The organism is Pseudomonas sp. MWU13-2100, from assembly GCF_023242365.1.
Classification (GTDB): Bacteria; Pseudomonadota; Gammaproteobacteria; order Pseudomonadales; family Pseudomonadaceae; genus Aquipseudomonas.
Genome location: NZ_JALLIX010000044.1, coordinates 1 through 54693, shown reverse-complemented (window position 1 = coordinate 54693; position 54693 = coordinate 1). Strand labels below are relative to the sequence as shown.

Genomic DNA, 54693 nt, shown 5'->3' with positions numbered 1-54693 from the left:
ATGGATGAGCGAGATCATGGACTTGAAGAAAGAGAAGAACTTCTTCGAGACCCGTGTGATCGAGTATCAGACTGGCGGTGCGTTGAGCTGGGATTGATGTTGTTGTTCACCTTGGGTGAATAGACTGGAATACCGAAAAGCCCTGAACCTGTTCAGGGCTTTTTTATTTGCGTCTGATCACTGCGTTATGCAGCCATGCGCTTGGCTTCCAGCCCTCGTGTTTCGATCACGTCGACTCCGTGTTACTAGAGAATGAACACCCTTCGCTGCGAAACCCTTCTCGCCAGATTATCCAGCGAGTCATTCAAACTCTAAGCCCGCCTCTCCATCAGGAACAACTCACCATAGTCGGCAGATGCCCGATGAGTTTTCTGACCTGAAAGTAGGACTCAGGAATGACGTACTCGGCGCCCTCTCAAGCGGAGCTGTCTTGCAATGCAAGACATCGATCAGAAACGAGAATCCAGACGCTGATTTTCCATCAGAAAAAATCCGCAAAAAATCCGCGATTTTCCTCACAAAATAAGTGCTATAACCTCACGGAGCCCTTATAGAGCAAGCCCGCACCGGACATATCGCCAGGCGAGCGGAATCCACACCGACCGTATTGACACGACGGACCTTCAGCCCGCGTAGGTAATACGCCTGTGATCCAGGGCAGCGTTGGACACATGGACCTCGTCAAAGGTCAAGGCGCCCTGGATATCATCCTCGGCCGACTGCCGTAAACGAGTGAACTGCTCGTTGTACTGCAGATTTTCCCCATAGGAGACGGCGGGCAGCCCCCGGGCGTCGATCCGGTAACACTGGTATTCGCCAAAACCGAACTCGGAACGTCCATAGGCCTGCGCTCCGGCACGAGTTCGGGAGACGATCAACACCTCCCCATCGAGCATCTTCGGAACTCCACCAAAGAAATTCGAGGCCCTGAAGCCATAATCCAGCGGATCGCCACGGCGCTCGACACGCATTTTTTTCTCGACCCGGAACAACTCGGCGAAATCCGCTCGCTGGATCATGCCGCGGCTATTGAAGTGGCCACCCGGCGGTAGAACTACCTGGGATTTGAACGGATTGTCGCGTAGCAACTCACTGTCGTCATAGACCTCGTAGTCATCGGCGGAACTCACGCTGCCCGAATCGGAGGCCGGTGAGTCGACCGAGCTCTGCGGCGACGGCGGCTCGGACAGCGCGGCATCCGACGGCCCCGCCACCGCAGGCGCATGCTGCGGACCCGCCCCGCTCAGGTAGATTTCCCACTCCGGATCCCAGTGCGGATTGAGCCCCGCGCCCGGCAGCCCCAGGGCTTTTCCGCGCCGCAGGGTGAGCCCGACGGGCTTGCGAGTCTGTGGGTCGATCACCTGCACGGTACCGTCGCGCAGTTTGAAATCGCTACGTATCTCATAGATCGCCGAATACCCCTCGGGATCGGTATAGCGAATATAGAAGCCCTGTTCGCCGAGCTGATAAATCCCCTCGGTATTGGGTTTGAGCCCCTCGAGCGAGACATTGCCCACGGCATGCGAACGGATAATCCGCGCCTGTCCCGGACGCAGGCGATTGACCAGGGCCACCTCAGTCGTAGCGGGTTGAGGGGGCTCTGGCGGCGTTGCGACGGGAGGGACAGGCTCCGGCAGTGGCTCGACAGGCGTTGTCGGCGACATCCCGGCCTGATCCGGCAAGGGCTGCGCGGACACCTCGGGCAGCTTCGCCCGTGCGCCCCGGACACCCCGCGCGGCCAGCGGTGCGGCATTGAGCAAACCGAAGAAAACCCGCGTCATTCCGGCCGCTCGCTCGTCCGTGGAATGAGCCTCGACTACCTGTTCCAGGCCCATTCCCGCCTCGGTCAAACCGAGCAACCCGGCCACCAGCTCGAATTCGGGAAACGCCAACGCCAACGCCCCCGCGGCATTCGCCACGGACTCAAGACAGTCACGCCAGAGGGTCTTGACGACACTGGCATCGCTGCGGACGATCAGGTCGATATCACGCACCGCGCGACGACGCTGCAAGTCACGCAGATGTTCGAAAGGATCGCCAGTGATGATCGGGCTTGTGCCGACATATTGTTGCGGATCCCACACGCCCGAGGCCGTGAACCCCGGGCGGTCGTAGGGCAACATGTGCAACTTGGGGTACTTGGACAAACCGACCAGAGCCGTCTCCAGTCCGCTGTAGGACAGGCCGTCGGGACGATCACTCAGTTCGAAATGACTGGCCAACTTCTGGCGCAACGCCGGAATCCCGGCCTGGCGCGCGAGCCACGCCTTCATCAAGCCGATTTCGGCGAAGCCGTGCAGGGGCGAAGCGTTGCCCGGGACATACAGCACGACCCGCCCGAACGCTCGATCGCAAAACAGCACCAGGTCGGTGGCGGCGTACCCGTAGATCGCCAGGAGGGCAACCTCGCAATAAGCTCCGGGCACCGACGCCGCCTGTATCTGCGCGACACTCAGTTCATGCCAGCGCTGCCAGTGATTGAGCCCGGCCGCACGCCAGACCAGATTGCGATCCTCCCACTTCAGCGAACCTTCATGCCACTGCAAGTCCGCAGCCTTGAGCAATGCGCACTTGAGTAAATCGCGATAATCCTGCCCATGCTCACGCCAGTAGGCATCTTGCCCAGGGGTGTAACGATTGTAGAGATCCGTATCCCAGACAAACTGCTGGAAGTCCCGTGGATTGATATCCAGCTGCGTGTCGGGACCATAGCGCCGCGGCGTCACACGTCGATAAATACCGTGGTAGTCGATGTAGTGCGTCCTCAGATAGTCGACATCCAACGGATTGAGATGGACTTCGGGGAGTTTTTCAACCGGTGTGATCGGCGGTGCCAATTCGAAGCGCCCTGGCAACAGGCGTTGCAAGAAATGATTGCCCTGCTGATAGTTGGAGAGCATGGCCTGGGTCAGCGTCTGCTGGTAAACCACCTGGCCGAGGGTCCCGGCATTGCCCTGTCGGCGATAGTGCAGATTGACCAGCAAGGTCTTTTCAGGATCGAGATCCAACTGCCACTGCGACTGGGCATGCTGACGAATCAGGCGTGTGGCGACCTTGGCGGGATCGGGCAACAGCACACCGCGCTCGCGGACAAATTGATCCAGTTGCGGATTGGCTTGCAGCCCGGCGACGAGCCCGGCGTGCTCAACGTCTGGTGCAGGAATTAAAACCTCGTTCATATCTCTCCCGGATGCTTGCAATTACGATCGCGCCCGTCGGCACAACGAACGGGCTTCAATCAAGGCCACGCACAACCGCAATAGCTGTTGTGTCTGTGACCGAACCTCCGGACTATGCTGGATAGCTGTCGGGAAACAGCGGTAAAAGAATAACGCCACGGGAGCGATAAAGTGGCTGACACAAGCCCCATGGAATGCGGCTCAAGGTCTATGCAGTGGCGAGGGACTATCCGCCGAACAACGCCTCCGCCAACCCGCGAACACCCGGCTGGACAGCAAAAACACCGCCCGCCAGCGGCTGCTCACTCAGATCGCCAGCCGGACGGATCGAGGTGACGAACAGGGTTTCCATATTGCGGCCACCGAAGGCACACATGGTCGGCTTCTTCACTGGCAAGGTAATGGAGCGCTCGAGCTGGCCCTGGGGAGTAAAGCGATGAATCATCCCGGCATCGTTGGCACATATCCAATAACAGCCGTCGCTGTCGATGGCCGCGCCGTCCGGCCGACCTGGATACTGGTTCATGTCGACAAAGATCCGACGGTTGTACGGGGTGCCGCTATCGATGTCGTAATCGAACGCCCAGATGAGTTGTACCGACGCATGGGAGTCGGACAAATACATCACCTTGCCGTCGGGACTGAAGGCCAGGCCGTTGGGAACCACGAAACCGTCAAGCCGGGAGTCCAATGGGCTACTTTGCCCGCCGTCATAGCGATACAGCGCACCTGCCGTTGCCCCTGCCGTCAGTTCGACCTGCATGGTGCCCGCCCAAAAGCGGCCCTGACGGTCACAACGACCGTCGTTGAAACGCATGCCCGGCAAGGCGTGGCTCACGCCGGTCAGGCGGTTGCACTGTAGATCGCCATCAAGGCTGGCGGTGAGTCGAAACAGTCCACTTTCCATGCCGGCAATCCAGCCGCCATCGGGGTACGCGGCGATGCAGGCGAGCATCTCGGGCGCCTCCCAGCTCTGGCTGGAGCGATTTGCCGGGTCCCAGCGAAACAAGCGTCTGGCGGGAATATCAACCCAGTACAGCGCGTGTTCACGACAGCTCCAGACGGGGCTTTCGCCGGTGGCGTTAGCGGCGTCGAGAATCAGTTCAACATCCATGCTCGTTCCAGTCAGTTAGTCGTTACAGGCAGCTTTTTGCACTAACCTCAGTCATCGCCAAAAGGCCCCAAGGTCACGAATGCCCCCCCCTGGTAGACCAGGATCGGATCATCCGCCGCCGGCATGGGCAAGGCCTCGACCTGTGCACGGAAAGGCTCGGAGCTGTCCCGGGCCTTGAAGTTCAGATGCGCGGCATAACTGTTGTCCCACCAGACATTCTGGTTGTCCGAAACCCCATAGACCACCGTATGACCTACGTTCGGCGTGTACAGCGCGCACTCGAGCAATTGCGTCAGGTCACCGTAGCTCAACCAGGTGCTCATCATCCGGCGGTTTTGCGGCTCGCTGAACGAAGAGCCGATACGGATGCTGACGGTCTCGATACCGTAGCGATCGAAATAGAAGCTGGCCATGTCTTCGCCGTAACACTTGGACAAGCCATAGTAGCTGTCAGGGCGACGCGGGGAATGGGCATCCAGTCGATGGCCCTGCTTGTGGAAACCGATCACATGATTGGAACTGGCGAAAATCACTCGTTTTACATTGTGGCGACGTGCTGCTTCATAGATGTGGAATACCCCGCAGATATTGGCACCGAGTATTTCTTCGAAGGGGCGCTCCACCGAAACACCGCCAAAATGCAGAATGGCATCCACGCCAGCGACCAATTGGTCAACGGCTTGTTTGTCGGCAAGATCACAGAGTTGAACCTCTTCGCTCTCGTCCAGCGCCGGTGCCACTTCGGCAATGTCGGAGAGGCGCAATATCCGGGTGAAAGGCCGCAGACTTTGGCGCAGTACCTTGCCGAGTCCTCCGGCGGCCCCCGTCAGCAGAAGGCGATTGAAGGGTTGATGCTCCGTCGTTGCGCTAGTCATTAGGGCTCGCTCTCTCACGTGTTGCGGTCTGCGTTATGAGTTGTCGTACAACATACTTGATTATCAACAGCCATTTTCACGGCTGTCAACGTACCCTGGGGCAAGACGCTCTCGGTTGCCGCTAGCTCGCAACCGAGGCGTCAGGCGCTCAGCGTTTGCGGATTAGAGCAGGGATATCGGATAGCTGATGAAGACTCGGTTTTCATTGAAACCGTTGATGTTGAAATTGCTGCGAATGGTCGAGTTACGCCATCTCACGTTGAGATTCTTGAATGTTCCACTCTGTACCGTGTACGCCAACTCGGACTCACGCCCCCGCTCCTTACCGTCGGTGATGGTCCCGGTGTGCACATTGTCGCCGCTGATATAGCGGTTCATCAGGGTCAGTCCCGGCACTCCGAGGGCGGCGAAGTTGTAGTCGTGGCGTAGCTGCCAGGAATGTTCCTGCGCGTTGTCATAGCTGGAGTTGTAGCTGTCGTTGGCCAGGGTGCCGCCGCTGGTGCCGTTGACACGCATCCAGGCGCTGTTACCGGTGAGTTTCTGCAAGCCGACATAGAAGGTGTTGCCACCGTACCTGGCCGAGAACAGTCCGGACCAGGTCTTGTTTTCCAACTCGCCGGCCTTGGCGCTACCGTCGTCCTTGCCGTAGAAAAAGCCGAGGTTGGCGCCCAGGGTCCAGTCGCCCAGCGGCTGACTATGCACCAGATTGAGGTACTGCTGGCTGTAGATGTCCTTGAGCTGGGCATTCCACACCCCGATCATCGTGCGATTGTCATTGAAGCTGTATTCGCCGCCCTGGAAGTTGAAGCGGTCGGAGGTAATGCCCGGCTTACCGTTCATGAACATGGCGGTCATGCTCGAGTCGTTGCGTGGACTGTTGTCCTGGAACTGGCCGCCGTAAAGTGTCAGGCCTGCGATTTCCTTCGAGGTGATCTGGCCGCCACGAAAGGTTTGCGGCAGCGAACGACCGTCATCCGAGCGCAGGATCGGCAACACCGGCATCCATTCGCCAACCTTCAGCTCCGTTTTGGAGATCTTCGCCTTCGCGGCCACACCCAGTCGCCCGAAGTTACTGGCAGGCTCGCCGTCGTTGTCCAGTGGCAACAACTGTGTACCGCCGGTGCCTCTTCCTCCGTCCAGCTTGACCGAATACAGGCCCAGAACGTCCATCCCGAAACCGACCGTCCCTGGCGTGAAGCCTGAGCGCGCATCAAGAATGAAACTCTGTGTCCATTCTGCGGCGGTGCTTTGCGTGTGGGCCGGGTTGGTGAAGTTTCGATTGAAGTAGGCATTGCGCAGATTCAGGTTGGCTTGGGCATCGTCGAGAAAGCCTTCTGCGCTGCATATCTGCGGGAGGGCAAAGAGCAAGCCTGTCACTGCGAGCGAAGGGGTGAGTCGAGTAGGACGGATGATCATTATTGTTGTGCTCCTTGTTAAACGAACGCATTTCGCCAGGGCCATGAATAGCCTTCTGTGAGCGAAAAACGGCGTGCAGCCACGACAGCGACTTGAATGAGAGTTGAGTCGTGCCTGATTAGCGTGCGACGTGGCTTACGAACGCGCTTGCGAGCGTGAGCGCGCGATAAAGAGCGAACGGACCGTCGGATGCCAATGAGAAGAAGGGGGGTGGGGGGAGGTAAGCGTCATCAGGATCTCCTTTTTATTTTTATATATGACATACGTTATCGTACAACACATATCGATTATTGAAACATCCTTGCTTCATTGTCAACCGCCTGAAAATCAAACCGTGGCGATTTCGTACACAAGCGTATGTGCGAGCGTTTGCGCAGGTCCGAGTACTGGCTGCCATGGAAGCGCCGACGTTTCCGATTGACAACGCGGAACCGAACTGGCTATAAAGCGATTTGTTGTACGATGACGTATAACAATCTGGTTTTCCAAAAAACAAGGACATCTCCGCTCCTCAGGCGCGGAGCACGTACACCTCCAATCTAAAAATAATTAAGGTGAAACGATGAAAATCAAAGGCATCCGTTGGTGGATGGTCGGACTGGTGACCGCCGGGCTGATTGTCAACTATCTGGCCCGCAACACCTTGTCGGTCGCGGCACCAACGCTGATGAGTGAATTGAGTATTTCCACCGAGCAGTACTCGCAAATCGTAGTGGCGTGGCAAATCTGCTATGCGTTCATGCAACCAGTGGCCGGATACATCATTGATGCCATCGGCACCAAAATGGGTTTTGCCATTTTTGCCATCGCCTGGTCGGCGGCCTGCGCCGCGGCGGCGCTGGCCACGGGCTGGCAAAGCCTGGCCTTCGTCCGCGGCGTGCTGGGACTGACCGAGGCGGCAGGGTTGCCTGCCGGGGTCAAAGCCACCACCGAATGGTTTCCGGCCAAAGAGCGCTCGGTCGCCATCGGTTGGTTCAATATCGGCTCATCCGTGGGGGCGCTGCTCGCGCCGCCGCTGGTGGTTTGGGCCATTTTGCAAAGCGGTTGGCAATTGGCGTTCTTGATCGTCGGCGGGCTGGGTATTGCCTGGAGCGGGCTCTGGCTTTTGCTGTACAAACACCCGCGTGATCAGCAGCATATGAACGACGTCGAGCGCGATTACATCCTGGCCGGCCAGGAGTCGCACTTCAAAGATGCGGCGCCGAAAAAAGGCAGTTGGAAGACGATCATCACCAGCCGTAACTTCTACGCCATCGCCTCGGCGCGAATTCTCTCGGAACCCGCCTGGCAGACGTTCAACGCCTGGATCCCGCTGTACTTGATGACCGAGCGGCACATGAACATCAAGGAAATCGCCATGTTCGCCTGGCTACCCTTCCTGGCAGCGGATATCGGTTGTGTCCTGGGCGGTTACCTGAGTCCGTTGTTTCATCGCTACTGCAAGGTATCCCTGTTCACCTCACGTAAGCTGGTGATGGTATTCGGCTGCTCCTGCATGATTGGCCCGGCCTGTATCGGCCTGGTAGACAGCCCTTACATGGCGATTGCACTGTTGTGTGTCGGCGGCTTCGCCCACCAGACCCTGTCGGGGGCGCTGTATGCCATCACCTCGGACTCGTTCGGCAAAAACGAAGTGGCCACGGCCACGGGGATGGGCGGTATGTTCGGCTACCTGGGCGCCGCCGCCTTTACCCTGGTGTTCGGCGTTCTAGTGACAAAGATCGGCTACAGTCCGCTGTTCGTGGTGCTGGCGATTCTGGACATCGTGGCGGCCATCGTGGTCTGGAATGTGGCTCGGGCAATTGCGCAGGAACCCGAGTCTCAACCAGGTGAAACGACGCAATCGAATCAACGTCCATCCATATCGGGAGCCTGAGAGACTGTTCTGTTTCCGATTGGACCGGCCAGGTCGATTGCTGTCGATTCTGACCAGTGACAGTCTCTCCACCAACGGCGGCTGAATGGCCAGGCACGCGATGATAACTGGCGTGCCTGGCCATGCGTTTGCAGCTCCTGCTCGATAAACGCCGCAATCATGGCTCGCTAGACTTGTTCGACACATCAGGAACGGCGGGGTATCCCTCGGATAATACCCGCACCTTGGCGATCACCTGCTCCACGCACCGCGGCGCCCTGAGCGCATCGCTGTCTTTCTGGAAACGCGCAGCCTCAGTAACGTCCCCCCGCTCCGCCAGCAACCTGACAATCCGCTACCGATAATCGGAATGCTGAAAAAACGTTTGATCCGCCCTGAAAACAACTGTACAAAAACACAGTATATTCAAATCAGCCGATCAAGCCCGGAGAGTACCATGTCCAGCCAAGCCGCCAGTCATGTGATGAGGACCACCGTTGAACGCATCGTTTTGCATCAATTCACTCCCCGACACTGCCTGCAGGCGCGGGTCATGCTGGGCTGGAGTCATGAGCAACTGAGCCGGGAGTCCGGTGTCTCGGTCGCCGCCATCCAGCGCTTCGAAACCGGTGAAACACTCAGGGATGTCACGCGGCTGGCCCTGGCCTTTTGCTTCGAGGCGCAAGGCCTGGTGTTCTTCCCCGGGTTTGCCCCCGGACGCGGGATGAATATCCGCGGAACCACGCCGGACCCGATTGAACGCCGGGACTACGAACTGATCGAGTAATCGACTCACAGCGCTGCTGTCGGACTCTCCAACGCGCGCATCACCCGCTCGACCAAGGCTGCCACCGGATGACCGGTGGCGTCCAGCCGCAACACCGAACACGGCAGGCTCCTGATCCAGGTTTCATGTCGTTTGAGGCTGCGGGTGCCATGGTCGCCGGTGTCGTAGCCGACAGCCCAGTCCAGAAAGGTCCGGGTCGCGGTAAATCGCTCTCCACCTTCGTGGATCTGTTCGCCGTAGCGCAGGAATTCACGAACCCGCAGACGCTGCAAACGGACCTCAGGATCGAGGCGCAGGAAAATCGCCAGGGTGAAGGCCGGAATCATCGCATCACCCCAGCCACAGAGCGAGCCGGAGAGCACCCAGCTGTCTTGCCCGGCCAGTTGCTCGCGCAGCAACTGTACTCGCTGGTCACGGGGGCGCTTGCAACTGAAAGGCTTGTCGGCGGGCTGCCAGTAAAAGTTGTCCGAGTCGAAATGCGCGATCCCCAAGCGCTCGGCCAAGGCCGCGCCCAAGGTTGTGGTACCGGAGCCCGATGCGCCGAAGAGATGAATTCGATGAGCCATGGTCGCTCCTGATGCCCTGCTTCCAGTCTCGAACTCATGTTAGACCCGTAGCTGCCTGAAGGCTGTACGAAAACTCCCCCTCGACAGCTGGACGTTTCCGCACAACGACTAAATCCGCAATTGTAGCGAGCGACCGATGACCTGCGGCGCTCGCCGGCCTGGCCCTTGGCGAGTGGCTCACTATCCCGTCGCTGCCGGACATTGCCGATTGGCAGACCTTAGAACAGGCGCGCCAGGCTGCGAAGCCCAATCTTTCACACCAGGCACCAGCGGCTGGCTAGCTGAACAGCGCCAGATAAAAACTGTGGGAGCGGGGCTTGGTCCGGGCGGCGTTCCGACGAAGCTTTTTAGTGGCCTCTCGGGCCCTTTCGCGGGCAAGCTCCGCTCCCACACAAGCGCAGTTCCCACCTGGTATGTGTTCAGACTGAATTACCCGGGCTTATTCAAAATCCGGGTCCTGTCGCGCATTCGAAGCCTGCTCGTAGCCGTAGGCTATCGCCAGCAACTCGGCCTCGCTCCAGCGCGCACCATAGAAATACACCGAAGTGGGCAGGCCATCGGCGTCCATGCCCGAGGGCACGGTAATCCCCGGGTACCCGGCAAAGCTGGCGCTTCCCAATTCAAGGATCGCGAACGGATGGGGATCCCCCAGCGCCGCATCCAGTCCGTTATCGGCCAGCAACTTGTCGACATTGCTGCGCGCCTCATCGCCCAGCCCATCCGACAGCTTCAGGTATTCGGCCTCGTCAAACACCAGCCCATTGGCTCGCTTGAGCAGGTCCTGGTTATAGTTTTCCGCAACCGGATGCTTTTCGTTGTAATCAACCAGATCCTCGAGGGTCGAAACCTTCAGCCCGGAACGACTGGCCAGATAAGCGGGCAACACCCGCTTGATCGTCATGTCGAACAAACGCGATACCCGCGACCAATCGTTGTCACTCCAATCGGTGCCCTTCAAGTCGACCGGAACCAGTTGCGCACCGGCCCGGCGCAAGGTGCCCAGGGCCTGGGCAAACTGCGGATGCTCGTTCAAGTCTTCACTGCCAGGCTTGAAGCGGCTGGGATAACCAATGACCTTTCCTTGCAGGGCATCGGCCTTCAGCTTTTGCGTGTAATCCTTGCTCGCAGGCACTTGCGCGGTAGCCGGGTCACGCGGATCGAGGGCCGTCATGGCATTGAGGAGCAAGGCGGCATCGCGCACGGTGCGCGTCATCGGTCCGGCACTGTCGAGCTCACGGGACGCGGGAATGATGCCCGTGCGGCTCAACAAGCCCACGGAGGGCTTCATGCCCACGATGCCATTCTTCGCCGCCGGGCAAATCACCGAACCGAAAGTATCGGTCCCCAATGCGAGGGGCGCGTACCCCGCCGCTACCGCGGCAGCGGAACCGGAACTGGAACCACAGACCTCACCACCCGGCGCATGCGGGTTCCTGGTCTGTCCGCCTCGGCCGCTCCAGCCATCGGGCAGTTGGTCACCGCGAAAGTTCGCCCACTCACCCATATTGGTCTTGCCCAGGACAATGGCGCCCTGCTCGCGGAGTTTGTGCACAATGAATGCATCGTCAGCCGCCGCGGCACCGACCATGGCCAATGAGCCCGCCGCCGTCTGCATCTGGTCGGCGGTATGGATATTGTCCTTGAGCAACACCGGGATGCCATGCAAAGGGCCACGAATATTGCCCGCCTTGCGCTCGTCATCCAGCGTCCGCGCAATCGACAGCGCCTCGGGATTGAACTCGATCACCGCCTCGATGGCCGGGCCGAATGAATCCAGATTGGCCGCGCGCGAGATGAGATAACTCACCAACTCCTGCGAAGTGACGCGCCCTTCGGCCAGCGCGAGCGCCACTTCCCCGGCGCTGGCATAGACCATCCCCGCCAATACGGTGTTTTTAACGGCGCCGGCCGCCGGGAATATGGTTTTTTCGACGGAGCCCGCCTGACTGACAAGCGGTGTCAGACCAAGCGCGTACAACAAGGCAAGGCGAGTGAGCGCCATGGCGGTTTTTTTGAAAGTTCGACTCATGAATCGTGTCCTGATAAAACCAAACGCCAGTGATCCATTTCACGGGCGGCGGTCATCCTAATGGGCGCTTCCGTCAGAAGCGCCGGACACAATCGGTTGCAGACTGAGTGAAAAATCAATGCAAATCGTGAGACACCCTAGCGTGCCGTGATTGGTGTTTGCACCGCTTCCGGGTGTTCCACTTCCAGCCACCAGGCGTACCCGCGATGGGGTTGCAGCAGGTTGAAGGCTTCGCCCATCCGTGGCGTGGTGATGGACACATTGCGTTCCCAGGCCAGGGCCAGGATACGGTCGAAGGGTTCATGCCAGGCATGGAAGGACAGGTCGAACGTGCCATTGTGGATCGGCAGCAACCAACGGCCCTTGAGGTCCAGGTGCGCCTGCAGGCTCTGCTCCGGTTGCATGTGCACATGCGGCCAATCAACGTTGTAGGCACCGGTTTCCATCAGGGTCAGGTCGAAGGGCCCGTAATGTTCACCAATCTGCTTGAAGCCTTCGAAATAGCCGCTGTCACCGCTGAAGAAAATCCGCTGCTCGCCCACCATCATCACCCAGGACGCCCACAGCGTCTGGTTATTGTCGAACATTGTACGTCCGGAAAAATGCTGCGCCGGGGTGGCGGCGAAGTGAATGTCGCCGACCTGGGTTTCTTCCCACCAGTCCAGTTGCCGGACCTTGTCAGCGGGGATGCCCCACTTGATCAGCAGATCGCCGACGCCCATGGGCGCGAGAAAATAGCGCGTCTTGGCGGCGAGTTGCAGGACGGTCTTATAGTCCAAATGGTCGTAATGATTATGGGAAAGGATCACGCCCTCGATCGGCGGCAAGTCGTCGAGGCTGATGGGCGGTTGATGAAAACGCTTCGGACCGGCCCATTGCACCGGCGACGCTCGTTCGGCGAACACTGGGTCGGTCAACCAGAAGAGCCCCTGCAGCTTGAGCAACAAGGTCGAGTGGCCGAGGCGAAAGACACTGAAGTCTTGCGCCGCCAGCAACTGCTCGCGACTCAGCCCCTGGACCGGGACACTGCCGGACGGCCGGGTACTGCGGGGTTTGTGAAAGAGCATTTTCCAGAAAATACCGAGCATCTTGCCGAACCCGCCCTGGGGGGTCGGCGCATGGTTGCGGTACTGTCCCTGCTCCTGCAAGGACGAGGGTTTGGCGCGGGTAAGCGAACGAGTGGTCATAGCGGGGTGACTCCCGGAAACCGCCAAGGGTTCCCACGTTCTTCTGCTGGATGATCAATGGCCGCTGCACGCAAGCCTTGAACCGATGAAATACCGGGGTAGAGCAACTACACTACACAGTGTAGTTTCAAGCTTGCAACAACGCTGCTGATAAGTAAACTACCAAGTGTAATTTTTCATCTCCTGCCGAAGCCGCCCATGACCGCTCCCCTACGCCTGACCGACCGCAAACGTGAAGCCATCATCCAGGCGGCCATCGAGGCCTTTCGTGCCGACGGTTTCGAGGCCACCAGCATGGACAAGATCGCCGCCAAGGCCGAGGTGTCCAAACGCACGGTGTACAACCACTTCCCCAGCAAGGAAGAGTTGTTCGCGGAAATCATGCACCACATGTGGGCCAAAAGTGCGGCACAAGTGGATATGTCCTACCACGCGGATCGAAGCTTGCGCGAGCAATTACGCGAACTACTCGCCTTGAAACTGCGCCTGCTCAGTGAAAACAGCTTCCTCGACCTCGCCCGGGTGGCGATCGCCGCCACCATCCACTCCCCCGAGCGCGCCCAAGGCATGGTTGCGCGCCTGGCCGAACAAGAGGAAGCCTTCAACCAGTGGATTCGCGATGCCCAGGCCGACGGCACCTTCAAACCCGTGGACCCGGCCTTCGCCGCCGCGCAACTGCACGGCTTGCTCAAGGCCTTCGCCTTCTGGCCACAAATCAGCCTCGGCCAGCCGCCTCTGGACCCCTCGACTCAGAGCCGCGTCATAGAGTCGTCGCTGGATCTGTTTCTCGCTGGCTACGAAATCGTCAAATAGCCGGCGCAGGCCGCCAAAACCGCCGCAAGACCTTCTAAATGGCTTGGAAGGACACTGATTATTCTTCACGGAATGCTCGACAATATTCATCCTTCTTATCCGATGAACGGCCGTTCCGTGCAGAACACCGCCCAGGTGTTCAGATGAATAAAGTGGCGCAAAAAACCTATGCAAATCCAACGAGGCAAAGGGCTGTCGTTTGCCAAGCGCATTTACCTGCCCCGCACGGTAGGCGTTGGTATCGGCTGCTTCAGCGTAATCGCCGCGCTTTACCCGTTGGCCATGCCGATGTGGGTCTGGGTATTGCTGACTATCAATGCGCTGGCCTGGCCACACCTGGCCTATCAGATCGCCAAGCGCTCGCCTTTTCCCTACCGCACTGAACGCCGCAATATCCTCATCGATTCGCTGATGGGCGGATTCTGGGCCGCGACCATCCAGTTCACGCCACTGACCACCGTCAACATGCTGTCATTGATGGCCATGCATAACGTTGCCGCGGGTGGACCGCGACTGATGGCCCAGGGCCTGGTCGCCCAAGCCATCGGCATCCTGGTGTCCTGGCTGATCTTCACCCCGGCCTTCAACCCGCTGACCACAACCGTGCAGATCTACAGCACCCTACCGGTACTGATTCTCTACCCCCTGGTGATCGGCATGGGCTGCTATCAACTGGCGATCAACCTGGCCGAACACAAGCGCACCCTCAGCGCCCTGAGCCGCACCGACAGCCTCACCGGGCTGCTCAACCACGGCTCCTGGAAAGACCTGCTGCACCTCAAATTCCACAAATGCCGCTACAGCCAGTGCCAGGCGGTAATTGCCCTGATCGACATCGACCACTTCAAGGCCATCAACGACACCTACGGCCACCTGGTCGGCGACAGTGTGCTGCGCCAATTGAGCAAGGACCTGCGCGACAACCTGCGCGAAGATGACCTGGCCGGGCGTTACGGCGGCGACGAGTTCTGCGTGATCCTGCCGGATATGTCACTGGAACGGGCCAATGACGTGATGGAACGCCTGCGTGAAGCGTTCGGCAACTACCGCAATGCCGAAGTCCCGGAGCTGCGGGTCAGCCTGAGTATCGGCCTGGCCACTTGCCGCAGGGATTTCAACGATGCCGGGGCCTGGCTGAACGAAGCCGACAAGGCTCTGTATGTCGCCAAGAACACCGGACGCAACAAGGTCAACAGCGCCGAAGAGGACAGCACCGTGGGGTGCGCGTGCAAGCTGGCCAACCCGGCTTGAGCAGCACCGCCGGTCTGAAAGACACCGCACAAAGTTGTACGGAAAGACTTAGCTTTGTATAAGAAAAGAAATATCATTTAGCCATTATTTAGTCAGCAATTTTCTGAACGATTACCTGGGTACAGAACACTTGCACAGCTCAAGGATTTTCATGGGCGCAGCAGTGCAGTGCTTTGACTGGAATATGGTTTGCGGCCTTCTACGCCGCAGTGAACTGCCAGCCATGGAGCGCTAGCATCGGGCTGTCGCTTCCCTTGCCCGTTCTCGGACAAGCCGCAAGCCGCATGACCATGGACTGACTCTCACGTTGTATCCCTCTCCGAGCCGACGCCATGCTATTCAATGCCAATAAGAAAGCCATCAGTGCCTTGCAACAATCCCTGGCTGAACAAGCTAACCAGCTTAGCGCCATCGAGCGCTCCATGATCGTGATCGAGTTCGACCTCAATGGCACGGTCCTGCGCGCCAATGACAATTTCCTCAAGGCCACCGGCTATCGTCAGGAACAGGTCGTCGGCCAACCACACAGGATGTTCTGCACGCCCGCCCACGCCCGTAGCAGTGAGTACACACAGTTCTGGACGCGGCTGAAGTCCGGCCAGTTCGAGTCCGGGACGTTCGAGCGCGTCGCCGCCGATGGTCGGATCGTCTGGCTGGAAGCCAGCTACAACCCGATCAAGGATGGCAATGGCAGCGTGTTCAAGGTCGTCAAATACGCCCTGGACATCACCGTCAGAGTGCAACAAGAGAGTGAGGCCAACGGCAAATTGCAAGCCATCGACCGAGCCATGGCGATGATCGAATTCAATCCAGACGGCAGCGTGATCGGCGCGAACCAGAACTTCCTCAGCCTGATGGGTTACACCCAGGCGGAAATCCAGGGCAAGCATCACAAAATATTCTGCAAACCGGCCACCGCCAACAGTAGCGAGTATCAGGATTTCTGGCGTCGGCTGAACCAGGGCGAGTTCTTCAGTGGCCAGTTCGAACGCGTCGCCAAGCGTGGCCAGACCTTGTGGCTTGAAGCAAGCTATAACCCGGTGTACGACGCCAGCGGCCGGCTGTGCAAGGTAGTCAAGTTTGCCTCGGACGTTACCCATCGCGTCGAGAAACACGAACAGGATGCCAAGAGTGCGAACGAGGCCTATCACATCTCGGTCGAGACGCGGAAAGTCGCCGAGCACGGTACCGGCGTTATCCAGCAAGCGGCCGCCGAAATGCGCGAAATCGCCTCGAACATCGAAGGTTCTTCAGCGCTGATCGCCAAGCTGGGCGAGCGTTCCGAGCAGATCACCGCCATCGTCAATACCATTCGCGGGATTGCCGACCAGACCAACCTGCTGGCACTGAACGCGGCGATTGAAGCGGCTCGGGCGGGCGAACAGGGACGCGGCTTCGCGGTGGTCGCAGACGAGGTGAGATTGCTGGCGGCGCGCACCAGCGGCTCGACCGCGGAGATTTCCGGAATGATCGGCATGATTCAGAATGAAACCCTGCAAGCCATTGACAGTATGAACGGCACCCGCGACCGAGCCGCCAAGGGGGTTGACCTGGCGGATCAGGCCGGCACGGTGATCCTGCAGATTCGTGAAGGGGCCAGTAACGCGGTGCAAGCGGTGAGCATGTTCGCCGGCGAGCGCAACTAAGACCCGAGAGGCCGGGTGAGCGCGCCAGGGAAGGCGCCAGGCAAGATCGGATAGGGCTATAGTGAATCCTGATTCCCACGCCTTGCAGAGTTCATCATGACGCCAGAAAACCCCGCGGAGAAAAGTCCTGCGAACCCCCTCGACCACCTGCGTTTCCATCGCCCCCATGCACATCTGTCCAGCACATTCGGCAACGACACCTTCGCGCTGAAGGCCGAAGCCTTCGCACGTTTTTTTGGTACGCCGATGTTTCTCGGCGCCCAGACGCTGATCGTCGCGGTCTGGATTATCCTCAACGTCACGGGCGTGACCCGGTTCGACGTCTATCCGTTCATCCTGCTCAACCTGGCGTTCAGCCTGCAGGCGGCCTATGCCGCGCCCTTGATCCTGCTGGCCCAGACCCGCCAGGCCGCACGGGACAAGGCCCACGCCGACGCGGACGCCCAGCACCGCGAGGCCCTGGCTGTCGCCAATAGCGAACGCCAGGCCGCGGCGGCAAAAACCACCGAACAGCTGTTGACGCTACTGGAACAGAACACCCATCTGACCGAAATGACCAAACAACTGACCGAACGCATCGAAGGCCTGACGTTGGAGATGCACGAGCATTTCGTGCGCAAGACCTGATACCGCCTGGTTATCGATACACTCTTTTAAAAATACCGCGTCCCTGTAAATATCGTCTTGCCGGGAGGCCGAACCGCGACGCACGCATCCTGGGACGCCAAGAGCTTCGCCAGCAAGCCACGCACCGACAAAAGCCAATGTGTTTTCAGCCTGAAGGAATATCCATGGAGCAGCGCTCGCCACACACCGTCCTGAACATCGCCCTGATCGGCGATCACGACCCGCAGGTCACGGCTCACCGTGCCATTCCCGTGGCCTTGCAGCAGGCGGCCGAGGCCGCCGGGCTTGAGGTTCACGCCCACTGGCTGGCCACGGACAGCCTCACGACGCAGACCGACCTGAGCCTTTTTGACGGTTTCTGGTGCGTGCCTTCCAGCCCCTACCGCAGCCTGGAAGGCGCCTTGCGGGCGATTACCCATGCCCGCGAACAACAACGACCGTTCCTCGGCACCTGTGGCGGTTTCCAGCATGCCATCCTGGAATACGCACGCCATGTACTGGGCTGGACCGATGCCGAACATGGCGAAACGGCACCCGACTCATCGCGCGCGGTGATTTCACCGTTGAGCTGCTCGCTGGTCGAAGTCCACGACCGTATCCAGTTTGTCGAGGAAACACTGATCGCCAAGGCCTACGGGGCCCTGGAAACCCATGAGGGCTATCACTGCCGCTACGGCATCAACCCCGAGTTCGAAAGCGCCTTGCTCGACAGCGACCTGTACGTCAGCGGCTACGATGCCCAAGGCGATCTGCGTGCCGTTGAACTCAAGGGGCATCCCTTCTTCGTCGCCACCTTGTTCCAACCCGAGCGCGCGGCGCTGGAAGGGCGTACCCCGGCGTTGACCAGTGCGTTCCTGGCAGCCTGCGCAAGTCAACAGCGATGATCGCCCAGACACCGCCACCGCCTTACTACGCCGTTATCTTCACCTCGCGGCGTACCGAGGGTGATCAAGGTTACGGCGAGGCGGCGCAGCGCATGGTCGAGCTGGCCCGACAACAACCGGGCTTTCTCGGCGTGGAGTCGGCCCGCGGCGAAGACGGCCTGGGCATCACCGTGTCCTACTGGAGCAGCGAAGCGGCGATCCTGGCCTGGAAACAACACGCCGAACACAGCGAAATCCGCGAACATGGTCGTGCAACCTGGTACCAGGCTTTTCATACCCGAGTGTGTAAGGTCGAACGTTCCTACGCTTTCCAGCGCTGACGGCCAGCACCCTGTCAGGAAGCGCTGAGCACTGTGCGCAGCGCGACGATCTCGGGAATGTCCACACGCCGCTGATACACCCGCAGCGGCTCGCTGATGCTGATCCGGTCATCGATATTCTGCGCCAGCAATAGCTGGATCCGTTCGCGGCTGAGGCTCATGGTCTCCTCCGCGCTCGACACCCAGACAAACTCGCAGGCCGGAAAGATAGCGTCATCCGCCACGTCCATGCCGAAGGCGTCCTCACTGAAGCGGACGATGTATTGACCGGTCTTGCGATTGAAACCGACAAAACCCTTGAGCTGCTCGGCGGCCTGGCAGATCAGTTCGGATGTAATAGGCATGGTAAACCTCGCTGAAGAGCCACAAGGCTCATGGATGGCTGGTTTACACGCAGGGCAGGCCTGTCCCTCTGGCGGGGAAATGGTCGACAAGTCCTGTCACACAATACCCGAGGAAAATACCGGAAACCGGATCTGGAGCATGTTTGTGTCGATTTCGCGATAGCTGCTGTAGCAATCAGTTGTTAAAAGGAGGCTCTGACATTCACTCTCTGCGAAAGGAATTCGAGCATGCCCGTCAACTTCACCAAAAGCGCCCTGGTCCTGAGCCTGCTGTTGGGCCTGGGCACGGCCGAGGCCAACAGCGCCTCCAGCGCCATTGCGGCCGCGGCCGGCATTCCCCACCCCGCCGTGATCGCCCATCGTGGCGCCTCCTTCGATGCCCCGGAATCCACCGCCGCCTCCTACACCCTGGCCCGCGACCTGGGTGCCGACTACCTGGAAATGGACCTGCAACGCAGCAAGGACGGGGTGATCTTCGCCCTGCACGACAACAACCTGTCGCGTACCACCGACGTGGCCAGCAAGTTCCCCGCACGCAAGGACAGCCCGGCCAACGAGTTCACCTGGGCCGAACTGCAAACCCTGGACGCCGGCAGCTGGTTCAACAAGGCCTACCCCGAGCGTGCGCGTCCGGCCTACGTCGGCCTGAAAATCCTCAGCCTGGACCAGATCATCGATATCGCCCAGGCCAATCCGAAGCACCAGCCAGGCCTGTACATCGAAACCAAGGAACCCAAGCAGTTTCCCGGGATCGAGCATGAGCTGAAGAACAAACTGCAAGAGCGCGGCCTGTTGAGCCCGACCCAGGTGGTGTCCAAGGAACAGCCCCAGGTTGGCCAGGGCCAGGGCAAGGTGATCCTGCAGACCTTCGAAAAGAGCAGCCTGGAGCTGTTGCAAAAGGAAATGCCGGACACGCCGAAGATCCTGCTGCTGTGGGTCGGTGAAGGCAGCATCGAGCCCAAGTCGAAGGTCAGCTTCGCCGACTCCGGCGAAAAGACCAAGGCCGCCTACTACGCCAGGCAGGAGCCCAAGGACAAGGCCGAATTCGAAAAGTGGATCGACTACGCCAAGGCCCAGGGCGCCATCGGGACCGGCCCGTCGGCGGAACTGACCCAGGGCGGCGACCAGAGCTATTCGGACCTGGTCAAACCCTGGATGAACCAGTACACCCACGACAAGGGACTGCTGGTGCATGTCTATACCGTCGACACGCCGCAGGACTACAAGAAGGTCATGGATGCGGGGGTCGATGGCATCTTCACCAATCGTTCATCCGAGTTGCTCAAGTACTTCAAGCGCCCATCACCGAAAACCATACCGCAGATTCTTGAGGCCAACGGGTACTGAGGGCACCAAACCAGTGGGAGCGGTGCTTGTGGGATCGCCGCACCGCCGCGAAGTTTTTGGCAGCCTCAAGGGCCTCTTCGCGGATAAATCCGGCTCCCACAATATCCGCGTCGGAGCGGAGGCCCGCATGCGGCCGAAGACCTGTGGGAGCGGTGCTTGTCGGATCGCCGCACCGCCGCGAAGTTTTTGGCGATTTCCAAGCCCTCTTCGCTGCGATGCGGCGTCCCGACAAGCCAGGCTCCTGCACGCTCCGCGGCGCCTGGCAGATTGATATACCGCCGGCGCTTACCAGAGCGCCACGGTATAGCTGATGATCAGGCGGTTCTCGTCCAGGTCATTGCCGAAGTTCGAACGCACCGTCGCATTGCGCCACTTCACCCCCAGCCCTTTGAGCTTCCCGTCCTGGAACACATAGCCGATGTCGGTGTTACGCTCCCACTCCTTGCCTTCACCCGGAATCGTCCGTTGTACATGGTCGCCGGACACGTAGCGGGTCATGAAGGTCAACCCCGGCAAGCCCAACTGCGCAAAATCGTAGTCATAACGCACCTGCAAGGAACGCTCGTCGATATTGGCGAAGTCGCCGATCTGCACGAAGTTCACCAGGTACGGATCGCTGTGCCCGATGTACGGGAACGGGTCCTTACCACTCATGCGCTGATAGCCGAAGCCCAGGGCATTGCCCTTGAAGGAATAGGTGAACATCCCGCCCAATGCGCGGTTATCCAGCGGACGGAAGTTACCGTCCTCGGCGCTGCGAGCGTAACGCAGGTCGGTCTTCAAGCTCTGGCCCTGGCCCAGGTCCCAGTTATGCACCAGGCCCAGGAAGTTCTGCTGGTAGATATTTTCCAACTTGCCATAGCGATACTGGGTCAGCAGGTTCGGTAACCACTGGTAGTCCGCCCCGGCGAATTGAAACTTGTCGCTCGACCCACCGATGCGGTTGGCCGTCATCTTCTGATCATCGGTGGAGTCGACGTAGCGGATCTGGTTGAACGAGCCCCCGGTCAGCTTCAAGTGGTCGATTTCCTGAACGTTCAGCAAGCCGCCCTGAAAGGTCCCGGGCAGCAGGCGGGTATCGTTGGAAATGATCACCGGGTCCTTCACCTGGAAGCTGCCGACCTTCAGGGTGCTGTTGGAAATACGCACCTTGGCGGCCGCCGCCAGCTTGCCGTAACTGTCCTGGGAACCACCGTGGCGGGTGTCCGCAGGCAGCAGGCCGGTACCCGCGGTGCCAGGTCCCGAATCCAGCTTGTAACCGACCATGCCCAGGGCATCGAGGCCAAAGCCCACGGTGCCTTCGGTGTAGCCGGATTCCATGCGCAACAGGAAACCCTGGGCCCATTCATCGGCTTTTTCCCGGGAACCCGGCTGGCGAAAGTCGCGGTTGAAGTAGAAGTTACGTGCTTCCAGGGTCCCCTTGCTGTCGGCGAGGAAATCCGCTCGGGCGCCCGGCGCCCAGAGCAGGCCCAACCCCACTAACGCGCTCACTGGCACGGAAAAACGTGATAAATGATCGAACGACTTCATGGTGTGCTCCTTATTGCGGACGCGAGCCGACCCTCTCGGGGGCGTTGGGATCGCGACCGATGTGGTTGAAACGTCAGGATCAGTAGCCCCCGGGTCCGCCGGACCCAGGCGCCTCGGATATCAGCTCTCGAGCTGGCGACCGCGGGTTTCAGGCAGGCTCAGGGCCGCCAGGATCACCACCGCGTAGGCACCGGCGGCAAACACACCGATGCCGACGCCAATCGGCAGGGTTTCACTCAGCGCGCCGATAAACAGCGGGAACAGTGCGGCGATGGAGCGCCCGGCGTTGTAGCAGAAGCCCTGGCCCGACCCACGCATGCGGGTGGGAAACAGCTCGGTGAGGAACGCCCCCATGCCGGCGAAGATGCCCGAGGCAAAGAACCCCAGGGGGAAACCCAACCAGAGCATCCAGGTGTTATCGATGGGCAGTTGGGTATAGGCCAGGACGATGCTCATGGAGCCGACGGCAAAGAGGATGAAGTTCTTCTTGCGGCCGATGGCATCGGTCAGCAATGCGCTGATGACATAGCCGACATAGGAACCGACGATCACCATCGCCAGATAGCCGCCGGTGCCCAGCACGCTCAGGCCGCGCTCGGTTTTCAGGTAGGTCGGCAACCAGGTGGTGATCGCGTAGTAACCGCCCAGCGCGCCGGTGGTCAGCAGCGAGGCACGCAGGGTGGTGCTGAGCATCCGTGGTGCGAATATCTCGAAGAAGGCCCAGGGCGAAGGCTTTTCAGCCTGGCCCAGACGCTCGCCCCGAGCCTGTTCGAAGGTGTCGGACTCCTTGACCAGTCGGCGGATCACCAGCACGAACAGCGCCGGTACCAGGCCGATCATGAACAGCGCCCGCCAGGCCTGCTCCGGTGGCAGGAAGCTGAACAAGCCGGCATAGAGCAAGGCCGTCAGGCCCCAGCCCAGGGCCCAGCCGGCCTGCACCATGCCCACCGCCTTGCCACGATCCTGGGAGCGGATCACCTCGCCGATCAGCACCGCGCCGGCGGTCCACTCGCCACCGAAACCGAAGCCCATCAGCGTGCGCGCCACCAACAGTTGGTCGTAGTTCTGTGCCAGCCCGCACATGAAGGTGAAGAAGGCAAACCAGAGCACCGTCAGTTGCAGGGTGCGCACCCGACCGACACGGTCGGACAGAATCCCGGCGATCCAGCCGCCGACCGCCGAGGCCAGCAAGGTCGAGGTGCCGATCAGCCCGGCCTCGCCCTTGGATATGCCCCAGGTGGCAATCAGGGTCGGGATCACGAAACTCAGCATCTGGGTGTCCATGCCGTCCAGGCCATAGCCGATCTTGCAACTCCAGAAAGTACGCTTTTCATTTTTTGTCAGCGGGCCGTACCAACTGAACGGGCCGGCACGGCGCGTCCCTGAAGGCACTTGGTCAGTCATGGTGTGTTCCATGGAGAGTTCCTGCGGCAGCAAGGGAAGATGACGGACACGCCTCGTTGTTTTTTTGTGAAGGCGTTGTCGTGGAGAGCCGATGCAGATGCGCTACACCGTGGAGTGGATTCTTCGCGCCGGAGCGGTGCAGCGTCAAACGGGAAAAAAGCCGGTCAATGCATAAGAAAAGTTGATGGCCCCTTAATGGCATGTGCTGGGGCTCAGGCGTGCCGTGCACAACCGAAGATCAGTTTTTCTTGTTCGCAATAACAGATTTTCTCGTTGGACGAGGCTGCCGCGGCCCCCTAAAAAGGCCTCGACCCCCCATCAGAGAGAAGCTCGATGAACCTGCCAGCGCTGTCCTTCGATCAGTTGCGCCATCTGGCGCCGCGCGCCTTGCGCCGACACATCGCCACCGACCAGTATCAAGGCCACACCAGCGGCCTCGGCCTTGGCCGGGTACAAGCCAATATCGTGATTTTGCCAGGGGACTGGGCCGATGAGTTCCTGCGTTTCTGCACCCTCAATCGCCAGGCCTGTCCGATACTCGACATCACCGAACCCGGCGACCCGATGTTCCGTCATCTGGGCGAGAACGTCGATATCCGCCACGACGTACCGCGCTATCGGGTCTATCGCCAGGGCGAACTGAGCGAGGAGCCGCAGAACATCAAGCACCTCTGGCGCGACGATATGGTGGCCTTCGCCATCGGTTGCTCCTTCTCCTTCGAACAACCCTTGCTGGATGCAGGCATCGACCTGCGTCACGTCAAATTGGGACGCAACGTGGCGATGTTCCGGACCAATATCGATACCCGCCCCACCGAACGGCTAAAGGGCAAGCTGGTGGTGAGCATGCGGCCGTTGAAAGCCGCCGACGCGATCCGCGCGGTGCAGATCACCGGGCGCATGCCCAATGTGCATGGCGCGCCGGTGCACATCGGCGACCCGCGACTGATCGGCATCCACGACCTTGGCGCACCGGACTACGGTGACGCCGTGCCGCTGGCTGACGATGAGCTTCCAGTGTTCTGGGCCTGCGGCGTGACCCCGCAATCGGTGGTGCAAGCGTCACGCCCACCGTTATGCATTACCCATGCGCCGGGCTGCATGCTGGTGAGCGATCTGCACAATCACAGCCTTTGACTCAAGCGGTGGTGTTCACCGACGTGCCCGAGGTGCTGCTGCCCTCTGCCTGCAAGGCAGTGGTCAGGGCAGAACTGACGGTGGAAATGGAACCGGAAATGGCAGACACCTGCGACTCCGCGGCCGCGAGCAAGGTGGCCTTGGCGTCCGGGCTGTCCTTGCTGTTCTGGGCTTTCTGCATTTGCAGCTCCGCTTGCTGCAACTGCTTTTGCAGATCGGCCAGTTGCTTTTGCAGCTGCTGGACCTCCTGGGAGGAAGAACTGGTGCTGGAGCTGGAGCTGCCGGACGCGCCGCCGGCACCCGCCGGTTGGCTGCCGCCGGCCTGGGCGGTGCTACCCGTAGCCCCTGTGGTGCTGGTGCTGGTGCTGGTGCTGGTGGTGTCAGTAGCGCTGGTGCCGGTGCTCTTGTTGGTGCTGCTGGTGCTAGGGGTTGGGGCAATGGTGACCGAAGTAATGCTGACCATGGGGATCTCCCGATTCAGTTATGGGCAGTCATGTCATCGACAACCGTTCAACATGTTTGAGATCGATTCTGTATCACACGTGTCAGCGCCCCGATACAAGGCCACATCCCTGTGGCGGCGAATCAGGCTCCGAGGCGCGCCGTCACGTCATTCAACTGTCCCGACAAGCCGTGCAGGTTCTGGCTCGCCGCCTCGGTACGCTTGACGTTGTCCAGGTTGGTACTGGCGATGGCGGTGATCTCGGTCAGGTTGCGCGAAATATCTTCGGCCACCGAGGTCTGCTCTTCGGCGGCGGTAGCGATCTGGCGGTTCATGTCGCGGATCGCTTCCACGGCAGTGGTGATGCGTTCAAGCATGGCCCCGGCCTCGGTCACCTGCTCGACGCTCTCTTCACTACGGGCCTGCCCGCCTTCGATGGCCTGGGCCGCATCCACCGCACCGGTCTGGACCGAATGGATGATCTGGTTGATCTCGATGATCGACGCGGCAGTGCGCTGGGCCAGGCTGCGCACCTCATCGGCGACCACGGCAAAGCCGCGTCCGGCTTCACCGGCACGGGCCGCCTCGATGGCGGCATTGAGCGCCAGCAGGTTGGTCTGTTCGGCAATCCCGCGAATCACTTCCAGCACCTTGCCGACCCGTCCGCTGTCGGCTTCCAGGCGCCGGATGACCGTGGCGGTGGTGGTGATCTCGCCGCGCATGCGGGTAATGGTGGCGATGGTCGATTGCATCACCAACTCACCCTGCTGGGCCGCGCGATCGGCATCATCCGCCGCCGTAGCGGCGTCCCCGGCATGGCGAGCGACTTCCTGGGCGGTGGCGGACATTTCGGTCATCGCCGTGGCCACCTGGTCGGTACGTTCGAATTGCTCGTGGGTACCGTTGGCCATCAGACCGGCAATCGACTTCAGCTCGCCACTGGCACTGTCCAGGTCCGAGGTGCTGCGCTTGAGATGGCTGAAGGTTTCGGCCAGGAAGTCGCGCAGGGTATTCGCCGCCAGCGCCAGGCGACCCAGTTCATCCTGGCGATCGGCATTCACCCGATTGCCGAACTTGCCTTGGCTCAATTGCGCCACATAGTCGATCAGGCGGCGGATCGGCTCCACCAGGTTGCGGTTGACCAGCCACAGGCTCAACAGGCCGATCAACAGCCCGGAAATCACCAGTACAACGATGCCGATCCAGATGGTTCGTTCGGCCAGGACGCTGATCGTCACCGACTGTTCATCGCCCTGTTGACGCAACTGCGCGACCAACTCACTCATCTGCTCGCTGGTGGCGCGATCGACGCCCTTGACCGCCTGGTCTCCGGCCGTCGGGTCGGCCCCGGCCGCCAGGTAGGCCTCGCGACCTCTCAGGTAATCGGTACCCAATACACGGTGGGCCTCACGCAGTTGCTCGATCTGCGACTTGAGCCGTGCGTCCATGCCCGGCTGGCTGGCCAGACGGCCGAGGATGTCCTGCACATCGCGCTGACGCGCTTCGAACTGTGACCAGTACCGGTTCAGATCCTGGGGCTGCTTGCCGCGCAGCAAAACGTCCTTCCACTCCTGCACCTGAGCCTTGAATTGCACATTGGCCTCATCGATCAAGTGTGAGGTGCGCAAGGGACCTTCAATCAGATTACGATAATCCTGGACGCCATTGGACAACAGGTGGAAACAGGTCAGCGCGATCAGCAACATGGCGATCAGGCTGCCACTCAGGAGCGTGAGCACTTGGGCTCGCAGGGATTTTTTCAGCATCGTCGGAGTCTCTCGACAAGGATTGAGCGCTCCCCGATGGGGAATGCAAGCAGTCGAAACTTCCCTGTCAGCGACAACCGGGCGTATGGCCAAATAATTGGTAGCTTACGTCTAATGACATCGGCGGGCCCGCATGCCACTTGAGCCAAGCCGACCACCGGTCGATACGGCACTTGATTCCCCGGGGCTCGCAGGGAAAAAGCGCGACGCGCCACTCACCCCAAAAACGTCACAAAACTGTCAAATAGCCTTGCAATGATGAGGCCCGCGAGCCTGTAAAAAATGTTTCAGGCGTTCCACCTCAGCGAGCCTTCATGAACCACAGCCTTGACCAAAGCCATCGTGACCCGGACCTGTTCGGCCTGCTTTATGGCTTTCGCTTCCGCACCGGCGAACGGGGTCAGGAAATAGACTCGGCCACCGCCCTGCACTGCCTGCAACAACCGGAAAATCCCGATGAATTTCTCTGGTTGCACCTGAACCTGGCACACGCCGCCTGCGAGCGTTGGATGAAGACCCACCTGCCATTGCCCGAAGAGTTTTTCGAGGCCCTGCACGAAGGCTCGCGCTCGACCCGTATCGAACATGTCGACAATGCCTTGCTGGCGGTGGTCAACGACGTGGTGTTCAATCTCAGCAGCATGGTCTCCTCGGACATCTCCACCCTGTGGGTCTGCGCCCGCAGCAAACTGTTGATCAGCGCGCGCCTGCAACCGCTGCACTCGGTGGACAAGCTGCGCTCTTCGGTCAAGGCCGGCGAACGCTTCCGCTCGCCGCTGGAATTGCTCGTGCACCTGCTGCGCGACCAGGGTGAAGTGCTGACCCAGATCGTGCGCAAGACCAGCACCAGCGTCGACCAGATCGAAGACCGGTTGCTGGCCCTGCGCCTGAGCAACAACCGCGCCGAACTCGGTGCCATGCGCCGGATACTGGTGCGCCTGCAACGCCTGCTGGCCCTGGAGCCGGGCTCGTTGCTGCGGCTGCTCAACCGCCCGCCGCAATGGTTGCAGAAGGAAGACGTCAAGGAACTGCGCAAGTCCACCGAAGAGTTCTCGCTGATCCTCAGCGATCTGGAGGCCCTCGGCGAGCGGATCAAGCTGTTGCAGGAAGAGATCGCCGCGAGCCTCAATGAACAGAGCAACCGCACCCTCTTCACCCTCACCGTGGTGACGGTGCTGGCGCTGCCGATCAATATCATTGCCGGTTTCTTCGGCATGAACGTCGGCGGCATCCCGCTGGCGGGCGACCCGGAGGGTTTCTGGATCCTGGTGGCGCTGGTGGTGACCTTCACCTTGCTGGCCGGACGCTGGGCGTTTCGCAAACGCCAGGACTACTGATCTGGCGCAGTCAACCTGTAACATTTTGAAACGATCATGACTGGCATCCGTTCTCAAAAAGGATTTCCGGCATGGCTACCCCGTCATTGACTAATGCCTCGCCCGCTCAGGACGCAGGCAAGCCCCAGTTTGAAAGTACTCCCCGCTCGCGCTTCGTCAACACCCTGATCTTTTTCGCGGTGCTGCCCATGGCGCTGCTGTTCACCGCCTACAGCCTGATGCATGACATGCACGACTTCGGCAGCGTGGTCACCACCTGGACGCCGTTCCTGTTGCTCGGCGTGGCGCTGCTGATCGCCCTGGGCTTCGAGTTCGTCAACGGTTTCCACGACACCGCCAACGCCGTGGCCACGGTGATCTACACCCATTCCCTGCCGCCGCATTTCGCGGTGGTCTGGTCCGGCTGCTTCAACTTCCTCGGCGTGCTGCTCTCCAGTGGCGCGGTAGCCTTCGGCATCATCGCCCTGCTGCCGGTGGAACTGATCCTGCAAGTCGGCTCCTCGGCCGGCTTCGCGATGATCTTCGCCCTGCTGATCGCAGCCATCCTGTGGAACCTCGGCACCTGGTGGCTGGGCCTGCCGGCCTCCTCCTCGCACACCCTGATCGGCTCGATCATCGGCGTCGGCGTGGCCAACGCACTGATGCATGGGCGCGACGGCACCAGCGGCGTGGACTGGAGCCAGGCGACCAAGATCGGTTACGCGCTGCTGGTGTCGCCGCTGGTAGGTTTCTTCTGCGCCGCGCTGCTGTTACTGGCCCTGCGCCTGTTGGTGAAGAACCGCCAGCTGTACAAGGCTCCCAAAGGCAATACACCGCCACCGTGGTGGATTCGCGGCCTGCTGATCCTGACCTGCACCGGCGTGTCCTTCGCCCACGGCTCCAACGACGGGCAAAAAGGCATGGGTCTGATCATGCTGATCCTGGTCGGCACCCTGCCGATGGCCTACGCGTTGAACCGCACCATGCCGGCCGACCAGGCACTGCAATTCGCCGCGATCGCCGAAGTTACCCAGCAGGCGCTGGTCCGCAACGCACCGCAGCCGGCCCCCGCCGACCCGCGCCAGACACTCTCGGTGTATGTGCGCAGCAAACAGCCGACACCGGAACTGATCCCGGCGCTGGCCGCCCTGGCCGGCAATATCGGTACCGAGGTCAAGAGTTATGGCTCGCTGGCCAAGGTCCCGGCCGAAGCCATGGGCAACGTGCGCAACGACATGTATCTGAGCAGTGAAACCATTCGCCTGATGGACAAGGACAAGTTCGGCAACTTCGACGCCGATACCCAGGCCAAGCTGCAGCTGTTCAAGCAACAGATCGACGGCGCCACGCGCTTCATTCCGTTGTGGGTGAAAATTGCCGTGGCCATTGCCCTGGGCCTGGGCACCATGGTCGGCTGGAAACGCATCGTGGTCACCGTCGGCGAGAAGATCGGCAAGACCCACCTGACCTACGCCCAGGGCGCCTCGGCGGAAACGGTCGCCATGCTGACCATCGCCGCGGCCGACATGTACGGTTTGCCAGTGTCCACCACCCATGTCCTGTCCTCGGGCGTGGCCGGGGCCATGGTCGCCAATGGTGGCGGCTTGCAGCTGCGCACCATCCGCAACCTGGTGATGGCCTGGGTCCTGACCCTGCCGGCGGCGATCCTGTTGTCCGGCAGCCTGTACTGGTTGTTCACGCAGATTTTCTAACTCCCGCCCCCTCGATGAGCGCATGCCCCCGGGCACGCGCTCATCTTCAAGACTCGCCCAACTCCTCCTGCAGTACCTGCCCCAACCAGTCCATGAACACCCGCACCCGCCGGGGCAGATGGCGTTGCTGGGCATACAGCAACGACACCTCCAGCGGCGCCGGCAGAGCGTCGGGCAATACCGCCACCAGCGCACCACTGTCCAGATGCTTGCGTACGCCATGGTACGGCGCCTGGATCAAACCGAACCCGCCCAGGCACGCCGACTCGTAGCAATCGGTGCTGTTCACCGTGACACTGCCGGCCATCGGCACCTGCTGCAACTTGCCGTTTTGCAGGTACTCGAACCCTGGGGAGCGCGCCCCCAGCATCCCGACATAGTGGATCAGCCGATGCCCGGCCAGGTCGGCGACGGACTCCGGCCGACCAAAACGCCGCAGGTAGGCGGGACTGGCACAGTTGGCCATCGGCAGCTCGCACATGTGCCGCGCCACCACCGACTGATCGGGCTGCGCACCGACCCGCAGCACACAGTCGAACCCCTCGCCCACCAGGTCGACGCGGCGGTCGGTACTGCTGATTTCCAGGTCGATGCGCGGATGCAGCGCCATGAATTCCGGCAGGCGCGGCATGATCACGCGACGGGCCATGACGCTGGGCATATCGAAACGAATACGCCCGGCCAGCAAGGCCGCATCCTGGCGGAACAAGCCCTGCAATTCATCCATCTGCGCCAGCAGGTCCTTGCTGCGTTCATACAGCACCAGCCCGTCCTGGGTCGCCTGGACCTTGCGCGTGGTACGTTGCAACAGGCGCGTGCCCAACAGTTCCTCCAGCGCCTGGACATGCCCGGACACGCTGGACTTGGGCAGCCCGAGACTTTCTCCCGCGAGGGTAAAACTCGACAGTTCGGTGACCCGGATAAAGGTCCGCAGCAAGTCCAGCTTGTTCATGACAGCGCCCCCCATTGTTCGGAACAGACGATCAGTGTTTCCGATTTATCGGTGTTTATCCATTCACTGACGGACAAATACACTTTCCTCAGCGTTATCCACTCCTTGAGGAACACGACATGACTCGTAAAATCGCCCTGATCACCGGTGCCAGTCGCGGCCTTGGCAAAAGCGCCGCGCTGCACCTGGCCGCCCAAGGCATCGACATCATTGGCACCTACAACAGCCGCGCCGACGACGCCCGGGCAGTGGCGGCGGAGATCGAAAAACTCGGTGGTCGCGCCGCCATGCTGCAACTGGATGTCAGCCTGATCGACAGCTTCAAGGCCTTCAGCGAGGGCGTTGCCAAGGTATTGGCCAGGGTCTTCGGTCGTGAGCAGTTTGATTTCCTGGTGAACAATGCCGGGGTCGGCGTGCACGCGCTGTTCGCCGAGACCACTGAAGAGCAGTTCGACCAGTTGCTCAACGTGCACTTCAAAGGGCCGTTCTTCCTGACCCAGAAACTCTTGCCACTGCTCGCCGACGGTGGGCGCATCGTCAATATTTCCAGCGGCCTGGCACGCTTCAGCCTGCCGGGTTATGCCACTTATGCGGCGATGAAAGGTGCGATGGAGACCTTGACCCGTTACCAGGCCAAGGAGTTGGGTGCCCGTGGAATCAGCGTCAACTGCCTGGCCCCGGGCGCCATCGAGACCGATTTCGGCGGCGGTAGCGTGCGCGACAACAAAGACCTGAATGCCTATGTCGCGGCCAACACCGCGCTGGGCCGTGCCGGCTTGCCGGACGATATCGGTGGCGCCATTGCATTGTTGCTGAGTGATGGTGGCCAGTGGATCACCGGGCAGCGGATCGAGGCTTCGGGCGGGATGTTCCTGTAAATGCGGCGGTGCCTGGTCTGACGCCATCGCCAGCAAGCCGGCTCCCACAAATCCCGGTTCCGCCACAACACTATCGTCGTGCGCAAAAACCTGTGGGAGCCGGCTTGCCAGCGATGGGGCCCGTCAGCCGGACACGCCACTGCGGATCAACAAATCCTTCAGCACGCTGCGCAACGGCACCTCGCCCTTGCGCGGCGTTCCGGCGAACTCGATCCAGCCTTCGTTGAAACCGTCGATCATCTGCATGCGCGGCAGCGGGTTATTCATCCCCTGGGACGTGAACAGATCCTCCCAGGTATCACGTGCCACCACTTCCATACGCACCGGCTTGCCCAGCCACTCGGCAAAACCGGCGGCAATCTGCTCGGGCGTCACTCGCTCCGGTCCTTCCAGTTCAACCACCCGCTTGCCACTCCAGGATTCCTGCAGCAACTGCGCGGCCAAGCGTCCGACATCCGCCGTGGCGATCATCGGCACCGGCTTGTCCAGCGGTTGCAGAAAGCTCGGGATCACTCCCGTCTCCACCGCCGCCGCCACATCCCACAGGGCATTCTCCATAAACCAGCCCGGACGCAGGAAGGTGACCGGCAGATCCAGCGTGCTCAGACCCTGTTCCAACAACTGCAACTGGTTCAACAGATTCGGCTGGGTCGCCTGGGCACCGATGGTCGACAAACACACCACCTTCGCCGGCCGCGCCTGTTCCAGCGCCGCGCGCAGGGTTTCCACCACTTGGCGGGCTTCAGGAAAGCCCGGCGTCGGATCGAAGTTCGACGGCATCATGATAAACACCCCCTCGACACCGCTGAACGCCTGCGCCAGTGCCTGCCCGTCATCCACATCGGCCAGGGCCAACTGGCAGCCTTGTCCGGCCCACGGCGCACCTTTCTCGGCGCTGCGCACCACGGCGCGTACCGATTGCCCGGCGCTGAGCAGCGTACGGGCGACGGCACCGCCCACTTGTCCGGTAATACCCATGACTGCGTACATGCAAATTCCTCCAGGAAGCGGCGACCTCTGTCGCGATGGAGGAATTCTCCGCCGCGTATCGAGATTCTCCGATAGCATGGATGTCATTGAATAACTGACTGGTAATCAGTAATGAGCTTCGACTCCAACCTCGCCAGCGGCCTTGGCGTACTCAACGCGGTGGTGGACGGCGGCAGCTTCGTCAAGGCCGCCGAAGCCCTCGACATGACCGCCTCCGGCGTCAGCCGGGCCATCGCCCGGCTGGAGAAACGCCTGGGCATCCGGCTGTTCGACCGCACCACCCGTTCGCTCAAGCTGACCGACGAAGGCCGTCGCTTGTACGAGGAAGTCACCCCGTTGCTGGCCGGTCTCGAAGAAGCGGCCTATGCCGCCAGCGGTAGCGCCAGCCAGGTACGCGGGCGGTTGCGGGTCAATATCGATCCGTACTTTTCCCGCCTGATCCTCGGCCCCGCCCTGGGCGAGTTCATGAGCCGCCATCCGCTGTTGCACCTGGAGCTCTATACCCGCGACCAACTGGGCGACGTGGTGGCCGACGGTTTCGACCTGGCCGTACGCTTCGGCCACCCGGCCAATTCTTCCCTGGTGGCGCGCAAGCTGCTGGACGTGCGGGTGCTGACCTGCGCGGCGCCGGCCTACCTGAAACGCCACGGGCGACCTCTGACACCGCTGGACATGGAGGATGAACGGCATGTCTGCGTGTCCTTCCGCGACCCGGAAACCGGGCGGCCCTTCCCCTGGGAGTTTCACCGTGCCGGCCGGCGGGTGGATGTGCGCAATAACGCGCGGCTGGTGCTCAACGATGTCGGCACCCTGCACAGCCTGTGTGAAAGCGGCCATGCCATCGCCCAGGTGCTTGACCTGGGGGTACGTCCGGCCTTGGACGCGGGTCGGCTGGTGGAGCTGTTTCCCGATTGGCCGGATGAGCGCTTTCCGTTGTATGCCCTTTATCCGTCCCGGCATCTGCCGCCGGCCAAGGTCAGGGCGTTTCTGGATTTTATTATTGGGTTGAGTGCTGCTTGATGCGGTTGGGGGTCTCGAGACAATGTGCATGGCGGCCTTCGGCGGTTCGCGAGCAATCGAGCGTCGACCGGCTGCTCCTACAGGGGGATGCGCAGCAATAGACGTTCGCGTATTGCGTCGTAGGCCCAGTGATACAGGTAGGTATAGGGCAGGAAAAACAGCAGCACGCCAATATCCAGCAGCAGCGCCGTCAACAGGCTGAGATCCAGCCACCAGGCCACCAGCGGCACGCTCACCGCCACCAGGCCGCCTTCGAACAGCAAGGCATGGAGCAGGCGCGTCCAGACGTTCTGCACCAGGGCAAAGCGCTCACGCATCCGGTCGAACATCCCGTTGAACAGAACGTTCCAACCCAGGGCGATAAAACAGTTGGCGACCGTCACCACGCCCATCTCCAACAGCGGTTTGCTCATCACCCAGGCAAACAGCGGCGTACACAGCAGCACCGCGAATACCTCGAAGCCGATGGCTTGCAAAACACGTTCGGTAAAAGACTTGCCGGGGGTCATGATGGACGCCTCCATTGATATCTGAGGGTTGTCATTATCGCCACCCGGACAGATACTAAAAGTCGATTACCATCGACAAAAGCGATAGTTCATGGCTTCCAATGAAATGCTCCAAGCCTTTGTCCAGGCCGCGACCCTGGGTTCCTTTTCCGCCGCGGCGCGCAAGCTGGGCAAAAGCCAGTCGACCATCAGCGCGGCCGTCGCGAGCCTGGAAATCGACCTGGGCCTGGAGCTGTTCGATCGCAGCACCCGCAAGCCCGGCCTGACCGCGGCCGGCCATGTCATGCTGCAAAAGGCCGAGGACATCCTCGCGGCCAACAACCGCCTGGAGATGAGTGCCCGCCAATTGGCCGGGGGCCTGGAAGCGAAGCTGACCGTGGTGATATCCGACACCTACCAGTCCAACCGTTTCGAGGCCACCCTGAGCGACTTCGAAGCCCGCTACCCGGACCTCGAGCTGGAGTGCCTGATCGCCGAGTGCGACGACCTGGTGGAGTTGGTCCGCCAGGGCCGGGCCCAGGTGGCGTTTGCCGAACGGCAGGACAGCTACCCGCCGGACCTGGGCAGCGCCACCGTGGATGAACGCACCGAATTTGCCCTGTTCGTCCACTGCGGGCATCCCCTGGCGCAACAGGCCAGGGTCGATCAGGCCAGCCTGCAGCAGCACCGCGAACTGCGCCTGGCGAGCATCGTCAATCCTTACGAGAGTCGTGCCCAGGGCCGCTTCTGGTCAGCGTCGAGTTACCTGATGCTACTGGAAATGGCCCAGCGTGGGTTCGGCTGGGCGGCGCTGCCGCGCTGGTTGGTGGAGCGCTTCGACAACGCTTCGTTGGTGGCGCTGGCGGTCCGTGGCTGGCCAAGGCCGGTGGCGGTGGATGCGCTCTGGTCGCGCCTGCGTCCGCCAGGGCCGGCGGGCAGTTGGTTGCTGGCCCGGATGCTGGAATAACAGCGCTTTTGTGGGTGCTGGCTTGCCAGCGAGGGCGCTACCACACTCACCGCAATCTTCCTGGCCCACACTCGAGGTCTTTCAACGCCTCCAACCGGCGCTCGATAAAACGCCGCTCCGGCGCCTGCTGCGTCAACGCCAGAGCCCGCTGGTAAGCCTCGCGCGCCTGCTCCACTCGGCCCAATCGCCGGTAGAAGTCCGCCCGCGCCGAATGCGCCAGGTGATAGTCCAGCAACTCGCCGCGCGCGAGGATGCCCTCCACCAGCTCAAGTCCCGCCAACGGCCCGTCACACATCGCCACCGCCACCGCCCGATTGAGCTCTATCACCGCCGAGGGCACGGCGCGCAGCAGCAGGTCATAAAGACCGACGATCTGCCGCCAGTCGGTGTCCGCGGCCGTCGCCGACTCGGCATGCACAGCGGCGATCGCGGCCTGCAAGCCGTAAGGCCCGAAACGTCCGGTACCCAGTGCCCGCTCCACCAACCCACAGCCTTCGGCAATCAGCGCCGGGTTCCAACGTGAGCGATCCTGGACATCGAGCAGCACCAGTTCGCCACTTTCGGACACCCGCGCCTGGCGTCGCGACTCATGCAATAACATCAACGCCAGCAAGCCCATGACCTCGGAGTCCGGCAGCAACTCCAGCAACAGCCGGCCAAGGCGGATGGCTTCCGCCGTCAGGTCGTCGCGGGTCAGGCTGGCGCCGAGGGACGCTGAGTAGCCCTCGTTGAACACCAGATAAATGACCCGCAACACCGTGTCCAAGCGCTCGGGTAACTCCGCCAGGGAAGGCACCTGATAAGGGATCTTCGCGTCACGAATCTTGGTCTTGGCCCGCACGATGCGCTGGGCGATGGTCGAGGGGCTCGCGAGAAAGGCCCGGGCAATTTCTTCGGTGGTCAGGTCGCAGACTTCGCGCAACGTCAATGGCACCTGGGCATCCGCCGACAACGCCGGGTGACAGCAGGTAAAGATCAACCGCAATCGGTCATCCTCGACATCCTCGTCGTTCCATTCGTCTTGCTCCAACGCTTCGGCCTGGGCAATCAACTGCCCATGGGACGCGGCAAAACGTGCCCGGCGGCGCAACACATCAATGGCCTTGAAACGCCCGGTGGAGACCAGCCAGGCCCGGGGATTGGCCGGCACGCCATCACGCTGCCAGCGCTCGACGGCGATAAAAAAAGCGTCGTGCAAAGCCTCCTCGGCCAGGTCGAAATCCCCCAGCAAACGGATCAGGGTGGCCAGGATCCGCCGCGATTCCTGACGATAAACCGCCTCGACCTGCTGTTTGACGCTGTCGGACTCAACGGTCAATCCAGCAACCCCTGGCTGACCAGCAAGGCCAGCCGTTCGAGACTCTCACCCCAGCCCTGATAAAACCCCATCTGCTCGTGCGCCGCCTTTTCCGCCGCCGACCAGTGCATGGCCCGAGCGGTATACAGGGTATGACCCTCGGCCTCTTCGAGGGTGATGCGTGCCGTCATGAAAGGTTTTCCCGTCGGCGTCCAGTCGGGGGTAAAGGCGTCGGTGAAGACAATCCGCTCCGGTGCGGCGATCTCCAGGAACACCCCTTGATAGGGATACTCGACACCCTCCGCCGTGCGCATCAGCGTCCGAAACAAGCCGCCGACCCACAACTGCATTTCGCAGACCGGCATGGTCATGCCGTGAGGCCCCCACCATCGGCTCAGCAGGCGGGGCTCGGTCCAGGCGCGAAAAACCTGGTTGCGCGGCGCCTCGATCAGGCGACTGATGGACAACTCGTGTTCGGCTCCCGCAAAGGGTAGCGGTTGGCGGTTCATGTTCAGGCTCCTATTATTCTTATGGTGGCCGCGTGAAAACGCTCGCGCCCTCAGAGATTCAGTTCCCGCACCGGTCGTACTTCCACGCTACCCACTCGCGCGGCCGGGATATGCCCGGCAATCTGCAAGGCCTCGTTCAGGTCACGGGCCTCCACCAGGTAGAACCCGGCCAATTGCTCCTTGGTTTCGGCAAACGGTCCGTCGACGATGGACAGCTTGCCGCCACGCATGCGTACCGTGGTGGCGGTGCTCACCGACTCCAGCGGCTCGGCGGCGAGCATTCGGCCACTGGCCCGGATCGACTCGCCGTAGGCCAGGCACTCAGAGTCCCGGGGGCTGTCGGGATGGGAATGCAGCAGCGCTTCATTACTGTAGATCAGGCACAGGTATTTCATGGGATGTCTCCGGGGCGGTCGAACAACTATGGCTGCTGTTTCGTACTTTGGCGAAGGTCGCTGACGATCAGCAGAGGTACGAATAGTCGTCTGGAGTCGAGGGAAATCGACAGGCGAAAAAACTCGCAGGAAAAATAATATCGCGGCCGCCAAAGCCGATAGAATCTGCTTCCCTACCGTCGGAAATAGGACACACCGCTGTGAGAACCTCCCTTGTCGACTACCTCACGCTGGCTCCCGCCCAACGCGAGCAGTTGCTCTTGATCCAGGTCGACGCGGCGCAGAAGGAGTTTTCCAGCGATATCACCCACGGGCTGTCGGTACTGCATGCCCACAAGGGCAATGACGTGAAAGGTTTTGTACTGCTGGCCGATGAGCACCCGGTGGGTTTCCTGTTGCTCAAGCGGCCACCGGCGTCACCGGCCTGGGCCAGTGGCAGCGTGTGCACGCTGCATGGCCTGCAAGTGGACAAAAGCTACCAGGGCCAAGGCCTCGGGCGCGCCTGCATGCAGGCCGTGCCGGCCGCTGTCCGCGCTACCTGGCCGGGCACCAGCCATCTGATGCTGATGGTCGACGCGGACAATGACGCCGCCCGTGGGCTTTACCTGAAACAGGGATTTGTCGACAGCGGCGAGACCTTTCACGGCCGGGTCGGTGAAGAACGCAGGCTGACCTTGCCACTCTGAAACCGGAGATTGTCATGAATGCCCGACTGGCCCGCTACGACGACCTGAGCGTCCTTCAACACGAGCAACTCGCGGGCCTCGAAGTCCATCCCGAACAGCTGCGATTTTGCGGCGATATCCTGGCGGCCCTGCACTTCCTGCCACGCGAGCGCCAGGACGGCGTACTCGGTTTCGCCCTGCTCGACAATGACACCCCGGTGGCCTTCCTGTTGCTCAAGCGCCATCCTTTCGTTCCCCATTGGGCCGACGAAGGCAGCGCCACCCTGCATGCCCTGCAGGTCGACAAAAGGGCGCAAGGCCGGGGGTTCGGCGCGGCCTGCCTGCAAGCCCTGCCCGCGGCGGCACGTCAGGCTTGGCCGCAGGTCCGGCAGTTACTGCTGTCGGTGGGAACCGATAACAAGGCAGCGATGAATCTTTACCTGAAGCAGGGTTGGGTCGATACCGGTGAAGCCTATCGCGGCGAACGACGATTGACCCTGACACTTTAAAGTTCCGGGTGGCCATAAGTATGAGATCAGTTGGTCACTTACAGTAAAACTTGAGCGCTGGGCAAACTCGCCTTCCAGTTATTAAATCGATCACGTCGCTACTTCATCAGGAAGCCGACGTGCCGCTACTTGATAAGCCGTTATTTAATCCAGGTAGCCATTGAACCAACTGAAAGGACTCAATCCCCATGGATACACAAAGCCGAATTTCAAACAGCGCCCCAAAAACCGTGCCTTCCGCGGCTATCGAGCTGTCCGGCAGTGCCGGAAGACCGGATCTGGACTTTGGTGAATACCGCGATGGCCTGGTTATTTTTTCAGAACGGGGTCCTGGCTTTGTCGGCCCCTCAGTATTATGGCCCGATGGTCGTCATCGGTTTATCGGCGTGCATGAAGACCAACAGCAAAGTATCACCCTGGCCAACTTCAGCGAAGACGGTTTTTATGATCGGGACGACGCCCAACCGCTCGGAAGTTCCAGCCGAAGACTGATCAAGGCTGTCGTCGACGAAGACGACAAGTTCCTCGTGCTCGGTCACTTCCGCTCCGGCGAACAGGCCTTCTGCGCCCGCCTCACCGAAACCGGCGCCCCGGACCCCGACTTCGGCGATAACGGCCAGGTCGCCCTGCCTTACACTGCGCCCTGGATCGGCTACGGCCGCAGGCTCGCCCTGCAACCCGAGGACGGCTTTATCGTCCTGGCCCTCAGGAACAGCGCCGTGGGCGAGCCGCAACGCGATGTCATCGTACGCCTCGACCGCAGCGGCAGTTTCGACCCGCGCTTCGGCACCTGCGGCGTGGTCACGGCGCCGGAACCGAACATCGCCTTCGAGGCGGTTCACGTCCAGGCCGATGGCAAGCTGATCGTCGCCGGCCGACGCGGTCGCAAGGCCATGCTGATGCGCTACGGGACCACCGGCCTGCCAGACAAGACCTTCGGTGGCGCCGGTTATCTGGAGCTGGAGCCGGCCCGCGACGGCAATGCCGCGTTTTTTGATATCGCCGTGCAGCCCGATCAGAAAATCGTCGTCACCGGCTCTGCGGATCTCTCCCACAACATTGCCCTGCTCACCCGCGTCACCGCCGGCGGCCAGCTAGACCCAGGCTTCAACGCCGGAGTGCCCTGGGAGCTTCCCGAACTGGATGTTTCTTTTGCGCTCGCGGTGCAGGAGGACGGGAAAATCGTCAGCGCCGGTCACATCAACAACGGCAGCCGCTGCTGGTTGATGCGCCACCTGAGCAACGGCGAGCTGGACCCTGATTTTGGCGACAACGGGATCAGCCGTGTGATCAACATCGTCAACACCACCAGCTACCTCTCCCACCTCGAGTTGCAGCCGGACGGCAAGATCCTCATCTCCGGACGCTACGCCACCCACTCGGCGGTGGTTCGCTGTCACGGCAACTGAGCCCTTTCAGGCGCCCTGGGTGACGCCCTTCGATGCCACCCAGGCCCCCCAGAACAGACTGGAGAAGAACCGCGTCGCGGTGCCGAACCCGGCCTCTTCCAGCAAGCGCTGAACCGCCGCCTCCGAGTGCGGCGGATCAGCGCCCTGGAGAATCTTGCCGAGCTTGGCGCGCACCGCATCCGCGCTCGCGCCCTGCTGACGCCAGCGCTCGCCCCAGGCCGCCAACAGCAACGGCTGACTGGCATAGGCCTGATGGTTGCCCGCCACAATCAGCGGAGCCCCGGGTTTGAGCCGGGCGGCAATTGCCCGGAGGATGTCATGCTTGGCCTGGTCGCCGGGCAGGTGGTGCAACACACCGACCAGGGTTGCGGCATCGTAGGGCGGCTCGTCCGTCAGTTCCTCCAGCGTGCCGAGGAACACCCGTGTGCGTGAAAGCAACCCGTGGGCCTGGAGGCTGGCCTGGGCCAGCTCGAGCATCGGTGCCGAGGGGTCGACCGCGGTAAACCGCCAAAGCGGCTCAAGCGCCGCCGCCGTGAGGATTTCCTGGGCGGTACCGCCGGCGCCCACCACCAGAATCCTCGCCTCGCGGCCACTGCCCAGGCTGGCCGCCAGCATGCAGGCGACCAACTCGTGACAGGCGTCATAACCGGCCAGGGCGATGCGGCTTTGCTCGGCGTATTCGCCGGCACGGGAAACATCGAACTTTCGAGCAGAATCCGGGTGTTCGGAGGGCATGGACGTTTTCTCTTGGACGGGGACTTCACCCCAAGGTAGTCGCCCTTGGAAAATAAAGAAAATTCATGTTTTTAATGCAATGCATTCCTTACTGGAATACAAAAGATCGGCTGCCGGCGAGGTGTTGCGGCCCCGAGCGCAACACCCGATCCAAGCCGACGACGGCTTGAAGCCGCCGTGAACGGCACCGGGACGACGACTCAAGCTTACTTCGTATCCGCCCCATATTGTTGCGCGAACACCCCGTAAAGCTTTCATATAGTCGATGTCATTTGCCCGGAATTTCGACTATTTCTCTGCAGGTCGCCGCCTGATGCGGTGTTTTCCGGAGACCTGTCATGACCCATATCCAGATCGGCCTGCTTATGCTGTTGGGCATCAGCGCGTTCGGTGTGATCACCCTCTACCTCGACTTCTGGCGTGCATCCAAGGCGCAAAGGGAGAACAAATAAGCCGTCACAAGCCGACCAGACGATAGCCCACCTGCAGTTCGGTGATCAGGTGCTGCGGCTGCGCCGGGTCGGCTTCGAGTTTTTGCCGCAGATGCGCCATGTGGACCCGCAGATAATGCGCCCGATCGGCATAGTCCAACCCCCAGACATCCAGCAGCAATTGCCGGTGCGTCAGCACCCGGCCCTGGCCCCGGATCAGCGCGCCCAACAGGCGGAACTCGATGGGTGTCAGGTGCACGCCCGCACTGCCACGGCGCACCTCATGGGTCGCCAGGTCGACCTCGACCTCACCGAAGCGTACCTTGCTGCTCACCGCCGCTGTACCGCTTTGCACCTGCCGACGCAACTGCGCGCGAATACGCGCAAGCAGTTCGGGCACCCCGAACGGCTTGACCAGATAGTCATCGGCCCCGGCGTCCAGCGCGGCGACCTTTTCGTCTTCGCGATCACGGGCCGACAGTACCAGGATCGGCACGCTCATCCAGCCACGCAGCTCACTGATCAGATCCTTGCCGTCACCATCTGGCAGGCCCAGGTCGACGATCACCAGGTCCGGTTGGCGGCTCGCCGCATCGATCAGCGCGCGCTTGCTGCTGTCGGCCTCGAAGACCTGGAAGCCTTCGTCCTGCAAGGCGATACCGATGAAACGGCGAATATTGGCTTCATCCTCGACAATCAGGATACGGGTGCTGGTCATAAGGTTTCCATGGATGGCGGATGACCCGCCGGTAAGCTGATAACAAAACAAAGGCCGTTCGGTACCCGCGGGCGGGCGACCACCCGACCGCCATGGGCTTCGACGATCCGCCGGACCAGGGCCAGACCCAGGCCGATGCCGGATACCGCCGACTCCTGCCGGCCACGGCTGAAGGCTTCGAAGAGTTGCTCGGCGGCGATACCGGACGGGCAGCCTGGTCCACTGTCGGCGACCTCCAGGACAATCCGCTCATCGACCTGGCTCGCCGTGATCTCGATCGGCGTCTGCGCCGGGGTGTATTTCGCCGCGTTGTCCAACAGGTTGACCAACACCCGCTCGATCAGCAGCGCATCGATCTCGACCAGCGGCAGGTCCACCGGCAACAGTGCCCGCACCGGGTGCCGGGCAAGAGGTTCGCGCAATTGGCGCAAGGCGCTGCCGACCACCTCTTCCAGCGAATGCCACTGGCGATTGAGGCGCACGCCATGCTCCTGCAGGCGCGCCATATCCAGCAGGTTTTCGATCAGCCTTTGCATGGCACAGGCCTGATCGTGAATCCCGCCCAACAACCCGCCGACCAACGCGTCACGCACATGGGGCGCTGCCGCGTCGGCGGCGCCGATAATGCTGGTCAAGGGCGTGCGCAGGTCGTGGGAAATGGCCGCAAGCAAGGTGTTGCGCATCCGCTCGCCTTCCATCTGCACCAGGGTGCTTTGCGCCACTTCAACGAAATGCACCCGCTCCAGCGCAATCGCCAACTGGCTCATGCAGGCTTCCAGCAGGCGTTGTTCACCGGGGTCCTTCAGGCGTTCGGCGTCGCTCAGGTCGAGGACCAGCACACCGCGCACGCGCATCGGCGCCTTGAGGGCAAAGTAGCAACCGGGGGCGGCAGCCAGGGTGTCACTGCCCTGCCCGGCCGGGCGTCCGTGTTCGTAGGTCCACTGGGCGATACTTTCATCCACCGGGAAGACACTGCCGGCCATGGTGCTGACCCGGTCGCCGGCATCCGGCAATGCCAGGCCGACCCGGGCCTCGAATACCCCGCTGAAGGTGCGTAGCGCCACCGCGCCGAGCTGCTCGACGGTCAGGGCCGCGGACAGGTCGCGGGCCAACAGCGCCAACGAGGTCGCCCGGCGCTCACGGGCCGCAGCCGTGCGCGCCTCGTGGCGCAGGCGCGCGGTCAGTTGCCCGGTGATCAGGGCGATGCCCAGCATCAGGGCGAAGGTGAAGAAATACTGGGTGTCGTTGACCGTGAACGACCACACCGGCTGGACAAAGAAAAAATCGAAACACAGCACCGCCAGCATCGCCGCCCAGACACCCGGCCCGCGTCCCAGGCGCAGCGCCACCAGCACCAGCACCACCGTCAACAGGAACAACATGACCACGTTGGCCGGGTCGAAGACTTGCAGCAACAACGCCGCCAGCGCCGTGGCGGCGAAACAGGCCAGGCTCGCCCACAGGTAGGCCAGCCCCCTGCCCGGCGCCAGTCGCGGCTCCGCTTCCGGGCGGGGCGCCGCCGTGCGCGGCAGCTCGCCATGGGCGATGACGATCTGGTCGATCTGCGGGTGATGGCGGCTGATCCGGTCGCTGACCGTCTGGTGCCAAAACTGCCAGACCCGGCGGGGCCGATGGCCGAGCAACAGGCGGTTGGCATTGCGCTCACGGGCGCAGGCCACCAGCGCTTCGGCAACATCGATACCCGCCAGGATCGCGGTATCGGCACCGAACTCAGCGGCCAGGGCCAGGGTTTTCACCGCCGCCGCACGGCGCCGGAGGGCCATCCCGCCGGTCGAGACCGACTCGACATGCACCACGATCCAGTCGGCTTCGAGCTTCTGTGCCAGGCGCGCGGCTTCACGCACCAGGAGCTCATCCGAGGCCTCGCCGGCAATCCCCACCAGCAAGCGTTCTCGGGCGGCCCACAAGGTGTCGATGGCGCGCTCGCGGCGATAGACGCGCATTTGCACATCGACCCGGTCGGCCGTACGGCGCAGGGCCAGCTCGCGCAGCGCCAGCAGGTTGCCCTTGCGAAAGAAGTGCCGGGACGCCCGCTCGGCCTGCGGGCCCTGGTAGACCTTGCCGTCCTTGAGGCGCTGCAACAACTCGTCGGGGGCCAGGTCGATCAGCACCACTTCATGGGCACTGTCGAACACATGATCGGGCACGGTTTCCCGCACGCGGGTGCCGATGATGCCGCTGACCAGGTCGTTGAGGCTTTCCAGGTGCTGCACGTTCAGGCTGGTCCAGACCTCGATCCCGGCCCGCAGCAGCTCTTCGATATCCTGCCAGCGCTTGGGGTGGCGTGAGCCGGGGACATTGCTGTGGGCCAGTTCGTCCACCAGCAACACTGCCGGACGACGGGCCAGTGCCGCATCGAGATCGAACTCCAGCAGCAGGCTGTCGCCATGGGCCAGGCGATGGCGCGGCAGTTGTTCCAGGCCGGCGAGCAAGGCGGCGGTGTCGCCGCGACCGTGGGTTTCGATCAACCCGGCGACCAGATCGCGGCCCAGGGCGCGCTCACGGTGCGCGGCCTGGAGCATGGCACAGGTTTTCCCGACCCCCGCGTTCGAGCCGAAATAGATGCGCAAACGGCCGCGCCGGGCGGCCTTCTCGTCTGCTTGCAGTTGCTCCAGCAACGCATCCGGATCGGGTCGACCGTCGCGGCTGTTGCGGGAGACGTCATTCAAATCCATGTCATTCCTTGTACAGACCAACAGCGGCCCCCTTTTGTGGGAGCCGGCTTGCCGGCGATGAGGCCCGTGAGCCTTGCCGCGCCCATCCGGACGCCATCGCCGCGGTGCGGCGTTCCGACAAGCCGCTCCCACAGGATCGGCGGCGCGTTCAAGATCCGCTGCCTAGACCACGCCCAGGCCAACCAGCAACATATCGATCAGCTTGATCCCGGCAAATGGCACCAGCACCCCGCCCAGTCCATAGATCAGCAGGTTGCGGTTGAGCAGCGCCGCCGCGCCGATGGCCCGATACGCCACGCCCTTGAGCGCCAGCGGGATCAGGAGCACGATGATCAGGGCATTGAAGATCACCGCGCTGAGGATCGCCGAGTTCGGGCTACCCAGGTGCATCACGTTCAAGGCACCGAGCTGCGGATAAGTCGCCACGAACGCCGCCGGCACAATAGCAAAATACTTCGCCACATCGTTGGCCACGCTGAAAGTGGTCAGGGCGCCACGGGTCATCAGCATCTGCTTGCCGACCTCGACCACCTCGATCAGCTTGGTCGGATTGCTGTCCAGGTCGACCATGTTACCGGCCTCCTTGGCCGCCTGGGTCCCGCTGTTCATCGCCACCGCGACATCGGCCTGGGCCAGTGCCGGCGCATCGTTGGTGCCGTCGCCGGTCATCGCCACCAGCTTGCCCTGGGCCTGGTAGTCACGGATCAGTTGTAGCTTGTCTTCGGGCCGGGCCTCGGCCAGGTAGTCATCGACCCCGGCTTCCACCGCAATCGCCGCGGCGGTCAGCGGGTTGTCGCCGGTGATCATCACGGTCTTGATGCCCATCCGGCGCAACTCGCCGAAACGCTCCTTGATGCCGCTCTTGACCACGTCCTTGAGCTCGATCACCCCGAGGGCGCGCGCGCCCTCGGCCACCACCAGCGGCGTACTGCCGCGCCGCGAGACTTCGTCCACCCGTGTTTGCAGGGCTGCGGGGAAACCACCACCCAGCGCCTCGATATGCCGGCGAATCGCATCGGCCGCGCCTTTGCGGATCATCCGTCCATCCGCCAGGTCGACGCCGCTCATGCGGGTCTGGGCGGTGAACGCAACGAAGCTGGCATTCAGGCTCTCCAGGACCGGCTCGTCGAGTGCGAACTTCTGGCGCGCCAACAGCACGATGCTACGCCCTTCCGGCGTTTCGTCGGCCAGGGACGCCAGTTGCGCCGCCTCGGCCAGCTCCCGCTCTTTCATACCCGGTGCCGGCAGGAAAGTACTGGCCTGGCGATTGCCGAGCGTAATGGTGCCGGTCTTGTCCAGCAGCAACACGTCGACATCGCCGGCCGCCTCCACCGCGCGCCCGGAGGTGGCGATCACATTGGCCGCCATCATCCGGCTCATGCCCGCCACGCCGATGGCCGAGAGCAAGCCGCCGATGGTGGTGGGAATCAGGCACACCAGCAAGGCCACCAGTACCGTCGCGCTGACCACACTGCCGCTACCGCTCATGACCACGGCGAAGATCGAATACGGGCTGAGGGTGACGATCACCAGCAGGAACAAGGCTGTCAGCCCCACCAGCAGAATGGTCAGGGCCACTTCGTTGGGGGTCTTCTGGCGCTTGGCCGACTCGACCATGGAGATCATCCGGTCGAGAAAGGATTCGCCGGGATTGACGCTGATGCGCACCACCAGCCAGTCCGAGAGGACCCGGGTGCCGCCGGTCACCGAGGAGAAATCACCACCGGCCTCACGGATCACCGGTGCCGATTCACCGGTGATCGCGCTTTCATCCACCGACGCCACGCCCTCGATGACGATGCCATCGAGGGGCACCAGGTCGCCGGCCTCGATCAGTACCACCGCGTCCTTGCGCAACTCGCTGGCCGCCATCGGCAACCATTGCGCGCCATAGCGTGGCTTTTGCAGGACCTTGGCCAGGGTCTGGCGCTTCATCCCACGCAAGCTCGCCGCCTGCGCCCGGCTACGGCCTTCGGCCAGGGCCTCGGCGAAGTTGGCGAACAGCACGGTGAACCACAGCCACAGGCAGATGCTCAGGATAAAACCACTGGGGGCCTCACCCTGGCCGCCCCAGGACTGCAACCACAACAAGGTGGTAAGCAGGCTGCCCAGGTACACCACGAACATCACCGGATTCTTCCACTGGGCCTGGGGCAGCAGTTTCCTGAAGGCATCCACACCGGCCGCCAGCAACAGCTCGCGGTCGAACAACGGCAAACGGGCTTTCATGTCACTCATGATCGACTCTCTTACTCAGTGACGGCGACAGGGCGCTGGCGAGGTGTCGCCAGGGCATCCAGCGCCAGGTTGAGTTGCAGCACATTGACCCGTGGCTCGCCGAGCAGGCCGAAAGTGCGCGCCTCGGTCGACGCCCGGACCAGGGTCAGCAGCGCGTCTTCGGACAGCTGCCGCAGCGGGGCGACGCGCCGCGCCTGGATCAGCGCGTTGGCCACTGAAATATGCGGGTCCAACCCGGACGCCGAAGCCGTCACCGCGTCGACCGGCACCGGCGCTTGCCGGTCCAGGCCGTTCGAGGCGCGATAGGCCACGGCCCGCTCCTTGACCGCGTCGAGCTGACGCTGACTGGTCGGGCCCAGGTTGCTGGCCCCGCTGAGGCCGGCGTTGTAGGGCGTGGTAACGGTCTTGCTGGCGTCGTTCGGATCGACGCTCTGGGTCACGCTGGGGCGGGCCTGGAAATACTCCGGGCGGCTGAACGCCTGGCCGATCAGCGCCGAGCCGATCACCTGGCCGTCACGCTCCAACAGGCTGCCCTGGGCCTGGAACGGAAACAGCAGGTTGGCCGCCAGGGTGGTCAGCGCCGGATAGGCCAGGCCGGTCAGCAACATGAACACTACCGAGGACACCAGCACCGGGCGCCACAGGCCACGGAACAGCCTTTGGGTCACCGCCAGCGGCGGCGTGGAAATACGCGTAGTCATGCAAACATCCTCACTTGTAGGTCTGGCCGGAGAGCAGTTGCAGCTGCTCGACCACAGGCCCCAGCGCAAGCGCCGGCAGGAAGGTCAAACCACCGACCACCAGCACCACGAACACCACCAGGAACATGAACAGCGGCGTGGCGGTGGGAATGGTCCCGGCACCGGCCGGAGTGGTCTTTTTAAAGGCCAGGGAGCCGGCCACGGCGAGCATCGGCAACAGGGTGAAGAAACGCCCCAGCAACATCGCCAGGCCGATGGTGGTGTTGAAGAACGGGGTGTTGGCGTTCAGCCCGGCGAAGGCCGAACCGTTGTTCGCGGTACCGGAGGTGTAGGCGTAGAGCACTTCGCTGAAACCGTGGGGCCCGACGTTGTTCAGGCTGTCCAGGGTCGAAGGCCAGAGCGCGGCCAGGGCGCTGAAGCCGAGGATGCAGATCGGATGCGCAAGCACCGAGAGCATCACCAGTTTCATCTCCCGGGCTTCGATGCGCTTGCCGAGGAACTCGGGGGTGCGACCGATCATCATGCCCACCAGGAACACCGTCAGCAGGGCGTACTGGATCAGGTTGATAAAGCCCACGCCGTCGCCGCCGAACACGCAGTTGAGCATCATCTGCGCCATGGGCACGAAACCGCCCATGGGCATCAGCGAGTCATGCATGGCGTTGACCGAGCCGGTGGTGGCGCCGGTGGTGGTGGCGATGAACAGGCTGGTATCGGCAATGCCGAAACGCAGCTCCTTGCCTTCCATGTTGCCGCCGCTCTGGGTCGCCGACAGCAGTTGGTCGACGCCCAGTTGGCTCAGCAGCGGATTGCCACCCTGCTCGGCAAAATAGAGCACCGCGAGAAAGCCGATGAACATCACCAGGAAGGTGCCGAAGAACACCCAGCCCTGGCGTCGCCGGGCCAACAGGCTGCCGAAGGCGTAGGTCAGCGCCGAAGGGATCAGCAACATGCTGAAGATATGCAGGATGTTGGTCAGCGGCGTCGGGTTCTCGAACGGGTGCGCGGCGTTCATGCTGAAAAAGCCGCCGCCGTTGGTGCCGATATGCTTGATCGACTCGAAGCTCGCCACCGCACCGACGATCAGTTGCTGCCGGGCGCCCTCCAGCGTGGTCGCCAGGGCCTGGGAGGCAAAGGTCTGCGGCATGCCCTGCCAGACATAGACCAGCGCCATGCCGAAGCACAACGGCAACATCACCCGATAGAGGATGCGGGTGAAGTCCACCCAGTAGTTGCCGATGTCCGTCGCACTGGCCCGGCTCAGGCCGCGGATAAAACCGGCGGCGGCGACCACGCCGGAAGTGGCGCCGACAAACATCAGGAAGGTGATCACCGCCATCTGGCTGAAGTTCGACAGGCTGGTTTCGCCCGAATAGGCTTGCCAGTTGGTGTTGGTGATAAACGAGGCGGCGGTGTTGAACGCCAGGTCCGGGGTCTGGGCGGCCAGGCCCAGCGGGTTGATCGGCAGCGAGCCCTGCAGGCGCAACAGCAGGTAGCCGAGCAGCATCATCGCGCCGTTGGACAACAGCAGTGCCGAGCCGTAGCGGGCCCAGCCCATGGTCTCCCGTGGATCGACGCCCAGCAGGCGATAGGTCAGGCGTTCCGGCAGCACATGGCCGGGGTGTGAAAATACCCGGCTCAGCCAGCGCCCCATCAAGACGGCGAGCCCGGTCATCAACCCCAGGACCAGCGCAAATTCCAGCAGTACGGTCAACATGTGCAAGCTCCGTTCAAATCTTGTTCAAGGCGACAATGAACAAGGCTGTCGCGCCGAAAAACGCCAGGGTCGCACCCAGGAAAATCAGGTCGTTCATGCTTGGTTTCCTTGTTCGATAGGGTCCTTGCGGACCGCACAAAGCGCCTGCGGCGAGGCGCGCGCAGGATCAGAAGTCTTCGGCGCGGATCAGCGCGTAACCCAGGTAGACAAACAGGCCGGCCGCGCCAAGGCCGCTGAGCAGGTAGATGAGTTTGAGTGTCAACACAGGTGTCCCCTTGCGAAATCGGTCAGCTCGCTCAAGCGCAGGCAAAGGCGCCGCAAGCCAGGTCAAAGGGTACGGGCGGGGGTATTAAGGTCGGGCACTGATTGCCGGGCGGGACGTTAAGATGGCGTATAGAAGCACTCCCCTTCAGGCGAAGGGGAGCACGTGGCGGGCGGGATCAGCTCTTGATCGGCAGCCAGATTTCCACTGTGCCGGTGCCTTTTTCGGGATTGAAATCGGCGCTGTAGCGCTCGAATTCCGGCGCATCGGCGGCCAGGTAACCGGATTGCGGCAACCAGTGGTTCCAGATGGCTTCGAAAGTCTGTTTGAGGGTATCGAGGGAGCCCTGGTGTTCAAACACCGCGTACTGCTGGTCCTGCAGTTCCACCCAGCGGTACAGCTCGGGCAGGTCGTCGAGCTTGCTGATCTGCACCCCGGCGATGTACTCGAAGCCGCCCTGGCCATCCGGATGGCAGCAGATACCGTACGTCACCTCACCCACCTGGCCGGGGACTTTTCCGATGTGCGGCACGAAAGCATCCCACAGGTCCGGGATGGAGCCCGACGTCTCGGCGGTAAAGCGGGCGCCCAGGCCGGCGATCAATCGAAAGTGGCCGTGCTCGAAGCGCGGCGCTGGCAAGGCCTGCGTGTAGCCAAGGTTATGTGCTAAGTCCATGGGTGCAGAACTCCATATGGGAAACGACTCCGAAAGGCAGTATAGAAGCAAATTATCGTGTCGCTCTGGCGACCCGGCGCTTGCCCCCGGCGAAAATATTTTCCGCCAGCCATCTGGACAGATCGTCAGCATCGCCCTTATTGTCTGCCCCGCAGGCCACCGCAGTGGCCGACGTCGCTCGGACGGTTCCGGGCGCTTACGTGTCAGAGGTTTATATGGCAGACCAAGGTTCGCCGCGCCGTTTTTCGCGCATTGATCGACTCCCCCCCTACGTATTCAATATCACTGCCGAGCTGAAGATGGCCGCCCGTCGTCGTGGCGAAGACATCATCGACTTGAGCATGGGTAACCCCGACGGCGCCACCCCGCCGCATATCGTCGAAAAACTGGTCACCGTCGCCCAGCGCGAAGACACCCATGGCTACTCCACTTCCAAGGGCATCCCACGGCTGCGCCGGGCGATTTCCCACTGGTACAAGGATCGCTACCAGGTCGATATCGACCCGGAAACCGAAGCCATCGTCACCATCGGCTCGAAAGAGGGCCTGGCACACCTGATGCTAGCCACCCTCGACCAGGGCGACACGGTGCTGGTGCCCAACCCCAGCTACCCGATCCACATCTACGGCGCGGTGATCGCCGGCGCCCAGGTCCGTTCGGTGCCACTGGTGCCCGGCGTGGACTTCTTCGCCGAACTGGAGCGGGCCATCCGTGGCTCCATCCCCAAGCCGAAGATGATGATTCTCGGTTTCCCGTCGAACCCCACCGCGCAGTGCGTGGAACTGGACTTCTTCGAACGGGTGATCGCCCTGGCCAAGCAGTACGACGTGCTGGTGATCCACGACCTGGCCTATGCCGACATCGTCTACGACGGCTGGAAAGCCCCGTCGATCATGCAGGTACCCGGCGCCAAGGACATTGCGGTGGAGTTTTTCACCCTGTCCAAGAGCTACAACATGGCCGGCTGGCGTATCGGCTTCATGGTCGGCAATTCGGAACTGGTCAGCGCCCTGGCGCGGATCAAGAGCTACCACGACTACGGCACCTTCACGCCGTTGCAGGTGGCGGCCATCGCGGCACTGGAAGGCGATCAGCAATGCGTCAAGGATATCGCCGAGCAGTATCGCCAACGGCGCAACGTGCTGGTCAAGGGCCTGCATGAACTGGGCTGGATGGTCGAGAACCCCAAGGCCTCGATGTATGTCTGGGCGAAGATCCCCGAAGAGTATGCCCATATGGGCTCGCTGGAATTCGCCAAGAAGCTGCTGGCCGAAGCCAAGGTCTGCGTCTCACCGGGGGTTGGCTTTGGTGAGTACGGCGACGACCATGTGCGGTTCGCCCTGATTGAAAACCTCGACCGTATCCGCCAGGCGGTACGCGGGATTCGTGGGATGTTCCGCAGCGATGGCCTGCTGAAGAAAGCCACCGCGGAATAACCCTTGACACCCATTGTGGCGAGCCCGCTCGCCACAAAACCGTGTTCGACTTCAACACGCCTTATGATCGGGGCCGGCACCTTCACAGGTGTCGGCCCCGATTCGTTCAGACCACCAGCGACAACAGCAGGATAAACACCAGCCCCACCACCGACAGGATGGTCTCCATGGCCGTCCAGGTCTTGAACGTCTCGGCCACGGTCATGTTGAAGTACTGCTTGACCAGCCAGAACCCGGCGTCGTTGACGTGGGACAGGATCAACGAGCCCGCCCCCGTTGCCAACACCAGAAGCTCGCGGTTCACCCCGGGAATCAGGTCCACCACCGGCATCACGATACCCGCCCCGGTAATCGTCGCCACGGTCGCCGAACCCGTGGCCACACGGATCACCGCCGCCACCAGCCAGGCCAGCAGTATCGGTGAAATCTGCGCATTCACGGCGATATGCCCGATCACATCACCCACACCGCTGGTCACCAGCATCTGCTTGAAGCCACCGCCGGCACCGATGATCAGGATGATCGCCGCGGTCGGCGCCAGGCTGGCATCGAGCAACTTGAGCACGCGCTTGGAGTCCATGCCCTGGCGCTTGCCGAAGGTGTACAGCGCCAACAGCAGGGCCAGCAACAAGGCACTGATCGGGTGACCGATCATGTCCATCCAGATGCGGAAGAAATGCCCGTCCGGCAGGGCAATGTCGGCGAAGGTCTTGAGCAGCATCAGGAACACCGGCAACAGCACGGTGACCAGGGTCACGCCGAAACTCGGCAGCACTTTCACTTCCGGCTCGCGGGCCAACTGGTCGACCAGCTCCTGGGAAGGATTACCCGGGATGTACTTGGCAATGAAGGTGCCGTAGATCGGCCCGGCAATGATGGCGGTAGGAAGGGCCACGATCAGGCCGTAGAAAATGGTCTTGCCGATGTCTGCGTTGAACACCCCGATGGCCAGCAGCGGCCCCGGATGCGGCGGCACCAGGCCGTGTACCGCCGAAAGCCCGGCCAGCAGCGGAATACCGATCTTGATCAGCGACACGCCGGTACGCCGCGCAACGATGAACACCAGCGGAATCAGCAGCACGAAGCCGATCTCGAAGAACAGCGGAATGCCCACCAGGAACGCCGAGCACATCATCGCCCACTGCACCCGCTCCTTGCCGAAGGCGCGGATCAGGGTTTGGGCGATCTGATCGGCACCGCCGGAATCGGACATCATCTTGCCGAGCATGGTCCCCAGCGCGAGGATGATCCCGACAAAGCCCAGCACACCGCCGAAGCCATCCTGGAAGGCGCTGATGATCTTGCCCGCGGGCATACCCGAGGTCAGACCGAGAAACGCCGAAGCGATGATCAGCCCGACAAAGGGGTGAATCTTGAAACGGGTGATCAACACGATCAACCCGATAATCGTGACCACTGCATCCAGCAACAGATAGGTCTCGTGGGACAGTCCGAACATAAGGTGTCTCCTGCTTGTTGTTTTTATACGCTGCGTTGTTTGACGATAGCCGATTGGGACAGCGCTATCTTTTCGAAACGAAAATCAGGCCGAGCGTTCCAACCCATGCCCCTGCCACCAGTGATGGGCTGCCTGCGCCAGGCGCTCGACGCTCTGGGTCGAGGCATCCAGGGCCAGGGTCAGGGGCTCGCCGACCGGCGATTCAAGGGTGGCGAACTGGCTGTCGATCAGGGTCGAGGGCATGAAGTGTCCGGGCCGATGGGCCACCCGCTCGGCGGCGACTTCGCGGCTCAGTTCGAGAAAGACGAAGCCCAGGCCCGGTGCCGCGCGACGCAAGCGTTCGCGGTAACTGTGCTTGAGCGCCGAGCAGGTCAGTACCGGGTGCCCACCTGCAGCCAGCACCCGACGCAACTCGTCGCACAGGCTGTCGAGCCAGCCGGCACGGTCGTCATCGGTCAGGGGGATGCCGGCACTCATCTTGGTGATATTGGCGGCGGGGTGAAAGCTGTCGCCTTCGATCTGGGTCGCACCGTTGAGCCGGCACAGGGCCTCGCCCACACTGGACTTGCCGCAACCGGAGACGCCCATGATGACCAGGGCAGTGATGGGTTGACTCATGTAACACCTCAGCACGCAGACAGCGCTGTCTTTGTCGAAGCTTCCATTACTCGGAAAGCAAAGCACAAAACGCAGACTGCCGACGTTTTCTTGTCATTTTTATGGGGTGGTGCGCTAAACATCCACGACAGCATCCGACGCGATCAGACCAACCGCGCTCGAACAATTGCAGGCTCGTCGAGACAGCGCTACCTTAGTGCCTTGAATTTTGTTTGGCAAGCCGTCCGATGACCTCCACCAAAAACGACAAGAATACCCGCACCACGGGACGCCCTACCCTCAGCGAAGTCGCGCGCCTGGCCGGCGTCAGCCCGATCACCGCGTCGCGGGCCCTGCGTGGCATCAGCAGCGTGGCCACGGAACTGGCGGAAAAGGTCCGACAGGCAGCGGCGGAACTGAACTACGTGGTCAACCCGGCCGCCCGCGCCCTGGCCTCGGCCCAGAGCCATTCGGTGGTGGTGCTGGTGCCGTCGTTGTCCAACCTGCTGTTTATCGACACCCTCGAAGCCATACACGCGGTGCTGCGCCCGCGCGGCTTCGAGGTGCTGATCGGCAACTATCACTACTCCCGCGACGAAGAAGAAAACCTGCTGCGCAACTACATGTCCTACCAGCCACGGGGCTTGTTGCTGACCGGTTTCGACCGTTCGGAAAGCGCGCGGCGGATGATCGAAGCGAGCAACGTGCCCTGCGTCTACATGATGGACCTGGACCCCGGCGCCGGGGTGAACTGTGTCGGCTTCTCGCAACAGAACGCCGGCGCCACTGTGGCCGAGCACCTGATCTCCCGTGGTCGCAAGCACCTGGCCTATATCGGCGCGCAACTGGACCAGCGCACGCTCCTGCGCGGCGAAGGCTTTCGCCAGGCTCTGCAGGCGGCCGGGCTGTACCACCCGGACCTGGAACTGCTGACCCCGCGCCCCTCATCGGTGGGCCTGGGCGGCGAACTGTTCCTGCAACTGATGCACGGCCATCCGCAGGTCGACGGGATCTTCTTCGGCAACGACGACCTGGCCCAGGGCGCCCTGCTGGAGGCCATACGCTGTGGTATCAAAGTCCCGGAACAGGTCGCGGTAGTGGGCTTCAACGACCTGCCCGGCTCGGCCTTCATGGTCCCGCGCCTGAGCAGCATCCGCACGCCTCGGGAAGCCATCGGCCGGCGGGCGGCGGAGCAGATGCTGAGTTTGATGGCCGGCAACCCGGTGGCTCAGCCAGTGCAGGATATGGGCTTTGAACTGATGGTGCGCGAGAGCAGTTGAAGGGTTGCAGCAACTGCGCACATGATTAAATTCCAAATCCTAAATCCAATTGGGATTCATCCTACTGATTCTCCGCACAATTCTCTTCACGCTTCGGCGGGTGACGTTGCTCGATTCCCAC

Annotated in this window: 49 protein-coding genes; 21 read left to right on the top strand and 28 right to left on the bottom strand. The window is 61.8% G+C overall.

Going from position 1 to position 54693, the window contains the following annotated elements; genetic code table 11:
* Window positions 1–97, top strand: a 97-nt coding sequence (locus tag M5B99_RS24435; protein ID WP_240462694.1) for a hypothetical protein, incomplete at its 5' end; no start/stop codon positions are given.
* 526 nt (window positions 98–623) lie between these two features.
* Here M5B99_RS24435 and M5B99_RS24430 read toward each other — a convergent pair.
* The 4 genes from M5B99_RS24430 to M5B99_RS24415 all read right to left on the bottom strand — a co-directional run bounded on the left by M5B99_RS24430 (window position 624) and on the right by M5B99_RS24415 (window position 6584).
* Window positions 624–3179, bottom strand: coding sequence for a dermonecrotic toxin domain-containing protein (locus M5B99_RS24430; RefSeq protein WP_248806468.1), 2556 nt, complete (start codon window positions 3177–3179; stop codon window positions 624–626).
* Window positions 3180–3405: 226 nt separating this feature from the next.
* Window positions 3406–4293, bottom strand: a complete 888-nt coding sequence (locus M5B99_RS24425; protein WP_248806467.1) for an SMP-30/gluconolactonase/LRE family protein — start codon at window positions 4291–4293, stop codon at window positions 3406–3408.
* 47 nt (window positions 4294–4340) lie between these two features.
* The gene (locus M5B99_RS24420; RefSeq protein ID WP_248806466.1) at window positions 4341–5168 is read right to left on the bottom strand and encodes an NAD-dependent epimerase/dehydratase family protein; all 828 of its coding nucleotides are present in this window, start codon (window positions 5166–5168) and stop codon (window positions 4341–4343) included.
* Between the two features lie 162 nt (window positions 5169–5330).
* Complete coding sequence (locus tag M5B99_RS24415) at window positions 5331–6584, bottom strand: OprD family porin (RefSeq protein ID WP_248806465.1); 1254 nt, start codon at window positions 6582–6584, stop codon at window positions 5331–5333.
* A gap of 562 nt (window positions 6585–7146) precedes the next feature.
* On the opposite strand from M5B99_RS24415, the gene M5B99_RS24410 reads away from it, so the two are divergent.
* Window positions 7147–8460, top strand: a complete 1314-nt coding sequence (locus tag M5B99_RS24410) for an MFS transporter (protein ID WP_248806464.1) — start codon at window positions 7147–7149, stop codon at window positions 8458–8460.
* A 436-nt stretch (window positions 8461–8896) separates the two neighbouring features.
* A complete protein-coding gene (locus M5B99_RS24400; protein WP_248806463.1) occupies window positions 8897–9226 on the top strand; it encodes a helix-turn-helix domain-containing protein in 330 nt (109 codons plus the stop codon).
* Between the two features lie 5 nt (window positions 9227–9231).
* Here the strand turns inward: M5B99_RS24400 and M5B99_RS24395 are convergent, their stop codons facing one another.
* The 3 genes from M5B99_RS24395 to M5B99_RS24380 all read right to left on the bottom strand — a co-directional run bounded on the left by M5B99_RS24395 (window position 9232) and on the right by M5B99_RS24380 (window position 13008).
* Window positions 9232–9792: an AAA family ATPase gene (locus M5B99_RS24395; RefSeq protein WP_248806462.1), complete on the bottom strand. Its 561-nt coding sequence runs from the start codon at window positions 9790–9792 to the stop codon at window positions 9232–9234.
* Between the two features lie 439 nt (window positions 9793–10231).
* Complete coding sequence (locus M5B99_RS24385; RefSeq protein ID WP_248806461.1) at window positions 10232–11821, bottom strand: amidase family protein; 1590 nt, start codon at window positions 11819–11821, stop codon at window positions 10232–10234.
* Between the two features lie 137 nt (window positions 11822–11958).
* Window positions 11959–13008, bottom strand: coding sequence for an MBL fold metallo-hydrolase (locus M5B99_RS24380; RefSeq protein ID WP_248806460.1), 1050 nt, complete (start codon window positions 13006–13008; stop codon window positions 11959–11961).
* 198 nt (window positions 13009–13206) lie between these two features.
* On the opposite strand from M5B99_RS24380, the gene M5B99_RS24375 reads away from it, so the two are divergent.
* The 6 genes from M5B99_RS24375 to M5B99_RS24350 all read left to right on the top strand — a co-directional run bounded on the left by M5B99_RS24375 (window position 13207) and on the right by M5B99_RS24350 (window position 18549).
* Window positions 13207–13821 (top strand): TetR/AcrR family transcriptional regulator, encoded by a 615-nt coding sequence (locus tag M5B99_RS24375; RefSeq protein WP_248806459.1) that lies wholly within the window; start codon window positions 13207–13209, stop codon window positions 13819–13821.
* A 168-nt stretch (window positions 13822–13989) separates the two neighbouring features.
* Window positions 13990–15072, top strand: a complete 1083-nt coding sequence (locus M5B99_RS24370) for a diguanylate cyclase (RefSeq protein WP_248806458.1) — start codon at window positions 13990–13992, stop codon at window positions 15070–15072.
* 332 nt (window positions 15073–15404) lie between these two features.
* On the top strand, window positions 15405–16718 hold the full coding sequence (locus M5B99_RS24365; protein WP_248806457.1) for a methyl-accepting chemotaxis protein: 1314 nt from the start codon (window positions 15405–15407) through the stop codon (window positions 16716–16718).
* Window positions 16719–16814: 96 nt separating this feature from the next.
* The gene (locus tag M5B99_RS24360) at window positions 16815–17345 is read left to right on the top strand and encodes a DUF1003 domain-containing protein (RefSeq protein ID WP_248806456.1); all 531 of its coding nucleotides are present in this window, start codon (window positions 16815–16817) and stop codon (window positions 17343–17345) included.
* A gap of 164 nt (window positions 17346–17509) precedes the next feature.
* Window positions 17510–18229, top strand: a complete 720-nt coding sequence (locus M5B99_RS24355) for a CTP synthase (protein ID WP_248806455.1) — start codon at window positions 17510–17512, stop codon at window positions 18227–18229.
* Window positions 18226–18549, top strand: coding sequence for an antibiotic biosynthesis monooxygenase family protein (locus M5B99_RS24350; protein ID WP_248806454.1), 324 nt, complete (start codon window positions 18226–18228; stop codon window positions 18547–18549). The genes M5B99_RS24355 and M5B99_RS24350 overlap by 4 nt, the downstream gene beginning before the upstream one ends.
* Window positions 18550–18563: 14 nt before the next feature.
* Here M5B99_RS24350 and M5B99_RS24345 read toward each other — a convergent pair whose 3' ends face one another.
* Window positions 18564–18893, bottom strand: coding sequence for a DUF2025 family protein (locus tag M5B99_RS24345; RefSeq protein ID WP_248806453.1), 330 nt, complete (start codon window positions 18891–18893; stop codon window positions 18564–18566).
* Between the two features lie 228 nt (window positions 18894–19121).
* Here M5B99_RS24345 and M5B99_RS24340 point away from each other — a divergent pair, with 228 nt between their 5' ends.
* Complete coding sequence (locus tag M5B99_RS24340) at window positions 19122–20240, top strand: glycerophosphodiester phosphodiesterase (RefSeq protein WP_248806452.1); 1119 nt, start codon at window positions 19122–19124, stop codon at window positions 20238–20240.
* A 285-nt stretch (window positions 20241–20525) separates the two neighbouring features.
* Here M5B99_RS24340 and M5B99_RS24335 read toward each other — a convergent pair whose 3' ends face one another.
* Together M5B99_RS24335 and M5B99_RS24330 are read right to left on the bottom strand one after the other, a co-directional pair.
* Window positions 20526–21770 carry an OprD family porin gene (locus M5B99_RS24335; RefSeq protein ID WP_248806451.1) on the bottom strand — a complete coding sequence of 415 codons (1245 nt, stop codon included), beginning with the start codon at window positions 21768–21770 and terminating at the stop codon, window positions 20526–20528.
* Window positions 21771–21890: 120 nt separating this feature from the next.
* Window positions 21891–23174 (bottom strand): MFS transporter, encoded by a 1284-nt coding sequence (locus M5B99_RS24330; protein ID WP_248806450.1) that lies wholly within the window; start codon window positions 23172–23174, stop codon window positions 21891–21893.
* A 333-nt stretch (window positions 23175–23507) separates the two neighbouring features.
* Between M5B99_RS24330 and M5B99_RS24325 the strand changes: the two genes are divergently transcribed.
* Complete coding sequence (locus tag M5B99_RS24325) at window positions 23508–24311, top strand: putative hydro-lyase (RefSeq protein ID WP_248806449.1); 804 nt, start codon at window positions 23508–23510, stop codon at window positions 24309–24311.
* 1 nt (window position 24312) lies between these two features.
* Here the strand turns inward: M5B99_RS24325 and M5B99_RS24320 are convergent, their stop codons facing one another.
* Window positions 24313–24774, bottom strand: coding sequence for a hypothetical protein (locus M5B99_RS24320; RefSeq protein ID WP_248806448.1), 462 nt, complete (start codon window positions 24772–24774; stop codon window positions 24313–24315).
* A 122-nt stretch (window positions 24775–24896) separates the two neighbouring features.
* Window positions 24897–26519, bottom strand: coding sequence for a methyl-accepting chemotaxis protein (locus M5B99_RS24315; protein WP_248806447.1), 1623 nt, complete (start codon window positions 26517–26519; stop codon window positions 24897–24899).
* Window positions 26520–26833: 314 nt separating this feature from the next.
* Here M5B99_RS24315 and M5B99_RS24310 point away from each other — a divergent pair, with 314 nt between their 5' ends.
* Together M5B99_RS24310 and M5B99_RS24305 are read left to right on the top strand one after the other, a co-directional pair.
* Window positions 26834–27856 carry a transporter gene (locus tag M5B99_RS24310; protein ID WP_248806446.1) on the top strand — a complete coding sequence of 341 codons (1023 nt, stop codon included), beginning with the start codon at window positions 26834–26836 and terminating at the stop codon, window positions 27854–27856.
* A 71-nt stretch (window positions 27857–27927) separates the two neighbouring features.
* Window positions 27928–29547, top strand: a complete 1620-nt coding sequence (locus M5B99_RS24305; RefSeq protein WP_248806445.1) for an inorganic phosphate transporter — start codon at window positions 27928–27930, stop codon at window positions 29545–29547.
* 46 nt (window positions 29548–29593) lie between these two features.
* Here the strand turns inward: M5B99_RS24305 and M5B99_RS24300 are convergent, their stop codons facing one another.
* On the bottom strand, window positions 29594–30499 hold the full coding sequence (locus tag M5B99_RS24300) for a LysR family transcriptional regulator (protein WP_248806444.1): 906 nt from the start codon (window positions 30497–30499) through the stop codon (window positions 29594–29596).
* Between the two features lie 119 nt (window positions 30500–30618).
* On the opposite strand from M5B99_RS24300, the gene M5B99_RS24295 reads away from it, so the two are divergent.
* The gene (locus M5B99_RS24295; RefSeq protein WP_191487282.1) at window positions 30619–31377 is read left to right on the top strand and encodes an SDR family NAD(P)-dependent oxidoreductase; all 759 of its coding nucleotides are present in this window, start codon (window positions 30619–30621) and stop codon (window positions 31375–31377) included.
* 123 nt (window positions 31378–31500) lie between these two features.
* Here M5B99_RS24295 and M5B99_RS24290 read toward each other — a convergent pair whose 3' ends face one another.
* Window positions 31501–32367: an NmrA family NAD(P)-binding protein gene (locus tag M5B99_RS24290; protein WP_191487283.1), complete on the bottom strand. Its 867-nt coding sequence runs from the start codon at window positions 32365–32367 to the stop codon at window positions 31501–31503.
* A gap of 111 nt (window positions 32368–32478) precedes the next feature.
* On the opposite strand from M5B99_RS24290, the gene M5B99_RS24285 reads away from it, so the two are divergent.
* Window positions 32479–33387, top strand: coding sequence for a LysR family transcriptional regulator (locus tag M5B99_RS24285; RefSeq protein ID WP_248806443.1), 909 nt, complete (start codon window positions 32479–32481; stop codon window positions 33385–33387).
* Between the two features lie 77 nt (window positions 33388–33464).
* Here the strand turns inward: M5B99_RS24285 and M5B99_RS24280 are convergent, their stop codons facing one another.
* The gene (locus M5B99_RS24280; RefSeq protein WP_191487285.1) at window positions 33465–33896 is read right to left on the bottom strand and encodes a multidrug/biocide efflux PACE transporter; all 432 of its coding nucleotides are present in this window, start codon (window positions 33894–33896) and stop codon (window positions 33465–33467) included.
* Window positions 33897–33987: 91 nt separating this feature from the next.
* Here M5B99_RS24280 and M5B99_RS24275 point away from each other — a divergent pair, with 91 nt between their 5' ends.
* On the top strand, window positions 33988–34842 hold the full coding sequence (locus M5B99_RS24275; RefSeq protein WP_248806442.1) for a LysR family transcriptional regulator: 855 nt from the start codon (window positions 33988–33990) through the stop codon (window positions 34840–34842).
* 46 nt (window positions 34843–34888) lie between these two features.
* Here M5B99_RS24275 and M5B99_RS24270 read toward each other — a convergent pair whose 3' ends face one another.
* Genes M5B99_RS24270 through M5B99_RS24260 form a run of 3 tightly spaced genes read right to left on the bottom strand, consistent with a single transcriptional unit; the run spans window position 34889 to window position 37043 of the window.
* Window positions 34889–36160, bottom strand: coding sequence for an RNA polymerase sigma factor (locus M5B99_RS24270; RefSeq protein WP_248806441.1), 1272 nt, complete (start codon window positions 36158–36160; stop codon window positions 34889–34891).
* The gene (locus tag M5B99_RS24265; protein ID WP_248806440.1) at window positions 36157–36648 is read right to left on the bottom strand and encodes an SRPBCC family protein; all 492 of its coding nucleotides are present in this window, start codon (window positions 36646–36648) and stop codon (window positions 36157–36159) included. Before M5B99_RS24265 ends, M5B99_RS24270 begins: the two co-directional genes overlap by 4 nt.
* 50 nt (window positions 36649–36698) lie before the next feature.
* Window positions 36699–37043: a YciI family protein gene (locus M5B99_RS24260; RefSeq protein WP_191487289.1), complete on the bottom strand. Its 345-nt coding sequence runs from the start codon at window positions 37041–37043 to the stop codon at window positions 36699–36701.
* A 200-nt stretch (window positions 37044–37243) separates the two neighbouring features.
* Here M5B99_RS24260 and M5B99_RS24255 point away from each other — a divergent pair, with 200 nt between their 5' ends.
* The 3 genes from M5B99_RS24255 (at window position 37244) to M5B99_RS24245 (ending at window position 39626) form a co-directional block, all read left to right on the top strand.
* Window positions 37244–37729: a GNAT family N-acetyltransferase gene (locus tag M5B99_RS24255; RefSeq protein WP_191487290.1), complete on the top strand. Its 486-nt coding sequence runs from the start codon at window positions 37244–37246 to the stop codon at window positions 37727–37729.
* 14 nt (window positions 37730–37743) lie between these two features.
* A complete protein-coding gene (locus M5B99_RS24250) occupies window positions 37744–38217 on the top strand; it encodes a GNAT family N-acetyltransferase (protein WP_191487291.1) in 474 nt (157 codons plus the stop codon).
* Between the two features lie 188 nt (window positions 38218–38405).
* Window positions 38406–39626, top strand: a complete 1221-nt coding sequence (locus M5B99_RS24245) for a hemolysin (protein ID WP_248806439.1) — start codon at window positions 38406–38408, stop codon at window positions 39624–39626.
* Window positions 39627–39632: 6 nt separating this feature from the next.
* On the opposite strand, the gene M5B99_RS24240 is transcribed toward M5B99_RS24245, so the two are convergent.
* The 8 genes from M5B99_RS24240 to M5B99_RS24205 form a co-directional block, all read right to left on the bottom strand.
* Window positions 39633–40361, bottom strand: coding sequence for a class I SAM-dependent methyltransferase (locus tag M5B99_RS24240; protein WP_248806438.1), 729 nt, complete (start codon window positions 40359–40361; stop codon window positions 39633–39635).
* Between the two features lie 456 nt (window positions 40362–40817).
* The gene (locus M5B99_RS24235; RefSeq protein ID WP_248806437.1) at window positions 40818–41510 is read right to left on the bottom strand and encodes a response regulator; all 693 of its coding nucleotides are present in this window, start codon (window positions 41508–41510) and stop codon (window positions 40818–40820) included.
* Window positions 41507–44206 carry a sensor histidine kinase gene (locus M5B99_RS24230; protein WP_248806436.1) on the bottom strand — a complete coding sequence of 900 codons (2700 nt, stop codon included), beginning with the start codon at window positions 44204–44206 and terminating at the stop codon, window positions 41507–41509. Before M5B99_RS24230 ends, M5B99_RS24235 begins: the two co-directional genes overlap by 4 nt.
* Window positions 44207–44368: 162 nt before the next feature.
* Complete coding sequence (gene kdpB / locus M5B99_RS24225; protein WP_248806469.1) at window positions 44369–46435, bottom strand: potassium-transporting ATPase subunit KdpB; 2067 nt, start codon at window positions 46433–46435, stop codon at window positions 44369–44371.
* 20 nt (window positions 46436–46455) lie between these two features.
* On the bottom strand, window positions 46456–47145 hold the full coding sequence (gene kdpC, locus M5B99_RS24220; RefSeq protein ID WP_248806435.1) for a potassium-transporting ATPase subunit KdpC: 690 nt from the start codon (window positions 47143–47145) through the stop codon (window positions 46456–46458).
* A 10-nt stretch (window positions 47146–47155) separates the two neighbouring features.
* A complete protein-coding gene (gene kdpA / locus M5B99_RS24215) occupies window positions 47156–48862 on the bottom strand; it encodes a potassium-transporting ATPase subunit KdpA (protein ID WP_248806434.1) in 1707 nt (568 codons plus the stop codon).
* A 166-nt stretch (window positions 48863–49028) separates the two neighbouring features.
* On the bottom strand, window positions 49029–49124 hold the full coding sequence (locus M5B99_RS24210) for a potassium-transporting ATPase subunit F (protein WP_152741273.1): 96 nt from the start codon (window positions 49122–49124) through the stop codon (window positions 49029–49031).
* Between the two features lie 178 nt (window positions 49125–49302).
* Entirely contained in the window at window positions 49303–49800 is a 498-nt protein-coding gene (locus M5B99_RS24205) for a GyrI-like domain-containing protein (RefSeq protein ID WP_248806433.1), read from the bottom strand.
* 215 nt (window positions 49801–50015) lie between these two features.
* On the opposite strand from M5B99_RS24205, the gene alaC reads away from it, so the two are divergent.
* Complete coding sequence (alaC, locus tag M5B99_RS24200) at window positions 50016–51236, top strand: alanine transaminase (RefSeq protein ID WP_248806432.1); 1221 nt, start codon at window positions 50016–50018, stop codon at window positions 51234–51236.
* Between the two features lie 106 nt (window positions 51237–51342).
* Here alaC and M5B99_RS24195 read toward each other — a convergent pair whose 3' ends face one another.
* On the bottom strand, window positions 51343–52695 hold the full coding sequence (locus tag M5B99_RS24195) for a GntP family permease (RefSeq protein ID WP_248806431.1): 1353 nt from the start codon (window positions 52693–52695) through the stop codon (window positions 51343–51345).
* Between the two features lie 84 nt (window positions 52696–52779).
* Entirely contained in the window at window positions 52780–53313 is a 534-nt protein-coding gene (locus tag M5B99_RS24190; protein WP_248806430.1) for a gluconokinase, read from the bottom strand.
* Between the two features lie 227 nt (window positions 53314–53540).
* On the opposite strand from M5B99_RS24190, the gene M5B99_RS24185 reads away from it, so the two are divergent.
* Entirely contained in the window at window positions 53541–54572 is a 1032-nt protein-coding gene (locus M5B99_RS24185) for a LacI family DNA-binding transcriptional regulator (RefSeq protein ID WP_248806429.1), read from the top strand.
* The last annotated feature ends 121 nt before the right edge of the window (window positions 54573–54693 follow it).

Bases quoted from the DNA above. Each gene is read 5' to 3' on its own strand.
- M5B99_RS24430 (WP_248806468.1), bottom strand. From the start codon at position 3,179: ATGAACGAGGTTTTAATTCCTGCACCAGACGTTGAGCACGCCGGGCTC.
- M5B99_RS24425 (WP_248806467.1), bottom strand. From the start codon at position 4,293: ATGGATGTTGAACTGATTCTCGACGCCGCTAACGCCACCGGCGAAAGC.
- M5B99_RS24420 (WP_248806466.1), bottom strand. From the start codon at position 5,168: ATGACTAGCGCAACGACGGAGCATCAACCCTTCAATCGCCTTCTGCTG.
- M5B99_RS24415 (WP_248806465.1), bottom strand. From the start codon at position 6,584: ATGATCATCCGTCCTACTCGACTCACCCCTTCGCTCGCAGTGACAGGC.
- M5B99_RS24410 (WP_248806464.1), top strand. From the start codon at position 7,147: ATGAAAATCAAAGGCATCCGTTGGTGGATGGTCGGACTGGTGACCGCC.
- M5B99_RS24400 (WP_248806463.1), top strand. From the start codon at position 8,897: ATGTCCAGCCAAGCCGCCAGTCATGTGATGAGGACCACCGTTGAACGC.
- M5B99_RS24395 (WP_248806462.1), bottom strand. From the start codon at position 9,792: ATGGCTCATCGAATTCATCTCTTCGGCGCATCGGGCTCCGGTACCACA.
- M5B99_RS24385 (WP_248806461.1), bottom strand. From the start codon at position 11,821: ATGAGTCGAACTTTCAAAAAAACCGCCATGGCGCTCACTCGCCTTGCC.
- M5B99_RS24380 (WP_248806460.1), bottom strand. From the start codon at position 13,008: ATGACCACTCGTTCGCTTACCCGCGCCAAACCCTCGTCCTTGCAGGAG.
- M5B99_RS24375 (WP_248806459.1), top strand. From the start codon at position 13,207: ATGACCGCTCCCCTACGCCTGACCGACCGCAAACGTGAAGCCATCATC.
- M5B99_RS24370 (WP_248806458.1), top strand. From the start codon at position 13,990: ATGCAAATCCAACGAGGCAAAGGGCTGTCGTTTGCCAAGCGCATTTAC.
- M5B99_RS24365 (WP_248806457.1), top strand. From the start codon at position 15,405: ATGCTATTCAATGCCAATAAGAAAGCCATCAGTGCCTTGCAACAATCC.
- M5B99_RS24360 (WP_248806456.1), top strand. From the start codon at position 16,815: ATGACGCCAGAAAACCCCGCGGAGAAAAGTCCTGCGAACCCCCTCGAC.
- M5B99_RS24355 (WP_248806455.1), top strand. From the start codon at position 17,510: ATGGAGCAGCGCTCGCCACACACCGTCCTGAACATCGCCCTGATCGGC.
- M5B99_RS24350 (WP_248806454.1), top strand. From the start codon at position 18,226: ATGATCGCCCAGACACCGCCACCGCCTTACTACGCCGTTATCTTCACC.
- M5B99_RS24345 (WP_248806453.1), bottom strand. From the start codon at position 18,893: ATGCCTATTACATCCGAACTGATCTGCCAGGCCGCCGAGCAGCTCAAG.
- M5B99_RS24340 (WP_248806452.1), top strand. From the start codon at position 19,122: ATGCCCGTCAACTTCACCAAAAGCGCCCTGGTCCTGAGCCTGCTGTTG.
- M5B99_RS24335 (WP_248806451.1), bottom strand. From the start codon at position 21,770: ATGAAGTCGTTCGATCATTTATCACGTTTTTCCGTGCCAGTGAGCGCG.
- M5B99_RS24330 (WP_248806450.1), bottom strand. From the start codon at position 23,174: ATGACTGACCAAGTGCCTTCAGGGACGCGCCGTGCCGGCCCGTTCAGT.
- M5B99_RS24325 (WP_248806449.1), top strand. From the start codon at position 23,508: ATGAACCTGCCAGCGCTGTCCTTCGATCAGTTGCGCCATCTGGCGCCG.
- M5B99_RS24320 (WP_248806448.1), bottom strand. From the start codon at position 24,774: ATGGTCAGCATTACTTCGGTCACCATTGCCCCAACCCCTAGCACCAGC.
- M5B99_RS24315 (WP_248806447.1), bottom strand. From the start codon at position 26,519: ATGCTGAAAAAATCCCTGCGAGCCCAAGTGCTCACGCTCCTGAGTGGC.
- M5B99_RS24310 (WP_248806446.1), top strand. From the start codon at position 26,834: ATGAACCACAGCCTTGACCAAAGCCATCGTGACCCGGACCTGTTCGGC.
- M5B99_RS24305 (WP_248806445.1), top strand. From the start codon at position 27,928: ATGGCTACCCCGTCATTGACTAATGCCTCGCCCGCTCAGGACGCAGGC.
- M5B99_RS24300 (WP_248806444.1), bottom strand. From the start codon at position 30,499: ATGAACAAGCTGGACTTGCTGCGGACCTTTATCCGGGTCACCGAACTG.
- M5B99_RS24295 (WP_191487282.1), top strand. From the start codon at position 30,619: ATGACTCGTAAAATCGCCCTGATCACCGGTGCCAGTCGCGGCCTTGGC.
- M5B99_RS24290 (WP_191487283.1), bottom strand. From the start codon at position 32,367: ATGTACGCAGTCATGGGTATTACCGGACAAGTGGGCGGTGCCGTCGCC.
- M5B99_RS24285 (WP_248806443.1), top strand. From the start codon at position 32,479: ATGAGCTTCGACTCCAACCTCGCCAGCGGCCTTGGCGTACTCAACGCG.
- M5B99_RS24280 (WP_191487285.1), bottom strand. From the start codon at position 33,896: ATGACCCCCGGCAAGTCTTTTACCGAACGTGTTTTGCAAGCCATCGGC.
- M5B99_RS24275 (WP_248806442.1), top strand. From the start codon at position 33,988: ATGGCTTCCAATGAAATGCTCCAAGCCTTTGTCCAGGCCGCGACCCTG.
- M5B99_RS24265 (WP_248806440.1), bottom strand. From the start codon at position 36,648: ATGAACCGCCAACCGCTACCCTTTGCGGGAGCCGAACACGAGTTGTCC.
- M5B99_RS24260 (WP_191487289.1), bottom strand. From the start codon at position 37,043: ATGAAATACCTGTGCCTGATCTACAGTAATGAAGCGCTGCTGCATTCC.
- M5B99_RS24250 (WP_191487291.1), top strand. From the start codon at position 37,744: ATGAATGCCCGACTGGCCCGCTACGACGACCTGAGCGTCCTTCAACAC.
- M5B99_RS24245 (WP_248806439.1), top strand. From the start codon at position 38,406: ATGGATACACAAAGCCGAATTTCAAACAGCGCCCCAAAAACCGTGCCT.
- M5B99_RS24240 (WP_248806438.1), bottom strand. From the start codon at position 40,361: ATGCCCTCCGAACACCCGGATTCTGCTCGAAAGTTCGATGTTTCCCGT.
- M5B99_RS24235 (WP_248806437.1), bottom strand. From the start codon at position 41,510: ATGACCAGCACCCGTATCCTGATTGTCGAGGATGAAGCCAATATTCGC.
- M5B99_RS24230 (WP_248806436.1), bottom strand. From the start codon at position 44,206: ATGGATTTGAATGACGTCTCCCGCAACAGCCGCGACGGTCGACCCGAT.
- kdpB (WP_248806469.1), bottom strand. From the start codon at position 46,435: ATGAAAGCCCGTTTGCCGTTGTTCGACCGCGAGCTGTTGCTGGCGGCC.
- kdpC (WP_248806435.1), bottom strand. From the start codon at position 47,145: ATGACTACGCGTATTTCCACGCCGCCGCTGGCGGTGACCCAAAGGCTG.
- kdpA (WP_248806434.1), bottom strand. From the start codon at position 48,862: ATGTTGACCGTACTGCTGGAATTTGCGCTGGTCCTGGGGTTGATGACC.
- M5B99_RS24205 (WP_248806433.1), bottom strand. From the start codon at position 49,800: ATGGACTTAGCACATAACCTTGGCTACACGCAGGCCTTGCCAGCGCCG.
- alaC (WP_248806432.1), top strand. From the start codon at position 50,016: ATGGCAGACCAAGGTTCGCCGCGCCGTTTTTCGCGCATTGATCGACTC.
- M5B99_RS24195 (WP_248806431.1), bottom strand. From the start codon at position 52,695: ATGTTCGGACTGTCCCACGAGACCTATCTGTTGCTGGATGCAGTGGTC.
- M5B99_RS24190 (WP_248806430.1), bottom strand. From the start codon at position 53,313: ATGAGTCAACCCATCACTGCCCTGGTCATCATGGGCGTCTCCGGTTGC.
- M5B99_RS24185 (WP_248806429.1), top strand. From the start codon at position 53,541: ATGACCTCCACCAAAAACGACAAGAATACCCGCACCACGGGACGCCCT.